Source organism: Streptomyces sp. NPDC005017, from assembly GCF_042873115.1.
In the GTDB taxonomy this organism is placed as follows: Bacteria; Actinomycetota; Actinomycetes; order Streptomycetales; family Streptomycetaceae; genus Streptomyces.
The window spans coordinates 57857-112953 of sequence record NZ_JBIALD010000027.1; the positions used below are offsets into that span (position 1 = coordinate 57857).

Here is a 55097-nt window from a genome sequence, read left to right on the forward strand (position 1 = left end):
CGCCAAGGCCACCAAGACGGTCGCCGCGCAGAACATGGCCCGCCGCGCCGAGAAGCTGCTCTCCGGTCTCGAAGAGGTCCGGATGTCCGACAAGGTCGCCAAGCTCCGCTTCCCGGAGCCCGCGGCCTGCGGCAGGACCCCGCTGACCGCCGAGGGCCTGTCGAAGTCGTACGGCTCGCTGGAGATCTTCACCGATGTCGACCTGGCCATCGACAAGGGTTCCCGCGTGGTCATCCTGGGCCTGAACGGCGCCGGCAAGACGACCCTGCTGCGGCTGCTCGGCGGGGTCGAGCAGCCCGACACCGGCCAGGTCGTCCCCGGCCACGGTCTCAAGCTGGGCTACTACGCCCAGGAGCACGAGACCCTCGACCCGGAGCGCACGGTGCTGGAGAACATGCGCTCCGCGGCCCCCGACATGGACCTGGTCGAGGTCCGCAAGGTGCTGGGCTCCTTCCTGTTCTCCGGCGACGACGTCGACAAGCCGGCCGGTGTGCTCTCCGGCGGCGAGAAGACCCGGCTGGCCCTGGCCACCCTGGTCGTCTCCTCGGCGAACGTCCTGCTGCTGGACGAGCCCACCAACAACCTCGACCCGGCCAGCCGCGAGGAGATCCTCGGCGCGCTGCGCACCTACAAGGGCGCCGTCGTCCTGGTCACCCACGACGAGGGAGCCGTCGAGGCGCTCCAGCCGGAGCGGATCATCCTGCTGCCGGACGGCGTGGAGGATCTGTGGGGTTCCGACTACGCGGACCTCGTCGCCCTCGCTTGATCGAACGGGTGATCCGCTGGGTATGGATCATTCGGCCCATCGGTGATCCACCATCTGTGTGAGATCTCCTCGTACCGAGGTGTGTCCTACAACGATTTTCCGGCCGAGTCCTTGGTCATCAGGGGCTCGGCCGCTCGCGTCTTTGACCTGGTACTTCGCGGAGGAACCCGTTCGGCGGTAAGTCCGCCGACTCGCGGAACCTTGGATTCCGTATGTGGGGACGGACTCCTGTCGTCACATCCCTTCCGTACGGACCTTGCCGAATGGGTGGCCATGGAGCCCGGGAGGGGTGATCATGAGGGGACCAGAGCGCACTTCCCATGAGGAGGCACGGGTGGCCGAGACTCTGAAGAAGGGCAGCCGGGTGACCGGCGCCGCGCGCGACAAGCTCGCGGCAGACCTGAAGAAGAAGTACGACGCCGGTGCGAGCATCCGGGCGTTGGCCGAGGAGACCGGCCGCTCGTATGGCTTCGTGCACCGCATGCTCAGTGAGTCGGGCGTCACGCTCCGTGGGCGTGGCGGGGCGACCCGGGGCAAGAAGGCCGCTACGGCCTGACCAGTCGGGTGGCGCCGAAGGCGTGATGGTGGCCACCCGGTCGGTCAGACGGTCGACCGGGTGGTTACTGTGCAGTCACTTATGGATGCCGTTCTACGGCATCCTCCGCTGACCGCACCCATCGGAGGCGCCCCATGGCTTCGCTCGACCCGGTTCTCGACAAGGACGGCGTACGGCTCACCGTCGACGAGGCGATCGCCACGGTGACCCTGACCAACCCGGCCAAGCGCAACGCGCAGAGCCCCGCCATGTGGCGGACGCTCGCCCAGGTCGGGCGGTCACTGCCGGGCTCCGTCCGGGTGGTCGTGCTGCGCGGTGAGGGCAAGTCCTTCTCCGCCGGCCTCGACCGGCAGATGTTCACGCCCGAGGGCATCGAGGGCGAACCGTCCTTCATCGACCTCGCGCGCGGTGACGACGCCGTACTGGACACTGCCATCGCCGAGTTCCAGGAGGGCTTCACCTGGTGGCGGCAGAGCGACATCGTGTCCATCGCCGCTGTCCAGGGCCATGCCATCGGGGCCGGTTTCCAGCTCGCCCTCGCCTGTGACCTGCGCGTCGTCGCCGACGACGTGCAGTTCGCCATGCGCGAGACCAGCCTGGGTCTGGTGCCCGACCTCACGGGTACGCATCCGCTGGTGTCGCTCGTCGGGTACGCCCGTGCGCTGGAGATCTGCGCGACGGGTCGCTTCGTGCTGGCCGAGGAGGCCGTCAACACGGGGCTGGCGAACCTCGCGGTGCCCGTGGCGCAGCTCGACGCCACGGTCGACGACCTCGCCGCCGCGCTGCTTGCCGCTCCGCGGGACGCGGTGGTGGAGACGAAGGCGCTGCTGCTGGGCGCGCAGGCGCGGACGTACGACGCGCAGCGGGCGGCGGAGAGGCAGGCGCAGGCGCGGCGGCTGCGGGATCTTGCGGGCCTGGGCGACTGACCTCCGGCGGTTCGGCGGTTCTGCCCCGGGGGCGTTCTCCGGGGTGCTCGCGTGCGGGCCGTTCGTGGCTGGCCGCGCAGTTCCCCGCGTCCCTTGGGGGGTTGGGCGGGGCCCCTCCGTGGGGTGTCGGGTGTCGGCCGTTCGTGGCTGGTCGCGCAGTTCCCCGGGTCCCTTGGGGGTTGGGCGCGGTCCCTCTCCGGGGGCTCGCGTGCGGGCCGTTCGTGGCTGGTCGCGTAGTTCCCCGCGTCCCTTGGGGGGTTGGGCGGGGCCCCTCTGTGGGGTGTCTGGTGCGGGTTGCGTGTGGCTGGTCGCGTAGTTCCCCGGGTCCCTTGGGGGTTGGGCGCGGTCCCTCTGTGGGGTCGCGCAGTTCCTCGCGACCCTATTGGGGCGGGTCAGTCCGTTGCTGTGACCACGATGGTCACCGTCGGGGTGTCCGGGAGGGTTGTGGTGACGGCTGTGCGGACCTCCTGGGCGACTTTCAGGGGCTGGTGGGGGGAGCGGACGGCCAGCTCCAGTCGGATGTGGCGGCGGGGGAGCGACGGGGTTGAGGTGGGACCGTCCTCGATGTGGACGGCCCGGCCCAGGCCGCCGAGGGTGCCGGTGAGGCGGGAGACGCCCGGGACGGAGAGTGCGGCGGCGGCCACGCGGGTCTCCTCGTCACCCGTCTGCGCCGGTTGAGGCGCGATCTTCTCCGGGGCCTTCTCGCTACCCGGGTCCCGCGGCTCCGGCTCCTCGTCCCACAGGCCCGTGACGTGCAGGTCGACCTCCGTCACGGTCAGCCCCACGCCGTCCGTCGCGGCGGCCGCAAGTGCCGTGCGCAGCCGGGAGGCCGTCGTGGGCAGCGGCTCGGCGACGTGTGCCGTGAAGTCGGCCGACAGGCGCAGCGGCCCGGGCGGCAGTCCGCTCGGCGGGGGCGGCACGGCGGGCGTCCCGCCGTTGTCCGGGTCGGACAACGCGATCCGCAGGGCGCCCAGCCGCACCCCGGTAACCCCGTCGGCGGCCCCGCGCAGCACCGTCTCGGCCGCGCTCTCCGCGATCCACGCCCCGTCCCGCGCCACGCCCAGGGGCAGGAGTCTGCCCAGGCCGACCTGTTCGCGTACCGCGCGTGCCCACCGTTCCGCCGTCATTCCTCCAGCCTGCCGCATAAATGGCGCGAATCGGGGCATCCGCGCATACCGTGGGCGAGAGAACGACGACCGGAAAGGACGTACGGCGATGACCGACACCACGGACCGGAACCGGACGCAGAGCTCCGAGGGCGAGCTGGAGGCCCCGGTACAGACCCGCAAGGCCACCAGGCGCGGCGGCGGCGACCCCGCCGGACGAGGGCGGACCACGATCGCCGACGGTGTGGTCGAGAAGATCGCCGGAATGGCCACCCGCGATGTCGTCGGCGTCCACGCGATGGGCAGCGGCATCAGCCGCACCTTCGGTGCCGTGCGCGACCGTGTCCCCGGCAGCTCCAAGTCGGTGACCCGCGGGGTCAAGGCGGAGGTGGGCGAGGTGCAGACCGCGCTCGACCTGGAGATCGTCGTCGACTACGGCGTGTCCATCGCCGACGTCGCGCGGGACGTGCGCGAGAACGTCGTGGCGGCCGTCGAGCGGATGACCGGCCTCGAGGTCGTCGAGGTCAACATCGCCGTCAGCGACGTGAAGCTGCCGGACGAAGAGGACGAGGAGCCGGAGCCCCGGATCCAGTGACGCGCGGCGGGCCGGACGGCCGTGCCGCTGAGGGGAGCGCACCATGAGCATGGCCGTGGTCGGCATGATCGCGGGAATGGCCCTGGGCTTCGCCGGCTACTTCGGAGGCTTCGGTGCCTTCCTGCTCGTCGCCGCCCTGGGCGCGGTCGGGTTCGGTGTCGGCCGGTTCCTGGAGGGCGACTTCGAGCTCGGCGACTTCTTCCGTCCGCGTGACGAACGCAGGCGGTGACCCCCGTGAGCGAGGGGACGGGCGAGCCGGGCAGGCCGTTCGCCCCCGTGCCGCCGGCCGAGCGCGGGGCGACACGGATCGCCGACCGGGTCGTGGCGAAGGTCGCCGCGCAGGCCGCACGCGAGGCGCTCGGCACGCTGCCGCCCCCGGCCGCGGCGCCGCACGCCAACGTGGTCGTACGCCAGGCGCGCGTCCCCGCCGACGAGGGGCGGCACGCGGCGCACATCCGGGTGCATCTGGAGCTCGACTACCCCACCGACATCGCGGCCCGCTGCCGTTCGGTGCGTCGCCGTGTCGCCGAGCGGGTAGGCGCGCTGGTGGGAATGGACGTGCCCGAGGTCGCCGTCCAGGTGGAGCGGCTGCACCTCGCGCCCGGACACGGCGTGGCGAAGGGGAGGACGCGATGAGCGAACCCCAGCACGGCGAGGGGACGACCAGGCCCGTACCGGTCCTGGAGAAGCCGCCCGCCGGCCATGACACCGACCCGGCGCCCACGCCGCGGCCGGACCCGAAGCGGGCCGCCCGACGTTTCTGGTCGGCCCGGCGTGTCCCGTCCGCCGTGGCCGCCCTGCTCCTGCTCGTCGTCGCGGGCTTCTTCCTCTACGACGTCGCCGCCGTGCGCGCGGGCCGCTCCGCCATGCAGTGGCGGGACGAACTGGCCGCCCAGCTCGCCGAACGGCCCCTGGACGACACCTGGGTCCTGGTCGGCGCGGGCGTCGCCGCGGCCCTGGGCCTGTGGCTGCTGGTCCTCGCCGTGACACCCGGGCTCCGCGGACTGCTGACCATGCGCCGCCCCGCCGCCGACGTCCGAGCCGCCCTGGACCGGGCCGCGGCCGCGATGGTGCTGCGCGACCGTGCCATGGAGGTCCCGGGCGTGCAGTCGGTCCGGGTCCGGGCGGGCCGCCGCCGCGCCGACGTCCGCGTGGTCGCGCACTTCCGCCCGCTGGAAGAAGTACGACAGGACCTGGACGCCGTACTCGAGGAGGCGGTGCGCGCGCTGGGCCTGGCCCGGCCGCTCGCGCTGTCGCTGCGGGTGCGGCGGCCCGGACGGAAGGGGTGAGGGAGGAGTGCGGGGAACGGTCAACAGGGTTCTGCTGGGCCTGATCGGCCTGGTCCTGCTCGCGCTCGGCGGCTCGGTCCTGGCCGTGGGCCTGGGCGCCCCGGCGCCCTCGTGGTGGATCCACGACTCACGGCACGACGTCCTGCTCGACGACTCCGAGCGCACCCAATGGCGCGACGAGACCTGGTGGTGGCCGGTCGTCCTGGCCGTGCTCACCGTTCTCGTGGTGCTCGCCCTGTGGTGGCTGACCGCGGTCCTGCGGCGCCACCGGCTCGCCGAGGTCCTCGTCGACACGGGCGACGGCGCGGGCGCCCTGCTGCGCGGCCGGGCCCTTCAGTCCGTGCTCACGGCCGAGGCGGCGGCCCTGGACGGCGTGGCCAGGGCCCATGTCCGTCTGACGGGCGGCCGGACGGCCCCGCGCACCCGGATCCGCCTGCTGCTGGAACCGCAGGTGAACCCGTCGGCGGCCCTGGACCGGCTGACCGCCGAGGCCCTGACCCACGCCAAGGACTCGGCGGCCCTGGACGGCCTCCCCGCCGAGGTCCGCATGAAGTCGGTCAAGCACCGGGCGGAACGGGTCAGCTGAGCACCCCTCGGCCACGCGGGGCGCGGCAGGGGCCCGGCCCGGTCAGAAGCCGTGCCGCATCCCGCCGTCGACGGGGACCATGATCCCGGTCAGATAGGACGCCGCGGGGGACAGCAGGAACGCCGCGGTCCGGCCGAACTCCTCGGGCCGTCCGTAGCGCCGGAGCGGGATCCGCGACTCGTGGGCGGCCCGGGTCGCCTCGGGGTCGGCCGACAGCGCGTCCAGTTCCCGCACCCGGTCGGTGTCGATCCGGGCCGGCAGCAGCCCGACGACCCGGATGCCGCGCGGACCCAGCTCGTCCGACAGCGACTTCGCGAACCCGGCGAGGCCCGGCCGCAGCCCGTTGGAGATGGTCAGCCCCGGAATCGGCTCGTGCACCGAGCCGGACAGCACGAACCCGATCACGCCCCCGGCCTCCAGCTCGGCCGCGGCTGCCCGCGCGAGCCGGACCGCCCCGAGGAACACCGACTCGAACGCGGCCTGCCACTGCTCGTCCGTGTTGTCCGCGACGAAGCCCGGCGGCGGTCCGCCCACACTGATCAGCACCCCGTCGAAGCCCCCGAAGTGCTCCCGCGCCGCACCGATCAGCCGTGCCGCCGCCGCGGGGTCGGCGTTGTCGACGGCCACCCCGACGGCGTCCGGCCCCAGCTCCGCCGCCGCGGCACGGGCCCGCTCCTCGTCGCGCCCGGTGACGACGACCTTCGCCCCGTCGGCGACCAGTTCGCGCGCGACCGCGTTGCCGAGTCCGCGCGTGGCTCCGGTGACGACGTACACCCGGTCCTTCAGTCCAAGATCCATGGCCCTATCCTGCCTCTTCGTCCCCGAACAGGGCGAGAGCGGCGTTCACCAGCCCGATGTGACTGAACGCCTGGGGGAAGTTGCCCAGCTGGCGCGCGCTCACCGGGTCGTACTCCTCCGCCAGCAGGCCCACGTCGTTGGTGAGAGAGACCAGACGCTCGAACAGCTCCCTGGCCTCGGCGCGACGGCCCGTCAGATGCAGTGCCTGCGCCAGCCAGAACGAGCAGGCCACGAACGCGCCCTCGTCGCCCGGCAGCCCGTCGACGGCCGAGTCCCGCGTGCTGTAGCGGCGCAGGAAACCGTCTCGGCCCAGCTCGGCGCGCACCGCGTCGACCGTGCCGATCACCCGCGGATCGTCCGGCGGCAGGAACCCGACGTACGGGATGAGCAGCAGCGCGGCGTCCAGCTCGCGCGAGCCGTAGTACTGGGTGAAGGTGTTGCGCTCGGCGTCGTAGCCCTCGGCGCACACCTCGCGGTGCACCTCCTCGCGCATCGCGCGCCAGCCCTCCAGGTCGCCGGGCAGTTCCGGATGCTCCTCCAGGGCGCGCACCGCGCGGTCGGCGGCCACCCACACCATCACCTTGGAGTGCACGAAGTGGCGCCGTCCGCCGCGCACTTCCCACAGGCCCTCGTCCGGCTGCCGCCAGTTCGCGCGCAGCCACTCGACGAGGGCGGCCTGCAGGGCCCAGCCGTGCGGTTCGTGCGACAGGCCCGCGCGCCGGGCGAGCGACATCGAGTCCATGACCTCGCCGTACACGTCGAGCTGGAGCTGGCGCACGGCGTCGTTGCCGACGCGGACGGGGGCGGAACGCCCGTAGCCGGCCAGCCAGGGCACCTCCGTCTCGGGCAGCCGGCGTTCGCCCGCCACCCCGTACATGATCTGGAGGTCCGCCGGGTCGCCGGCGACCGCGCGCAGCAGCCAGTCGCGCCAGGCCGCCGCCTCCTCCAGATAGCCCACGGCCAGCAGCGCGCCGAGGGTGAGGGTGGAGTCGCGCAGCCAGCAGAAGCGGTAGTCCCAGTTGCGTACGCCGCCCAGTTCCTCCGGGAGCGAGGTGGTGGCCGCGGCGACGACCCCGCCCGTCGGCCGGTAGGTGAGGGCCTTGAGGGTGATCAGGGAGCGTACGACCGCGTCGCGGTGCGGGCCGTCGTACTGGCAGCGGTCTGACCATGCCTGCCAGTCCGCGACGCTGGACTCCAGCGCCTCGAAGGGGTCGACCAGGGGCGGGCGCGGCTCGTGCGAGGGGTGCCAGGTCAGCACGAAGGCGACCTTCTGGCCCGCGGCTACGGTGAACTCGGCGTGCGTCGCGAAGTCCTCGCCCCAGGTGTGCACGGGGGGTTCGCTGCGCAGCCACGCCGCGTCCGGGCCGGCCACGGCGATGCGATGGCCGTCGGCCTTGCGCATCCAGGGCACGATCGAGCCGTAGTCGAAGCGGATGCGCAGGGTGCTGCGCACGGTGACCCTGCCGCGCAGGCCCTCGACGATCCGGACGACGTCGGGGGCGCGGTCGCGCTGCGGCATCAGGTCGGTGACCCGCACGGCGCCCTCGTCGGTCTCCCAGTCGGTGTCGAGCACCAGGGTGCCGGGCCGGTAGGCGCGGCGGGTGCAGAGGTCGGCGCCTCTGGGGGCGATGCGCCAGTGGCCGTTGTCCTCGTCGCCGAGCAGCCGGGCGAAGCAGGCGCCCGAGTCGAAGCGGGGCAGACAGAGCCAGTCCACGGAGCCGTCCCGGCCGACGAGCGCGGCGGTCTGTTCGTCCCCGATCAGCGCGTAGTCCTCGATGCGTTGCTGCACGGAGTGCGGGTTCCCGGGTGACCGGGGAGGCAATCCGGGGAACATGCGGGCGGGTGAGGCCGGGAGGACAGGCCGGACGGGTGACGCCGGAGTCAGGCCGGACGGACGTGCTCGGCGACCCTGCGGGGGTCCGCCGTACAACAGGTCCTGAACGGTTGCCGGTTCCGGCGGGAGGGGCTCTGGACGGTTGCCGGTTCCGGCGGGAGGGGCTCTAGACGGTCGCCGGTTCCGCCGGGACGGTCTCCTCGGTCGTAGCGGCCCGCCGTTCCTTCAGTTCGCGGCGTACCAGGACGATCCAGCCGACGGGCACGCCCGCGCAGAACAGCCACCACTGCACGGCGTACGCCATGTGCGGGCCGATGGCGTCGTGCTCGGGCGCGGGGATCGGCTCGGGGGAGCCGCCGCGCGGCTCGGGCGCGGTCAGCTCGATGTAGCCGCCGAGGACGGGGTCGCCGAGGCGGCGTTCGGACTGCTCGCTGCTGATCAGCATGACCTGGCGGTCGGGCAGGCCTTGGACGTCCTTGATGCCGCTGTCCGCGGTGGTCTCGTCGGGCATCAGCCGCCCGGTGACGGTGATCTCGCCCTTCGGCGGGGCCGGGATCGCCGGGAACTCCGTCTGGGCGCCGTCCGCCGGGATCCAGCCCCGGTTGACCAGCAGGACCTTGCCGTCGTCGAGGACGAAGGGCGTCAGGACGTGGAAGCCGACCTTCTCGTCCACGTTGGTACGGCGGCGTACGACGACCTCACGCGCGGTGTCGAAGCGGCCGGTGGCCGTCACCCGGCGGAAGCGGTCGGCGTCGGTCACCTCGGCGCCCGGCGCGGTCAGCGACTCGGCGGGCACGGGCTTCGCGGCGAGCGAGTCGGCGATCACCTTGTTCAGCGCGACCCGGTGCTCGTGGCGGTGCAGCTGCCAGAAACCCAGCTCGATCATCGTCGGGACGAGCGCGACGGCGACGAGGGTGAGAATCACCCACTGCCGGGACATCAGGAAGCGGAACACCCCACGACCGTACATCGCGGGCCGTGGGGTGCTGGCAGAGGGGTCCGTTCCGGGGCCGGGTCAGACCCGGTCGACGATGCCCACCCTCCCCTCCGCGCGGGCGCAGTGGGCGCCGCAGTACCAGTGGCCCTCGACCTCGACGCCCTGGCCGATGATCTGGACCCGGCAGTGCTCGCAGATGGGGGCCATGCGGTGGATCGCACAGGAGAAGCAGTCGAAGACGTGCACCGCGCCCTGGGCGTGCACCTCGAAGGTCATTCCGTAGTCATTGCCACATACTTCGCATCTCGCCATGCGCCACAGGGTGAGCGCTCGTACTCGCGCGGGCGAGCGGGCGGCGGGCGAGTCGCCCGGCAATCACCCGTCCGTACGGCTGCCGCACCGAGGCCATCGGGCCGCGCGCCCCGCCACGGCTCCGCTCCGCGGCCCCGCTAGCGCCCGGAGGCCCCTTCCGTCGCCGGCTCCACGTCCCGCAGCAGCTGCCCGAAGGCCGCCTCGTCGACCACCGGTGTGCCGTACTGCCGGGCCTTGGCGACCTTCGAGGTGGCGGAGTCGGGGTCGTTGGTCACCAGCAGGCTGGTGAGGCGGGAGAGGCTGGTGGCGACATGCAGGCCCGCCTCGACCGCGCGGTCCTCCAGCAGGTCGCGTTCGACCGACGTGTCCCCCGAGAAGGCGACCCGCATGCCCTGTTTGAGGCGTTTGCCGTCTTCGTAGCGGCCGGGGTTGGGGTAGGGGCACGCCGGGCGCTTGCGCGAGGGACGCCAACTGGTGGGCCGGTAGCCGCCCGGCTGCTGTCCGATGCGCGGCGCGGGACGGTCCGTCCACTCCGTCAGCGGGCGGCACTCCTGGAGCGGCAGCCGCACCAAACCCGCCGCCGCGGCCCGCAGGCTCGGCCGGAACGCCTCGGCCAGCACACGCGCGTCGTCCAGCGCGTGGTGTGCGCGCTGCTGCACGACGCCGAAGTGCGCGGCCAGCGACTCCAGCTTGTGGTTGGGCAGCGGCAGCCCCAGCTCCTTGGACAGCGCGATCGTGCACAGCCGTTGACGCACCGGCGCCTCGCTCCTCGCGCGCGCGTACTCCCTGGCGATCATCTGCCAGTCGAACACGGCGTTGTGCGCCACGAGCACCCGGTCCGCCAGCCGTGCCGCGAACTCCCCGGCGATGTCGGTGAACAGGGGCGCGCCCTCCAGCACCTCGCTCGTCAGACCGTGGATCCACACCGGGCCCGGATCGCGCTCCGGATTGACCAGCGTGTACCAGTGGTCCTCGACCTCGCCGCGCGCGTCCAGCCGGTAGACGGCCGCGGAGATTATCCGGTCGTCGCGGGCCAGCCCGGTGGTCTCCACGTCAACGACCGCGTATCCCCGGGGATACGCGGCCGGCCACGATGTGGGGGAGGACGCTGCGGTCGTACGGTCTTCGAGCATGGTCACCGAGGATACGGCCCGTGACTGACAGCGCCGTATCCCAGGTGGCCCGCCACCACGGCCTGTTCGAATCCCGTCGGCGGGGCCGCGCCCACGCGGGTCGGTGCGCCGCCCGCGTCCACACGCCTGCCATCCTCCGGGTGTGACGCAACCGACGCACGACGAGGCCCACGGCGGCTCCCTGGGACAACGGCTCAACTGGCTGCGCGCGGCGGTGCTCGGGGCCAACGACGGCATCGTCTCCACGGCCGGACTCGTCGTCGGCGTGGCCGGCGCCACCGACAGCCGCGCCGCGCTGCTCACCGCCGGTCTGTCCGGACTGCTCGCCGGCTCGATGTCGATGGCGGCGGGCGAGTACGTCTCGGTCTCCACCCAGCGCGACTCCGAGAAGGCGGCCCTCGCCGCGGAGGGGCGCGAACTGCGCGAACAGCCCGAGGCCGAGCTCCAGGAACTGACCGACCTGCTGTACGACCGCGGCCTCTCCCGGGACGTGGCCCGGGAGGCCGCCGTGCAGCTGACCGAACGGGACGCCCTGCGCGCCCACGCGCGCGTGGAGCTCGGTATCGACCCGGACGACCTGACCAACCCCTGGCACGCGGCCTGGGCGAGCTTCCTCGCCTTCACCGCCGGAGCGCTGCTGCCGCTGTCCGCCATCGTCCTGCCGCCCGCCGACTGGCGGCTGACCGTCACCGTCCTGTCGGTCCTCGCCGCACTGTGCTGCACCGGCTGGAGCAGCGCCCGCCTCGGCGAGGCGCCCCCGGGGCGCGCGATGGTGCGCAACGTCGTGGGAGGGGCGCTGGCGATGGCCGTCACCTACGCGGCCGGGGCCCTGCTGGGCGCGGCGGGCGTGTGAGCCGGACAGCGGCCGGTGGCGGCTGTGCCGGTGTGCCGGCCTGTCGTGGCCCTCGGCCTGACCGACCGTGGGCAGGGCCCTCGCCCGTCCCGGCCCCCGGCCCACCGGGCAGCCCTTACCCCGGGTAAAACTCCTGGGTAACGACCTCTGGCGGCGGCCCGGCCGTGGCCCTACCGTGCGCTCATGCCGAACCTGCCCGATGTCGTGCTCTGGTCGATCCCCGCCTTCGTGCTGCTCACCGTCGTCGAGATGGTGAGCGTCCGGATCCATCCGGACGAGGACGCGGCGGGCTACGACGCCAAGGACGCCGCGACCAGCGTCACGATGGGACTCGGCAGCCTCTTCTTCGACTTCCTGTGGAAGATCCCGGTCGTCGCCCTCTACACGGCCCTGTACGAACTCACCCCGCTGCGCGTGCCCGTGCTGTGGTGGACCGTGCCGCTGATGCTGCTCGCCCAGGACTTCTTCTATTACTGGTCGCACCGGGGCCATCACGTCATCAGGCTCCTGTGGGCCTGTCACGTCGTCCACCACTCCAGCCGCAGGTTCAACCTCACCACCGCGCTGCGCCAGCCCTGGACCTCCGTGACGAGCTGGCCGTTCTACCTGCCGCTCATCGCGCTCGGCGTGCACCCGGCCGCGCTGGCCTTCTGCTCCTCGGCGAACCTCGTCTACCAGTTCTGGATCCACACCGAGCGGATCGACAGGATGCCCCGCTGGTTCGAGTTCGCCCTCAACACGCCCTCCCACCACCGGGTGCACCACGCCTCCCAGGGCGGCTACCTGGACCGCAACTACGGCGGCATCCTCATCGTCTGGGACCGGCTGTTCGATTCCTTCGCGGCCGAGACCGAACGCCCTGTGTACGGACTGACGAAGAACATCAGCACCCACAACCCGCTGAGGGTCGCCACCCACGAGTACGTCTCCATCGCCAGGGACCTGAGGGCGGCGACCGGCTGGCGCGAGCGCGCCGGGCGCGTCCTGCGGGGGCCGGGCTGGCAGCCCACGCCCGTGCCTTCCCCCGTGCCCGAGACCGTTTCCGGGGCCGTCCCCGCCCAGGGCCAGGCCCCTCCGGTGAGTCGGTGACCGTGTGTGGCCAGAGGCACCCTCGGCGCGCGTGCGACCGCGCCCACGGCGTACGGTGAGGTGCGCTCCGCCACCCTGTGAGCGCACCCCCGCAGCCGAGCAGAAAGACCTTCGCCATGCGCGCGACCACCATCCACGCCCCGTACGACATGCGCGTGGAGGACGTGCCCGAGCCCGTGGTGCGGCAGCCCACCGACGCCGTCGTGCGGGTCCTGCGCGCGTGCATCTGCGGCAGCGACCTGTGGGCCTACCGCGGTGAGGCGGCCCGGCAGCCGGGGCAGCGGATCGGACACGAGTTCCTCGGCGTGGTCGAGGAGACCGGTTCCGAGGTGACCGGTGTGCGCCGCGGCGACCTGGTCGTCGCGCCCTTCATGTGGTCCGACGGCACCTGCGACTACTGCCGCGAGGGCCTGACCACCTCCTGTGTGCACGGCGGCTTCTGGGGCTCGGTCGGCTTCGACGGCGGCCAGGGCGAGGCCGTGCGCGTGCCGCACGCCGACGGCACGCTCGTCGGGCTGCCCAAGGAGGCGGCCTCCGACGAGCACCTGCTGTCCGCGCTGCTGACCCTGTCGGACGTCATGGGCACCGGCCACCACGCCGCCCTCGGCGCGGGCGCCCGGCCCGGCGTCACCGTGGCGGTCGTCGGCGACGGCGCGGTCGGCCTGTGCGCGGTGCTCGCCGCCAAGCGGCTCGGCGCCGAGCGGATCATCGCCCTCGGCCGGCACCAGGTCCGTACCGACATCGCGCGCCGCTTCGGTGCCACGGACGTCGTCGCCGAGCGCGGCGAGGCCGCCGTGGAGGCCGTGCGTGAACTCACCCGGGGCCAGGGCGCGCACGCCGTCGTCGAGGCCGTGGGCACCGAGCAGTCGATGAGCACGGCGGTGAACATCACCCGCGACGGCGGCGCCGTCGGCTTCGTCGGCGTGCCGCACGGCAGCGGCACCGGCCTGGACCTCGGCGTCATGTTCGACCGGAACATCGCCCTGCGCGGCGGTGTCGCCCCGGTCCGCGCCTACATCCCCGAGCTGCTGCCGGACATCCTGGCCGGCACCATCGACCCCTCGCCCGTCTTCGACATGACGGTCGGTCTGGAAGGCGTCCCCGACGGCTACAAGGCGATGGACGAGCGCACCGCCCTCAAGGTCCTGGTCACCACCTGACCCCTGGCCGGCCGGGCCGACGCCCGGCCCTCACCAGCGGATCGGCACCGGCAGCGCCGTGAGCAGCCCCGACACCGCGACCACCACGCCCAGCGCGACGACCTCCGCCCGCGCGGGGGAGCAGGCGGTCAGCGGGTCGGCCGCCCGGCGCAGCCGGAACCGCGCCCACAGCGCCAGGCCGGCGACGGCGGCCACGAGCAGCACCTTCGCCAGCAGGGTGCGCCCGTAGGCCGTCGTCGTCAGCTGCTCCAGAACCGTTTCCGCAGGCATCCGGCGCAGCGTGCTGAGCAGCCCGGTCGCGGTCACGCCGGCCAGCAGCAGCACGGCCACGCGCGCGTAGAGCCCCAGCACCGCGGCGCCCGCCGCCTCCCGCGCGCCCCACAGCCGCAGCAGCCGCAGCGCGTAGGCCAGCCCGCCCACCCACAGGGAGGCGCAGGTCAGATGGACGAGCGTCAGGGCCGAACCGGCCAGGGGAGTGTGCTCGGTGACCGGGTGCGCGCGCAGCGCCTCCGCGACCACCACCGCGGCCAGCGGCCACACCTGCCGGCCGGGCCGCCGCGACAGGGCGCACAGCCCGGCCACCGCGAACGCGTTGACCTCCAGCAGCGCCAGCTTGCCGTCCCGGGACGCGTACAGTCCGCCCACGTCGATGTCCGCCGGACCGCTCGGCACGAGGTTGCCGGTGGCCACCAGCGAGGCCAGTCCCAGGGCGGCCACGAACCCGGCCGCCGCCGCGAGGGGCGCGGCGCTGCGCGGCCGTACGGCCGGGGCGCCCGGCACCCGGCGGGCCAGCCGGTCCACGAACAGCTCGCCCAGCGGCACGGCCAGCGCGGCGAACAGCACGGTGCGCAGCAGTCCGACGCCCCCGACGCCGGGGGCGGCGGCCTCACCGGTGCCGCGCAGCGCGGTGGCGGGCCCCAGCAAGGGCACCAGCGCGCCCAGGGCCACCAGGATGAGCACGGCGACGGCCCGGCCCGTACCGGTGCGCCGCTCGGGGCCGTTCGTGTCCGCCGTGTCGCCGGGAGGCCGTGTCAATGTCACCTCAGGATCTTCACCAGCCGTGGCGGGCCGGGCAAGTCAAGGGAAACATCCGGTGCGACGGCGCGGGGCCGGACGGGAGATCCCGTCCGGCCCCGCGAGGGAGAGACCGTTTCCCTACTTCGTCACCGCGTCCAGCGCGTTGACGATGCCGAAGCCGTAGAAGCCGTTGTACTGCGGCCCGCCGACGCAGGTGGCGTCCTGCGTGCCGTCGCCGTCCTGGTCGTAGGACTCGGGGCAGCCCGGGTTGTCGGCCTGCGCCTTGAGCATGGCCTGGAGGGCCATCGGGGTCGCCCACGGGTGCTTCGACTTCAGCAGCGCGGCGACGGCCGAGGCGTGCGGCGAGGCCATCGAGGTGCCCTGGAGGAAGCCGTACTCGCCGTTCGGCATGGTCGACAGGATGCGCCCGTTCTTCGACGGGGTGTCCGGGATCTGGTACTTCCGGTCACCTCCCGGCGCGGCCACGTCCACGACGCCCATACCGAAGGAGGAGTAGTACGACTTGAGGTTCTGCACGCCGGTCGCGCTCACCGTGACGACGCCCGGCAGCTGGGTCGGCACGTCGTAGCAGGTGTGCGGGTCGATGGTGCGCTCGACCGGGGTGGTGTCGTTGGGGCTGGTGTCGTCCAGGATCGCGTCGGCGTCCAGGTCGTGGGCGGAGTTGCCCGCCGAGGCCAGGCTCAGCGTGCCCTTGCTCATGGCGTACTTCTGGGCCCGGTTGACCGCGTCGACGATGGCCTTCTGGTCCGGGTCGTCCATGCAGTTGTACAGCCACGGGTCGACGTAGTAGCTGTTGTTGGTGATCTCCACGCCGCGGTCGGCGGCGAACACGAACGCGCAGACCACGCTCTCCGCGTAGAAGAGGCCGCTGACACGGTCGGTGACGTTGATGGCCGACACCTTCACACCCGGCGCGACACCGGCGACGCCGACACCGTTGCGCGCGGCGGCTATCTCACCGGCCACGTGGGTGCCGTGGTAGTCCTGCGGGGTGTACGGGCGCCACGCGCCCTCGCTGGTGTCCGCCACGCCGCCGTTGCAGTTGGCGGACTGCGAGCGGGAGAAGTTCGGGGCGAGGTCGGGGTGGGTGTCGTCGACGCCGGTGTCGATGACCGCGACCGTGACCTTCGAGCTGCCCGGGTTGATGGCGGCCGCCTTGTCGGCGCCTATCGCGCGCAGGTCCCACTGGTCGGCCTCGAGAGGCTCGCTGCCCGGCGTCGCCGCGGCCTCGACCTTCTCGGCCTCCTCGGCGGTCAGGTAGTCGACAGCGCCCTCGTCGGTGGTGCCCGCGGGCGTCAGCGGCGCCGTACGCGTGGCGCCGGCCGACTGCACGCCGTGGGCCGTGCGTATCTGCCGGCCGAAGTCCGGGTTCGACGAGTGGACGACGATCACACCGATCTTGTCGTACGTGATCACGACGGAGCCGCCCGCCGCGGCGATCGCCTTCTTCACCGACTCGATGGTGCGGCGGTCCGACTTCGTGTTGACGACGTAGGACAGCTGCGGGCCGTCCTGCGCCTGGACCACGGACTCCGCGGCCGGAGCCGCCGAGGCGGCGGCGGGCAGGAAGCCGAGCGAGGCGGTCAGCGACAACACGACGGGCACGGCCAGGGCGAGTCGGCGTCTGGAAGGCAGATGAGCCATGGGGTCTCCACATCATCCTGAAACGGAACCTGCCCGAGACACAGGTCGCTCTCGGGCAGGTACATGACGGGGGTGGTGCAGGCCCGAAGCTATCCCCCGAACTCCGCGGCCATCAACGCTCTTGGGCCCATCACCCGAGGTACGAGGGTTTTCCCTCGGCCCGTCGGACGAGCACCCGCGCTGTCCCCCGGACGGCCGCGCGGAACCGGCTTCGGAAAGACGGACACCGGGTTGAACCGCACCGTGCGCGGCGCCGTGACGTTGGGCAGGGCGCACGAGGACGTTCGTGCCCCTGCCGGATCGCCGCCGGGAGCACAACCGTCACCACCCGGCGAGGTGATCCACGTCACTGTGAGGTCAGAGCCGTCATGTCCGTCGTACCCGACCCGTCCCCCACCCCCGACCGTCCCCCCTCCCCCGTCACCACCGCCACTTCGCGAGGAGGCTCCGTGGCCACCGAGACACCGCCCGGCGCGAACACAGACCGCCGACTCCCCTCCGCCGAGGAGTTCGTCCAGGTGCAGCAGAGCGCGGAGTTCGGCGAACTGCGCCGCTCCTACCGCTCCTTCGCCTTCCCGCTCACCATCGCCTTCATCGCCTGGTACCTGCTGTACGTCCTGCTGTCGAACTACGCGGGCGGTTTCATGGGCACCAAGCTCCTCGGCAACGTCAACGTGGCCTTCGTGCTGGGCCTCGCACAGTTCGTCACCACGTTCCTCATCGCCTGGTGGTACTCGCGGCACGCCGCCGAGAAGCTCGACCCCAAGGCCGAGGCCATCAAGTCCCGGATGGAGGGCGGCGCATGAGCCCCGCGATCACCCTGGCCGCCAACGAGGCCAGCGAGCACCGGCCGCTGATCATCACCCTGTTCGGCCTGTTCGTGGTGGCCACCCTGGTCATCACCGTCTGGGCGGGCCGGCAGACCAAGGACGCCGCCGACTTCTACGCCGGCGGCCGCCAGTTCAGCGCCTTCCAGAACGGCCTCGCCGTCTCCGGCGACTACATGTCCGCCGCGTCCTTCCTCGGCATCGCCGGCGCCATCGCCCTCTTCGGCTACGACGGCTTCCTCTACTCCATCGGCTTCCTGGTCGCCTGGCTGGTGGCCCTGCTGCTGGTCGCCGAACCGCTGCGCAACTCCGGCCGCTACACCATGGGCGACGTCCTCGCGTACCGCATGCGCCAGCGCCCGGTGCGCACCGCGGCGGGCACCTCCACCATCGTCGTCTCGATCTTCTACCTGCTGGCCCAGATGGCGGGCGCGGGCGTCCTCGTCTCCCTGCTCCTCGGCATCACCTCCGACGCCGGCAAGATCCTGATCGTCGCCCTCGTCGGCGTCCTGATGATCGTCTACGTCTCCATCGGCGGGATGAAGGGCACCACCTGGGTCCAGATGGTGAAGGCCGTGCTGCTCATCGGCGGCACGCTCCTCATCACGTTCCTGGTGCTGCTGAAGTTCAACTTCAACATCTCCGATCTGCTCGGCTCCGCCGCCGAGAACAGCGGCAAGGGCGCCGCCTTCCTGGAGCCCGGCCTCCAGTACGGCGCCACCGGCACGTCCAAGCTGGACTTCATCTCCCTCGGCGTCGCCCTGGTCCTCGGCACCGCGGGACTGCCGCACATCCTGATCCGCTTCTACACGGTGCCCAACGCCAAGGCCGCCCGGAAGTCCGTGAACTGGGCCATCGGCATCATCGGCGGCTTCTACCTGATGACCATCGCCCTCGGCTTCGGCGCCGCCGCGCTGATCTCCCAGGAAGAGATCATCGCCTCCAACCCGTCCGGGAACACCGCCGCCCCGCTGCTCGCCCTGCACCTCGGCGGCGTCGACTCGGCCTGGGGCGCGGTGCTGCTCGCCACCATCTCGGCGGTGGCCTTCGCGACGATCCTCGCCGTGGTCGCGGGCCTCACCCTGGCCTCGTCCTCGTCGTTCGCCCACGACATCTACGCGAACGTCATCAAGAAGGGCAACGCCACCGAGAAGCAGGAGGTCCGGGCCGCCCGCCTGGCCACCATCGGCATCGGCGCGGTCTCCATCCTCCTGGGCGCCCTCGCCCGCGACCTGAACGTGGCCGGCCTGGTCGCGCTGGCCTTCGCGGTCGCCGCCTCGGCGAACCTGCCGACCATCCTCTACAGCCTGTTCTGGAAGAGGTTCACCACCCAGGGCGCCCTGTGGTCGATCTACGGCGGCCTGATCGTCGCCGTCGGCCTGGTGCTGTTCTCGCCCGTCGTCTCCGGCGACCCGAAGGCGATGTTCCCGGACGTCGACTTCCACTGGTTCCCGCTGAAGAACCCGGGCATCATCTCCATCCCGTTCGGCTTCCTGATGGGCTGGCTGGGCACCGTCCTGTCCAAGGAGAAGGCGGACTCCGACAAGTACGCCGAACTCGAGGTCAGGTCCCTGACCGGCACCGGAGCGCACTGAGCGCACCCGAGGACGAGGCCGCGTCGTAGGGTCCTACGACGCGGCCTCGTCCTGCCTGGTGGATCAGGGCGGTGTCGTTGTCGGTGCCGTCACGTAGGCTCACTGGTGACGGAAGACGTGCGAAGGCGGTACGGGAGGGGGCCACGTGCTCATCGACACCTTCGGCCGGGTGGCCACGGACCTCAGGGTCTCGCTCACCGACCGGTGCAACCTCCGGTGCACCTACTGCATGCCCGAGGAGGGCCTGCAGTGGCTGGCCAAGCCCGACCTGCTCACCGACGACGAGATCGTGCGTCTGATCGACATCGCGGTACGGGATCTGGGCATCGAGGAGGTCCGGTTCACCGGCGGAGAGCCCCTGCTGCGTCCCGGCCTGGTCGGCATCGTCGAGCGCATCGCCGCCCTGGACCCGCGTCCCCGGATGTCCCTGACCACCAACGGCATAGGTCTCCGGCGTACGGCGGCCGCCCTGAAGGCCGCGGGCCTGGACCGGGTCAACGTCTCCCTCGACACCCTGCGCCCCGACGTCTTCAAGACCCTCACCCGCCGTGACCGCCACAAGGACGTCCTCGAAGGCCTCGAGGCCGCCCGCGAGGCCGGCCTCACCCCGGTCAAGGTCAACACGGTCCTGATGCCCGGGCTGAACGACAACGAGGCCCCGGACCTCCTGGCCTGGGCCATCGAGCACGACTACGAACTGCGCTTCATCGAGCAGATGCCCCTGGACGCCCAGCACGGCTGGAAGCGCGAGGGCATGGTCACCGCCGGTGACATCCTGACCTCCCTGCGCACCCGCTTCGACCTCACCCCGGAAGGCTCCGCCGAGCGCGGCTCCGCCCCCGCGGAACGCTGGCTGGTCGACGGCGGCCCGCACCGCGTCGGCGTCATCGCCTCGGTGACCCGCCCCTTCTGTTCTGCCTGCGACCGTACCCGCCTCACCGCCGACGGCCAGGTCCGCACCTGCCTCTTCGCCACCGAGGAGACGGACCTCCGCGCCGCCCTGCGCTCGGACGCCCCCGACGACCGGATCGCCCACATCTGGCGCCAGGCCATGTGGGGCAAGAAGGCGGGCGCAGGCCTGGACGACCCCACCTTCGTCCAACCCGACAGACCCATGTCAGCAATCGGCGGCTGACACGGTCCTGGGGGCGAGTTCTCTTGGGGGCGCGGGGAATGGCGTGTCTCTGAGGGGCGCGAGGAACTGCGCGCTTCTCAGGGGCGCGAGGAACGGCGAAATCTTTGAGGGGGCGCGAGGAACGGCGCAGTCTTTAAAGGGGCGCGGGAAACGGCGCAGTCTTCAAGGGCGCGGGGAACTACGCGAACAGCCACAGCCGACGGGAACGCCGAAGAACACCCCGCACCCTACGGCGCAGCCTCTTCCCACTCCGTCAACAACACAACGTCCTTCAAGAACCCTCGAACCCCCAGAAACTGCGACAGATGCTCACGATGCTCCTCGCACGCGAGCCACGTCTTCCGCCGCTCAGGCACATGCAGCTTGGGATTGTTCCACGCCAACACCCACACCGCCGCGCCCCGGCAGCCCTTCGCCGAACAGATCGGAATGTCACTCACAGCTTCGTCTCACAACCGCAACGGAAAAGGCGACGCCGAGCAGCCACGGGGGGAGCTGCCCGGCGTCGGTCTGTCGCTCCGACGGGGGATGCGGAGCGCGTGTGCAGTATGCCATGGGTCACCCTTCGCGGGGCACCGGAACAACACGATTGCTTCAGGCCGTTCACAGTCGCCGCACAGCCCCGCTCAAGCCCTATCGGTGGGCTCGTCGTCGTCCTGCCGAGGCGGCGTGATCATCGGCGGCGACGGTGTGCTGACGAACGTCGAGGGCAGCCCGGGCGCGTTCTCCCGCCCGGCGTTGGCGATCACCACCGCGATGTACGGCAGGACCAGCCCGAGCACCAGCGCCACGATCGCGACATGCCGCTCCACGTTCCACAGCACCGCGGCCAGGACCACCGACACCGTGCGCACGCTCATGGAGATGACGTACCGGCGCTGCCGGGCGCGGACGTCGTCCTGAAGTCCCTGCCGGGCTCCGGTGATCCGGAAAACCTGGGCGTCACCGCCGCTGTGCCGCATCCGCATCGCTGTTCACCATCCGCCCGCATCGGATCCACCCGGCCCGTGCCCGCTCCGCTCCGGCAGAGCCCGGGTCCGGACAGACTCCACGTTACGCCGCGGCTGCGCCGCATTCGAGACCGGGTCACCCCACAGCCTGCACGAACGCGCCTCGCCCCCGGCCCGTACACCCGAGGCCGACATGCGACGTACCTCGACCGCGCCCAGACTGAGGGGAGTGCTCACGAGGAGCCACAGGAGGAGGCGATCATGGGCTGGTTGTGGGCGATCATCGTGGGGTTCGTACTGGGACTGATCGCCAAGGCGGTCCTGCCCGGCAAACAGCACAGCCCGCTGTGGCTGACCACCATCTTCGGCATGCTCGGCGCGATCGCGGGCAACGCCATGGCCCGCGGCTTCGGAGTGGAGGAGACATCCGGCATCGACTGGACCCGCCACATCTTCCAGCTGATCGCCGCCGTCATCATCGTCGCGGTGGGCGACATGGCCTACATGGCCACCTTCGGCAAACGCAAACAACAACGCGCCTGACCCCAAGAGGGACCGCGAGGAACACCGAGTTTCGAGGGCCGCGGGGAACAGCGCGTTTGTCAGGGGGCGCGGCGAACACCGCGCTGCTTGGGGGCGCGGGGAACTGCGCAGGCTTTGAGGGGCGCGAGGAACGGCGCATCTCTTGGGGGCGCGTGGAACTGCGCGACCGGCCACGACGTACGGAAAGAAGAACGGAAAAGGGGCGCGGGGAACTGCGCGAAACGCCACCACGGGCGCCCAGCCACAGAACCCCGCACCCCACGCCGCGAAGCGCTACGCCCCGGTCACCTCGACCGCGGCCAGATTCTTCTTGCCCCGCCGCAACACCAGCCACCGCCCATGCAGCAGCTCCTCCCGCGCAGGCACCGCGTCCTCCGCCGCGACCTTGACGTTGTTCACGTACGCCCCGCCCTCCTTGACGGTCCGCCGCGCCGCGGACTTGCTCGGCGCGAGCCCCACTTCGGCGAACAGGTCGACGACGGCCGCCAGCTCGGACACCTTCGCGTGCGGCACCTCGGACAGCGCCGCGGCCAGCGTCTTCTCGTCGAGCCCGGCCAGCTCACCCTGCCCGAACAGCGCACGCGACGCGGCGACGACCGCCTCGGTCTGCCCGGCACCGTGCACCAGCGTGGTGAGCTCCTCGGCGAGCGCCCGCTGCGCGGCCCGCGCCTGCGGCCGCTCCTCGGTCGACCGCTCCAGCTCCTCGATCTCCTCCCGGGACCGGAAGCTGAAGATCCGCAGGAACTTCGACACATCCCGGTCGTCGGCGTTGAGCCAGAACTGGTAGAAGGCGTACGGCGTCGTCATCTCCGGGTCGAGCCACACCGTGCCCGACTCGGTCTTGCCGAACTTCGTGCCGTCGGCCTTGGTGATCAGCGGCGTGGCCAGCGCGTGCACCGCCGCGTGCGGCTCGACCTTGTGGATCAGGTCGGCGCCCGCGGTGAGGTTGCCCCACTGGTCGCTGCCACCGGTCTGGAGCGTGCAGCCGTGCCGCCGGTACAGCTCCAGGAAGTCCATGCCCTGAAGGATCTGGTAGCTGAATTCGGTGTAGCTGATGCCGGCGTCGGAGTTCAGCCGCCGGGCGACGGCCTCCTTCGCGATCATCTTGTTGACACGGAAGTGCTTGCCGACGTCCCGCAGGAACTCGATGGCCGACATGCCCTGGGTCCAGTCCAGGTTGTTGACCATGGTGGCGGCGTGCGGGCCCTCGAAGTCCAGGAACCGCTCGATCTGGCCGCGCAGCCGGGACACCCAGCCGGCCACCACCTCGGGGTCGTTCAGCGTGCGCTCCGCCGTCGGCTTCGGGTCGCCGATCAGACCCGTGGCGCCCCCGACCAGACCCAGCGGGCGGTTGCCCGCCTGCTGGATCCGGCGCATCGTCAGGATCTGCACGAGGTTGCCCAGGTGCAGGCTGGGCGCGGTCGGGTCGAAGCCGCAATAGAACGTGACGGGGCCGTCCGCGAACGCCTTGCGCAATGCGTCCTCGTCGGTGGAGAGGGCGATCAGCCCGCGCCACTTCAGCTCCTCGACGATGTCCGTCACGGTTCTCGTGTCTCCTCGGATGTTCCTCAGGCGGTCGAGCGACCACCACCCCCTGAGGTTATACGCCCCGGCTGACAGAGCTCATATTGAAATCGGGGACCCGCACCGGAGGCATCGCGGCCCTGGTGAACCAGTCGCTCCACTCCCGGGGCAGCGTGCGCTCGGTACGCCCGGCCTCGGTGACCCGGCCCAGCAGCCCGACCGGTGACTCGTTGAAGCGGAAGTTGTTCACCTCACCGGTCACCTCGCCGTTCTCCACGAGGTAGACACCGTCCCGGGTCAGACCGGTGAGCAGCAGCGACGCCGGGTCGACTTCGCGGATGTACCACAGGCAGGTCAGCAGCAGCCCCCGCTCGGTGCTCGCGATCATCTCCTCCATCGAGCGGTCCTCACCGCCGTCCAGGACGAGGTTGTCGACGGCCGGGGCGAGCGGCAGCCCGGTCAGGGAGGCGGTGAACCGGCTGGTGATCAGGTTCTTCAGCTCGCCTCCCGCCACCCACTCGGTGGGCGCGAGCGGCAGGCCGTTGTCGAACACCGACGCGTCACCGCCGGAGGAGTGCGCGAGCACGAACGGCAGCGACTCCAGACCGGGCTCGTTCGGGTCGCTGCGCAGGGTCAGCGGCAGATCCGTCAGCTTCTCGCCGATCCGGGTGCCGCCGCCCGGCTTGGAGAACACCGTGCGGCCCTCGGCGGCGTCCCGGCCGGACGCCGACCACATCTGGTAGATCAGCAGGTCAGCGACCGCGGTCGGCGGCAGCAGCGTCTCGTACCGGCCCGCCGGCAGCTCGATCCGCCGCTCCGCCCAGCCGAGCCGCACCGCGAGCTCCGCGTCCAGCGCGGCCGGGTCGACGTCCTTGAAGTCGCGCGTGGAGCGGCCCGCCCAGGCCGAGCGGGTCCGGTCGGGCGACTTCGCGTTCAGCTCCAGCGTGCCGTTGGGCTGGTCGTGCCGCAGCCGCAGACCCGTGGACGTACCGACATAGCTGGTCGTCATCTCGTGGTTGGCGAAGCCGTACAGCTCACGGCCGCCCGCCCGTGCGTGGGCGAAGGCCTCGCCGAGCGCGGGGGCGAAGTCGGCGAACACCGCCGAGGACGTCTCCTCCGGCGCGTCCGTGAAGTCGGGCGCCCCGGCCACGCCGGTGACCAGCGGCTGCGCGTCCTCCGCGGGCGCGGCCCCGCGCGCGGCGGCCTCGGCGGCGCGCACCAGCGGCTCCAGCTCGTCCGCGGTCACCGCCGAACGCGACACCACACCGGAGGCGGTGCCCTCCTTGCCGTCCACGGTCGCGATCACGGTGAGCGTGCGCCCGCGCGTGACACCGTTCGTGGTCAGCGCGTTGCCCGCCCAGCGCAGGTTGGCCGTCGACTGCTCGTCGGCGACGACCACGCACCCGTCCGCGCGGGACAGCTCCAGAGCCCGCTCGACGATCTCGTGCGGCTTGTTCGTACGAGCACTCATCGCCCGGCCTCCTGCGTCGTGTTCAGGCTGTGCTTGCCCGGGTGACGGCCCCCGGACCCCCGGCAGATCCCGATGAAGCCGCTCACTTGCCCGCCTCCTGCGTCGTGTTGAGAATGTTGACGCCCCGGAACAGGGCGGACGGGCAGCCGTGGGACACGGCGGCGACCTGGCCGGGCTGGGCCTTGCCGCAGTTGAAGGCGCCGCCCAGGACGTAGGTCTGCGGGCCGCCGACGGCCGTCATGGAGCCCCAGAAGTCCGTGGTGGTGGCCTGGTAGGCGACGTCCTTGAGCTGGCCGGTGATCCGGCCGTTCTCGATCCGGAAGAAGCGCTGTCCGGTGAACTGGAAGTTGTAGCGCTGCATGTCGATCGACCAGGACCGGTCCCCGACGACGTAGATGCCCCGGTCGACCCCGCCGATCAGGTCCTCGGTCGACAGCCCGGCCGGGTCCGGCCGCAGCGAGACGTTGGCCATGCGCTGCACCGGCACATGGCCGGGGGAGTCGGCGAAGGCGCACCCGTTGGACCGCCCGAGACCGGTCAGCTTCGCGATCCGGCGGTCCAGCTGGTAGCCGACCAGCGTGCCGTCCTTCACCAGGTCCCAGGACTGCGACCGGACACCCTCGTCGTCGTAGCCGATGGTCGCCAGGCCGTGCTCGGCGGTGCGGTCGCCGGTGACGTTCATCAGGTCCGAGCCGTAGCGCAGCTTGCCGAGCTGGTCGAAGGTGGCGAAGGAGGTGCCGGCGTACGCGGCCTCGTAGCCGAGCGCCCGGTCCAGCTCGGTGGCGTGCCCGATGGACTCGTGGATGGTCAGCCACAGATTGGACGGGTCCACGACCAGGTCGTACAGCCCCGCCTCAACGCTCGGCGCGCGCATCTTCTCGGCGAGCAGCTCGGGGATCTGCTCCAGTTCCCCGTCCCAGTCCCAGCCGGTGCCGGTCAGGTACTCCCAGCCGCGTCCGACCGGCGGCGCGATGGTGCGCATGGAGTCGAACTCGCCGCTGGACTCGTCCACCGACACCGCGTTGAGCTGCGGGTGCAGCCGGACGCGCTGCTGGGTGGTCACCGTCCCGGCCGTATCGGCGTAGAACTTGTTCTCGTGCACGGTGAGCAACGAGGCGTCGACATGGTCGACCCCCTGCGCGGCCAGCAGCCGGTTGCTCCACTCCGCCAGCAGCGCCGACTTCTCCTCGTCGGGCACCGTGAACGGGTCGATCTCGTACGACGACACCCAGGTCTTCTCGGAGTGCACCGGCTCGTCGGCCAGCTCCACCCGCTCGTCCGACCCGGCCGCCCTGATCACCTGCGCGGACAGTTTGGCCATCGCCACCGCCTGCGCCGCGACCCGTGCCGCCGCGTCCATCGTCAGGTCGACACCCGAGGCGAACCCCCAGGTACCGCCGTGCACGACCCGTACCGCGTATCCCAGGTCGGTGACGTCCGAGGTGCCGGCCGGCTTGGCGTCCCTCAGCCGCCAGGACGCGCTGCGCACCCGCTCGAACCGGAAATCGGCGTGCTCGGCACCCAGGGCACGCGCGCGTGCGAGCGCGGCGTCGGCCAGAGCGCGTAGAGGGAGTGCCGTGAACGACTCGTCAATGCTATGAGGCACCGGCGTCTCTTTCTGTCGGATCGGTAGGGAAGCAGCGGAGGCGTCTCCGATCATGGCGCCCATCCCGCGTGCGGACCACATGTTTCGGGCCTGAGTCGGCCGGAATCTGTAGAGACCCGACAGACCGGCCCCCGCGCCACTGTGGATGCCCGAATGCCCGCGGCGGCGGGACGCCAGATAGGTTTTCGGTGAAGCCGCCTGTCATCCAGGTGTTCGGGCGGGCAGGACCGCTATCGAAAGGGTGATCCGTTGAGCCGCTCGGTTCTCGTCACCGGAGGCAACCGGGGCATCGGCCTCGCCATCGCCCGTGCATTCGCCGACGCCGGCGACAAGGTCGCCATCACGTACCGCTCGGGTGAGCCGCCGGCCGCCCTGACGGACCTGGGCTGCCTCGCCGTCAAGTGCGACATCACCGATCCCGAGCAGGTGGAGCAGGCCTACAAGGAGATCGAGGACAGCCACGGTCCCGTCGAGGTGCTCGTCGCCAACGCCGGCGTCACCAAGGACCAGCTGCTGATGCGCATGTCCGAGGAGGACTTCACCTCGGTCGTCGACACCAACCTCACCGGCACCTTCCGGGTCGTCAAGCGCGCCAACCGTGGCATGCTCCGCGCCAAGAAGGGCCGCGTGGTCCTGATCTCGTCCGTCGTCGGCCTGCTCGGCTCCGCCGGGCAGGCGAACTACGCCGCCTCCAAGGCCGGCCTGGTCGGCTTCGCGCGTTCCCTGGCCCGTGAGCTGGGCTCGCGCAACATCACCTTCAACGTCGTCGCGCCCGGCTTCGTCGACACCGACATGACCAAGGTGCTCACCGACGAGCAGCGCGCGAACATCGTGTCGCAGGTCCCGCTCGGCCGTTACGCGCAGCCGGAGGAGATCGCCGCGGCAGTGCGGTTCCTCGCCTCCGACGACGCCTCGTACATCACTGGAGCCGTCATCCCCGTTGACGGCGGACTGGGAATGGGTCACTGATCACCATGAGCGGAATTCTCGAGGGCAAGCGCGTCCTGATCTCCGGTGTGCTGATGGAGTCCTCCATCGCCTTCCACGCCGCCAAGCTGGCCCAGGAGCAGGGTGCCGAGATCATCCTGACCGCGTTCCCGCGGCCCACGCTGACCGAGCGCATCGCCAAGAAGCTCCCCAAGCCCACCAAGGTCATCGAGCTCGACGTCACCAACGACGAGCACCTGGGCCGCCTGGCCGACCTGGTCGGCGAGGAGCTCGGCGGCCTCGACGGCGTCGTGCACTCCATCGGCTTCGCCCCGCAGGACGCGCTCGGCGGCAACTTCCTCAACACGCCGTTCGAGTCGGTCGCCACGGCCATGCACGTCTCGGCGTACTCCCTGAAGTCGCTGACCATGGCCTGCCTGCCGCTGATGCAGAACGGCGGCTCGGTCGTCGGCCTCACCTTCGACGCGCAGTTCGCGTGGCCGCAGTACGACTGGATGGGCCCGGCCAAGGCCGCCCTGGAGGCCACCAGCCGCTACATCGCCCGTGACCTGGGCAAGCAGAACATCCGCTGCAACCTGATCTCCGCGGGCCCGCTCGGCTCCATGGCCGCCAAGTCCATCCCGGGCTTCGGCGAGCTGGCCTCCGTGTGGGACACCCGCTCCCCGCTGGAGTGGGACCTGAAGGACCCCGACCCGGCCGGCCGCGGCATCGTCGCGCTGCTGAGCGACTGGTTCCCGAAGACCACGGGCGAGATCATCCACGTCGACGGCGGTCTGCACGCCATCGGCGCCTGACCTCCGGTTCCACGCTCCCGACGCCCCGTTCCCCGCCCCGCGCGGGGTGCGGGGCGTCCCCCGTTCGGCCCATCCGACCGGGCGCCGAGGAGGGACGGCTGGGCAGTCTGGATGAAGCGTTCACCGCGTGATTCCCCTCCCCAGCCCGGTCGAGGAGGTCCCCCTTGTGCGCCTGTCCAGAAGCCTGGCCCCAGTGACCCTCGCCCTCGCTCTCGCCTTCTGCACCCCGTACGAGGCGTCGCCCCACGCGCGCGTGGCCGAGGAGAGTCCGTCGTCGCCTTTCGAGGCCGAGTGCCGTACCGACGTCAGCGGTTCCCATGTGGTGGCTCACTGCCACAACCCCTACCCGGGCGTCGACCGGGTGCGGCTGCACATCGAGTGCGACCGCTGGTGGGATCTCGACACCGACAGCGCGCCCGTCGACGCGGGCCCGGCGGTGACCGTACGGCTCGCCGGCAGGTGCTGGAAGGAGGTGCGCTCGGCGTGGATCAGTCATCAGCGGGGCTGAGCCGGGCAGGGCGGGCCGCGCCCGGCTCAGCCCCGCTCCCCGCGGCTTCCTCCGGTGGCCCGGCTTCCTCGGGCGGCCCGCTCAGCCCTGGGCGCCGGGGGCTTCCGTGAGCGGGCGGCAGCCGAGCGGGTAGCTCTCCGCCTCCGCGGCGGCCGTCTCCGCGTCCCCCGCGCGGATCGCGTCCATCAGCCGGGTGTGGTCCATGTACGTCTCCGGCGTCAGCTCCTCGCCCACGTCGTCGCGCAGCCAGTCCCGCAGCACCTCGCCGAGGTCGGCGTACATCGCCGTCATGACGTCGTTGTGCGAGGCCGCCACGACGGCCAGGTGGAAGGTGGCGTCCGCGGTGACGAAGGCTTCCTTGTCCCCGGACTCCCAAGCCTCCTCACGGCGCCGCAGCAGCGTCTCCAGCTGCTTCAGGTCGCGCTCGGTGCGCCGCTCGGCGGCCCGCTTCGCCGCGCTCGACTCCAGCGTGGCCCGCAGTTCGGCGATGTGCCGGGGGTCGGCGCCGGCGAAGCGTCGGTGCATGACCCCGGCCAGCTCGCTGGTGGCCGCCACGTAGGTGCCCGAACCCTGGCGGATGTCCAGCAGGCCGTTGTGCGCGAGCGCCCGCACGGCCTCGCGGACGGTGTTGCGGGCCACCCCTAGCTGCTCGACCAGCTCGGGTTCGGTGGGGATGCGGGAGCCGACCGGCCACTCGCCCGAGGTGATCTGGTGGCGCAGCGCGGCGATGACCTGCTCGGACAGGGCCGAGCGGCGGGGATGGCTCAGGGGCATGACTCACCTTCGCACGTCCATGGCGGCCGAGGACCGGTCAGGGGTGGACAACCAATCATCCCATGATTCTATGATGGGGGACATGGCTGCCGAGGAGACACGCGCGAAGACCGCCCCACGGGCCCCCGCCGGAACCCCGACGGCGTCGTCCGGCCCGGCGGCCGGGTCGGCGTCCGCGCGCGCGTGGACGGGACGGCTGCTCGTCGTCGCCATCGTGCTCGCCGCGCTGAACCTCCGCCCCGCCATCACCAGCCTCGGCGCGCTCATGGAGGAGGTCCGCGAGGGACTCGGCATGAGCGGCGGCATGGCCGGTCTGCTCACCTCGGTGCCGCCGCTGTGCTTCGCGGTCTTCGGCATCACGGCGCCGCGCCTGGCCCGCCGCTTCGGGCCGGGCGCGGTCGTGTGCGCCGGCATGGCCGCCATCGCCACGGGCCTGCTCGTGCGGCCGTACGTCAGCAGTACGCCGCTCTTCCTGGCCGCCAGCGCGCTCGCGCTCATGGGCATCGCGGTCAGCAACGTCCTGATGCCGGTCATCGTCAAGCGCTGGTTCCCGGACCGGGTCGGCTCCATGACCGGCCTGTACTCCATGGCCCTGGCCATGGGCACCTCCGTGGCCGCCGCCGCGACCGTGCCGCTGACCGACGCGCTGGGCGGCAGCTGGCGGACCGGCCTCGCGCTGTGGTCGGGGCTGGCGGTGGCGGCCGTGGTGCCGTGGCTTCCGTTCGTACGGGGCCGGGGGGCGGGGCGCGGCGAGGGCGCCGCCTCCGGGGAGGGGGCCGCCGGGGCCGGGGCGGCCGTCACGCGCGCGGAGCGGCAGCCCGCGGCCCTGCGCATCACCCGCAGCCGCACCGCCTGGGCGCTCGCCGTGTTCTTCGGCCTCCAGGCCACCGCCGCCTACATCACGATGGGCTGGATGGCACAGATCTTCCGCGACGCCGGGGTGGCCGCCTCCAGCGCCGGCCTTCTGCTCGCCGTGACCATGGTGATGGGCGTGCCGCTCGCCTTCGTCATCCCGCGCCTGGCCACCCGGTTGCCCCACCAGGGCCCGATGGTCCTCGCCCTGGGCCTGTGCGGGCTCGCCGGGTACGCGGGCCTGTACTTCGCCCCGGCCGCCGGTGCCTGGGCGTGGGCGATGCTGATCGGCATCTCCAACTGCGCCTTCCCGCTCGCCCTGACCATGGTCGGCATGCGTGCCCGCACCGGGGCGGGCGTGGCCCAGCTGTCCGCCTTCGCACAGAGCACCGGCTACCTGATCTCCATCCCCGGCCCCCTCCTGGTCGGTGTCCTCTACCAGCACACCGGCGGCTGGGGCGTCCCCCTCGCCCTCATGGCCGCCCTGATGCTCCCGCAGATGCTGATCGGCTTCCTCGCAGGCCGCGACCGCACGGTAGAGGACGAGGCAACCCCCCAAACCACCCCGACGCCCTGAACGCCGCAGCCTCGAGGGGCGCGGGGAACTGCGCGTTCTCGGGGGCGCGGGGAACGGCGCAGTCTTTAGGGGCGCGGGGAACTGCGCGGAAGTCGGCCGGCGAGCCCCAGCCCCCACCCCAGTGGGCCCCCGCGGCCCCCGCCCCCGCGGGCAGGTGCGAGACTTGCCCACATGCCAGTGCTCGACCCGAACCCCCAGAACGGCCAGAAGAAGATGCTGATCGTCTTCGGCTCCTTCTTCGCCATCTTCGTCGTCATCGCCGTCATCGCCTCCATCGCCGCCCCCTGACCCGGCACCGCCCCGACGCACGGGGGTGGGGCTAACCCCCCTGTCCCCTAGGGGGTGAGGGTCAGGGTCAAGTGGGTGGATCACCGGATGGGCCCGAGCCCCCACGGCCCGTAGCTTCGAGGTGTGGCCGCGGGATGCGGCCCGTGGACCAGTCGAAGACCTGCGGAGGCACCCATGTCGGCCACCCTGCACACGCGGCCCCGCCCGGCGACCTCGGGCGCCGGCACCAGGCTGCCCTGGTGGGCCCTCGCCCTGCCCGTCCTGGCCTTCGTCACGCTGTTCGCGCTGATACTGAACCCCTCCGAGGCCCACGCGGCGTCCGGCGACGACCCGGCGATAGCCCAGCTCGTCGAGCGTGCGCAGCAGCTGTTCGACCTTGGACGATGACCCCCGCCCAGGTCAGTGCCGAGAGGGGTCGGCGCTGGTCACGGCCCTGATGAGGGCGCCTTTCAACTCCCTGCGCCTTGTGGCGTCATTCATGCGAAGCTGGGACGCATGAGCGTCGCAGAACCCCGAAGGATCGTCCTCTTCCGCCACGCCAAGGCCGACTGGCCGCAGGTGAACGACCATGACCGGCCGCTCGCCGAGCGGGGCCGCATGGACGCCGCAGAGGCCGGACGGAGGCTCGCCGACACCGGCATCCCCTTCGACCTGGCCCTGTGCTCCACCGCGGCCCGGACCCGCGAGACCTGGAAGCTCGCGGTCCACGAGCTCCCGCACCGCCCGCGGACCGTCTACGAGGAGCGGGTCTACGAGGCCTCTCCCGGTGACCTGATCGCCGTGCTCAACGAGACGCCCGACGACGCACGCCACCTCGTGCTGATCGGCCACAACCCGGGCGTCCACGGCCTCGCCGAGATCCTGTCCGGCGACTCCGAGGGCGACAGCGCCGTACGGATGAACCGCCGCGGCTTCCCCACCGCCGCGTACGCGGTGCTGACCTTCAGCGGACCCTGGAAGAGCCTGGAGCCCGGCGTCGGCACCCTGGTCGACTACTGGGCGCCCACCGACTGAGCGGCCCGCACACGGAAGAGGCCCGGCGCCGCGAGGGCACCGGGTTCCTCACCCGTCGGTCCGGGCGCTGTGACGCCTAGGGCGGTCCGCAGACGGGGCAGGCGCCCCCGCTCACTCCACCGCGTGGGTGTCCGCCGCCTCGACCTCTTCGCGGGTGATGCCGAGCAGATACAGGACGGCGTCGAGGAACGGCACGTTCACCGCCGTGTGGGCCGCCTCCCGGACCACGGGCTTGGCGTTGAAGGCGACCCCGAGCCCGGCCGCGTTGAGCATGTCCAGGTCGTTGGCGCCGTCGCCGATCGCCACGGTCTGCGCCAGCGGCACCCCGGCCTCCGCCGCGAACCGGCGCAGCAGCCGTGCCTTGCCCGCGCGGTCCACGATCTCGCCGGTGACCCTGCCGGTGAGCCGGCCGTCGACGATCTCCAGGGTGTTGGCCTGGGCGAAGTCCAGCCCCAGCCGCTCCTTGAGGTCGTCGGTCACCTGGGTGAAGCCGCCGGAGACGACGCCCACCTGGTAGCCGAGCCGCTTCAGGGTGCGGATCAGGGTGCGCGCGCCCGGGGTCAGCCGCACCTCGGCGCGCACCTTGTCCACGACGGAGGCGTCGAGCCCCGCCAGCAGCTCCACACGCGCGTGCAGCGACTGCTCGAAGTCCAGCTCGCCGCGCATCGCGGCCGCCGTCACCTCGGCGACCTTGTCCTCGCACCCGGCGTGCGCGGCGAAGAGCTCGATCACCTCGTCCTGGATGAGCGTGGAGTCGACGTCCATGACGACCAGCCGCTGGGCGCGGCGGTGCAGCCCCGCCGCGACGACCGCGACATCGACACCGAGCGCCGCGGCGTCGGTCACCAGCGCGGTGCGCAGCGGCTCGGTCTCCACACCGGAGACCGCGAACTCCACGGCGGTCACGGGGTACTTGGCGAGCCGGAAGATACGGTCGATGTTCGCGCCGACATTGGTGATCTTCGCGGCGATGGCGGCGGTCGCCTCCGCGGTCAGCGGGTGTCCCAGCACGGTCACCAGGGACCGTCCGAGCCCGCGCGGCCGGTTGTCGCCGAGGCCGGAGATGATCTCCGCCTGCATCTTCATCGACTCGGCCCAGCTGTGCACGGTCGCCCGCAGGTCGCCCTCCGTGCCGCGCGGCGGCTCGGTGACCAGTGCACACAGCACGATCCGGCCACGGGTGACGACCTGCTCGATGTCGACCACGTCGACCGAGTAGGCGGCGAGGGTGTCGAAGAGTCCGGCCGTGATGCCCGGCCTGTCCTTGCCGAAGATCTTGACAAGGAGGGTGGGGACGTCAGAGGTCTGCGAAGCACTCATGGTGTTCCCACCGTATCCGGCACCCAGTGCCGTACGCCCGGCAGGTCCGCCTGGCGGACAGGGAACTCTGCGTGTCCACCCGATGGCGCGCTCCGGACGCCGAGACGACGGCCCCGTTACCGACGCGGCTCACCGGTGTGGCGGCCGGGGCGGCTGCGAGACGGCGCCCCCGTTGCCGACGCGGCTCAGGTGCCCTCCTCGGCGCGTTCAACGACGTCCCCCGGGCGGCCGTGGTGTGCCGGGCGGGGGTGGTGGCCCTTCCTCGGGTGAGGTCGGCGGTCGTCGACCGGGACCGGCGCCTCGGCCCGGCGACCGTGGGGGCGATGGTTCGACGGGCCCGCGTATGGTCGGCGCGCCGTAGAGGTCGGCGGACGGGGTGTCCGGGGCCGTGCCGCGCCGGTCGCCGGCCGATCCGCCGTCCGGGGGACCGGGCTCGCCGGCGCTCCCGCTTCCCGCCTCCGGCCAGACAACCGCCCCCGGCGGCAGGGCGTCCTCCGGCTCCCGCACGCCCTCGGGCAGCCGCAGGTACGGGTTGGTGTGCGGATTCGGCGGGCGGTACGGGGTGCCAGGTGTGTACGGACCCGACGGACCCGACGGATCCGACGACCCCGACAAGCCCGCCAGGGCACCGGCGGACGCCGCGTCACCCAGTGCCAGCGGAGCGACCCGCCGCCCGGCCGCCCCGCACACCCACGCCAGCAGCGCTCCGGCGGCCCCCGTGCCCGAGCCCCACACCGCGCCCAGCAGCAGGGCCACCCCGGGCCGCGCCTCCAGCCGCACCCCGGAGCCGAAGGCGTCGACCCCGAGCACGGACAGCGAGGCGTTCACGGACACCTCCACCAGCCACGCCAGCAGCGGCAGAGCCACCGCGGCCACCGCCCCCAGCCGCAGCGCGCACACCCCGGCGAAACGCAGAGCACCGCCCCCACGCGCCCCCGCGGAGCCCCGTACCCCATCAGAGGTGAGAGCCCCGCCGACCACCGGTCCTCCGCCGACCACCGATCCTCCACGGGAGTCCACGCCCCCGCCGGAATCCACGCCTCCGGAGCCCGCGCTCCCCACCGGCGTCCGTGCCGCCGTCAGCACCCCCGCCAGCAGCATCGCCACCACGGCGGCCACGCCCAGCAGCCACACCCGCTCGTCCAGTTCGGCCAGCCGCGGCAGCGTCACCGCGCGGTCGGAGCCGGCGAGGAGGCCATCGAGCGGGTGCGGCAGGAAGCCGGCCAGCGGGCCCGTGGCCTCCCCGTCGAACGGCGCGAAGAGCCCGACCGGCAGTCCCAGCCACACCCCGTTGGGCGCGCCGAGCAGCGCCGCGCCCACGATGCGCCGGGGATGGTCGTCGCCGAACGCGGCCCACCCGGCGGCGGCCCACCCCGCGGCCACGGCCAGCACCAGCACGCCCACCAGGGCGGAGACGGCCGGCCGGACCACCCGGTGCAGGGCGTGCAGCCGGGCCGGCAGGGGAGTGCGGCGTGAGGCCAGCAGGGCGACGAGCAGCACGCACACGACCCAGAGGGCGCCGTTCACCAGCGTGGGCGAGGTGTCGACGGTGAACCCGACGGCCGCCTCCGCGTCGACGAGGTCACCCACCCGGTCCGGCAGCAGCCCGCCGATGTCCCCGATTCCACCGATGTCCCCAATGTTCCCGAGTCCCGGGATCTCCAGGCCGCCCGAGCCCCCGGAGCCGCCCGTGCCGGGCAGCCGGTCCAGTCCCAGGGCGCCGCCGTCGATCGTGACCACATCGTGGCCCGCCCAGGCCAGCCCGCCCAGCATCACCACGAACAGCGCGACCACCGCGCCCGCGCGGGCCAGCAGTTCGGCCGGTGCGACGACAACTCCGGCCGCCCGCAGGGACCGTAGGAAGAACCACGACAGCAGCAGCGCACCGACCAGTCCGACGCCCAGTGGCGCGATCTCGATGGCCGTGGTGGCCTGGGCGCCATCGAGGCCGAACGCGGACACATCGCCGGACGGGGTCACCTCCCCACCCGCCCCGAGCGCCACGACCGCCGCGGTCATCGGCCCCAGTTCGCCCGACGAGTCCGCCCCCAGCAGGTGCAGCCCCAGCGCGGCGGTGCCCGCCATGCCGATCAACGCCCAGCTCACGGCGGCGATCGCGGTCAGCAGGACGTCGATCCAGGGCACTCCCGCGTGCGACCGCGCGGTTCCGGCATTCATGGCAGACCCCCCGATCCGCGAAGCGGCGCGCATGCCGCGCATGTCCCCCTCGCGTGGATTACCACTCTCCGCACAGGTTTCAACCCCCGTCAACGACAAAGCCCCGATGCGCCGGTGCGCGGTCTTCCCAGGCCCGACTTTCGGTCAGGGGGCCCCTACTGAAATAGTTCCCCCCGATGTTCGACATCCCTAGACTCCCTGCGACGGGGGTAACTCGGGGGACAACTCAGTGGGGCATGGAGTGCCGGAACTCGTACTGGAAACAAACGGACGGACCTGGACGCTGGATCCGTCCCGGTCCTACACGCTCGGACGCGATCCGCAGGGAGACGTCGTGTTCGACGACGCCAGGGTCTCCTGGCGGCACGCCACGGTCAGCTTCAACGGCCGTAGTTGGGTCGTGGAGGACCACGGCAGCACCAACGGCACGTTCGTGCAGGGGCAGCGGATCCACCAGCTGGAGATCGGTCCGGGCACCGCGCTGCACCTGGGCAACGCGACCGACGGACCGAAGGTCGGCCTGAGCGGCGCGACGGCCGGCGTGACCACGCCGCAGGCGCAGCCGCAGCAGCCGTACGCCGCCCAGGGCGCGGGCCCCGGCTGGGCCCAGGCGCCCCAGCAGCCGGCGCCGCACGCGAACCCGCAGGCCGGCTGGCAGCAGCCGCCCGCCGGGAGCAACATCCCGCAGCAGCAGGGCGGGCCCGCCGCGGGCGCGGGGGCGCCGGTCTACGGCGACCGCAGCCCGACCACGTTCCACCAGTTCTCGCTCGGCCGCGTGATGCGCATCGGCCGTTCGCTGGAGAACGACCTGGTCGTGTCGGACCTCCAGGTCTCCCGTCACCACGCGGAGTTCCACTCCACGCCCGACGGCCGCATGGAGATCCGCGACCTCGGCTCGCACAACGGCACGTACGTCAACGGCCAGCCGATCGCCAAGGGCGGCACCACGCTGCTCGGCCCGTCCGACATCGTCGGCGTCGGCCACTCGACGTTCCGTATCGTCGGCGACCGCCTCGAGGAGTTCGTCGACACCGGTGAGGTGTCCTTCTCCGCCCGCCACCTGACCGTCACGGTCGACGGCGGCAAGCAGATCCTGAGGGACGTCTCCTTCGGTGTCCCGGAGAAGTCGCTGATCGCGGTCATCGGCCCGTCCGGCTCCGGCAAGTCCACCCTGCTCAAGGCGCTCACCGGCTACCGGCCCGCCAACCAGGGCGAGGTGCTGTACGACAACCGGAACCTCTACAAGCAGTTCGCCGAGCTGCGCCAGCGCATCGGTCTGGTCCCGCAGGACGACATCCTGCACAAGGAACTGACCGTCAAGAAGGCCCTCAAGTACGCCGCCAAGCTGCGCTTCCCCGCCGACACCACGGCGTCCGAGCGCGAGGCCCGCATCGACGAGGTGCTGCGCGAGCTCAAGCTCGACATCCACAAGGACAAGAAGGTCACCTCCCTGTCCGGCGGCCAGCGCAAGCGCGTCTCGGTCGCCCTGGAGCTGCTGACCAAGCCGTCGCTGATCTTCCTGGACGAGCCCACCTCGGGCCTCGACCCGGGCATGGACCGCGATGTCATGCAGCTGCTGCGCGGGCTCGCCGACGACGGCCGTACGGTCCTCGTCGTCACCCACTCCGTGGCCGAGCTGGCGATCTGCGACAAGCTCCTCGTGATGGCGCCCGGCGGCTCCGTCGCCTACTTCGGTCCGCCGGAGGAGGCGCTGAACTTCTTCGGCTACGACACCTGGGCCGATGTGTTCTCCGCGTTCGAGAACTACCGCGACTACGACTGGGCGGGCCGCTGGAAGGGCTCGCAGCACTACCAGATGTACGCCGCGGACATCGACGCCGTCGCCCCCCAGGCCGTACCGATGCCGGCGCTGCAGGCGATGAAGCCGCCGAAGCCACAGGGCTGGATGTCGCAGTTCGTCACGCTGGTGCGCCGCTACACCTCGGTGATCGTCTCCGACAAGGGCTTCCTCGCCCTCATGGTGATCCTGCCGGCCGTCCTGGGCGCGGTGAGCCTGCTCATCGACCCCGACCGCGGCCTGCTGCCGAACCCGCCCAACCAGACGGGCCGGGTCATCCCCAACGGCACGGCCACCACGGTGCTGCTGATCCTCGCCGTAGGCGCCTGTTTCGCGGGCGCGGCGAACTCGGTCCGCGAGCTGATCAAGGAACGGGTGATCTACGAGCGGGAGCGCGCGACCGGCCTGTCCCGCTCGGCGTACCTGATGTCGAAGGTGTTCGTGCTCGGCATGATCACCGTGTTCCAGGGCCTGCTGGTGGGTGTCATCGGCTTCTCCAGCCGTGAGATCCCCGAGGAGGGCCTCGTCCTCGGCAGCGCCACCATGATCGAGCTGTCCGTGCCGATCATGGCCCTGGGCTTCACCTCGATGATGTTCGGCCTGATCATCTCCTCGCTGGTGAAGACCGCCGAGAAGACCATGCCGCTGCTGGTCATGTTCGCGATCATCCAGGTCGTCTTCACCGGCTGCCTCTTCGCACTGAACGGCACGGTCGGCGTCAACCAGTTCTCGTACCTGATGCCGTCGCGCTGGGCGGTGGCCGCCGCGGGCGCCACGCTGGACTTCAACAAGATCAGCCCGCCCGAGGAGGGCGCCGGCACCGACCCGCTGTGGGAGCACACCGTGGGGGCCTGGGGCATGGACATGGCCGCCCTGCTCGCCCTCGGCGTGATCTGCGGCTTCTTCGTGGCCCGCTTCCTGCGCCGCCACGAGCCGGAGGTCATGCGCAAGTAGCAGGGTCCGGCAAGGCCCCGAAGGGCGGCACCCCGTCAGGTGGGTGCCGCCCTTCGGCGTCTAGGGGTACAGAGGTCCGCGCCAGGCCTCAGTACGCGCTGTTGACGTTGTCGATCGAGCCGTACCGGTCGGCCGCGTAGTTGGCGGCAGCGGTGAGGTTGGCGACCGGGTCGTACTGGCTCCAGGCGGTGCCGGAGACGTGGTACGCGTCGAAGGTCGGCTTGATGATCTGGAGCAGACCGATCGACGGGACACCGTTCTGGGCGTTGATGTCCCAGTTGTTGATCGCGTTCGGGTTGCCCGAGGACTCCCGCATGATGTTGCGGTGCAGACCGTTGTAGGTGCCCGGGATGCCCTTGTCGTGCATGATGTCCAGCGCCTCGCTGATCCAGCCGTGCAGGTTGTTGCCGTAGGACTTCTTGACGACCTTCTGGACCTGCGGGCGGGCCGCGGACCGGCTCGCGGCCTTCTTCGCGGCGCGCTCCTTGGCGGCCTTCGCCGCGGCCTTCTCGGCGGCGGCCTTCGCGGCCGCCTTGCGCTTGGCCTCGGCTGCGGCCTTCTGCTTGGCCTCGGCTGCGGCCTTCTTCTGCGCGGCGGCCTTCTCGGCGGCCTTCTGCTGGGCCTCGATGGCCTCGACCTTCACGGAGGCGGCGGCGAGCCGGTCGGTGAGGGACGCCCTGACCTCGGTCGTCTTCGCCGCCTCGTACGCCACGGGCGCCGCGGGGGCCTCGGCCGTGGTGGTGTCCGCGTTGGCGGGCACCACGGAGAAGGCGAGTGCAGCGGCACCGAGGGCGGAGACACCGGCGAGCGCGAGCTTGTGGGACTTGGCGAGCGCGCGGCCGCGGCCGGTATTCAGGGAATGCTTGGGCATGCTGGTGGACCTCTTCGATAGCGCGGAGGTCGCTCGTGTCCGGCGGGGAAACCGTTTCGTCCGGCGGGGACGCGGTTGCTTCCCACACGAACGCCGCGGACCGTGAGGCCTGCGGCGTTGAGCGACGAGTGCCATTCTTAGCGGCCGCAAAATGGCCAGGCAAAGGTGTGACCTACGACCCCTGGTAGTGGAACCGGGAGGGGCAAATCAGGACAGAGTGGAGCGTCTTTCCCGTTGGGGGCGGATGGGCTTGTCTCCTATGTCCCTTCGTACGTGACCTGGGCCCTATGTGGCGCTTCACATCGCGGGCACGGCTTCCTCACCTGGAGTTGCCTGAGCAACGCTCTGTGTGAGTGGCCTCCTCCCCGAGGAGGAGACGGGCGACGCCCGCCTCGTACCACGGCCAGAGCCCGCGCGGGACCTCGTCATCCGCGCGGCCGACCACGGCCCGCCCCGGACGCGGGCGGCGAGCGGGGCGGGCCTCCGGCGTAGGTCCGCCGCCCTAGGGCCGCCGCCCCGGGTCAGGGCCGTCACGGGTCGGATCCGCGCTGTCACACCCCGCCGGTACCGTGAGGACATGAGCCAAGGTCCCCGGTCCGGCCTCGCCGCGGTCAGCGCCGCGCTGCTCGCCATGAGCAGGCACCTGGAGGTACGCGACGTCCTCAAGACGATCGTCGCCTCCGCCCGCGAGCTGCTCGACGCGCGCTACGCCGCACTGGGCGTCCCCGACGACCACGGCGGCTTCGCCCAGTTCGTCGTCGACGGCATCAGCGAGGAGCAGTGGAAGGCCATCGGGCCGCTGCCCCGCCAGCACGGCATCCTCGCGGCGATGCTGCACCAGGCCAGGCCCGAGCGCCTCGCCGACGTCCGCAAGGACCCCCGCTTCGAGGGCTGGCCCGCCGCGCACCCCGAGCTCTCGGACTTCCTCGGCCTGCCCATCCGCGACGGCGATGAGATCATCGGCGCGCTCTTCCTCGCCAACAAACTGCATCCCCTGGAAGGGCACCTACCGGGCGCGAAGCCCGACGGCGGCTGCGGCTTCACCGAGGAGGACGAGGAACTCCTCGCGATCCTCGCCCAGCACGCCGCCATCGCCCTCACCAACGCCCGCCTGTACGAGCGCAGCCGCGAGCTGACCATCGCCGAGGAGCGCTCCCGCCTCGCCCACGAGCTGCACGACGCCGTCAGCCAGAAGCTGTTCTCCCTCCGCCTGACCGCCCAGGCCGCCGCCACCCTCGTCGACCGCGACCCCACCCGCGCCAAGGGCGAGCTGCAGCAGGTGGCCGCCCTGGCCGCCGAGGCCACCGACGAGCTGCGCGCCGCCGTGGTCGAGCTGCGCCCCGCCGCCCTGGACGAGGACGGCCTCGTCGCCACCCTGCGGGACCAGGCCAAGGTCCTGGACCGCGCCCACCACGCGCGCGTGACCTTCGCCAGCCACGGCGTACGGGCACTGCCCGCCGCCCAGGAGGAGGCACTGCTGCGCGTGGCCCAGGAGGCCCTGCACAACGCGCTGCGGCACTCGGGGGCCGAGCACGTCGGCATCACCCTCGACCGGCGCGGCGGTGGCGCCGTCCTGCGCGTCACGGACGACGGCAGCGGCTTCGACCCGCGGACGGTGCGACGGGCGGGCCGCCATCTGGGCCTGGTCTCCATGCGGGACCGCGCGAGCGGCGTCGGCGGCGGCCTGTCGGTGGAATCGGCGCCCGGCAAGGGCACCACGGTCGAGATGGAGGTCCCCGGTGGCTGACGCAATCAAGGTGCTGCTCGTAGACGATCACCAGGTGGTCCGCCGAGGTCTGCGCACCTTCCTCGAGGTGCAGGACGACATCGAGGTCGTGGGCGAGGCCGCCGACGGAGAGGAGGGCGTAGCCCGTGCCGAGGAGCTGCGGCCCGACGTCGTCCTCATGGACGTCAAGATGCCGGGCATGGACGGCGTCGAGGCACTGCGCCGGCTGCGTGAGCTGGACAACCCCGCGCGCGTGCTGATCGTCACCAGCTTCACCGAGCAGCGCACGGTGGTCCCGGCCCTGCGCGCGGGCGCCGCCGGGTACGTGTACAAGGACGTCGACCCCGACGCCCTGGCCGGTGCCATCCGCTCCGTCCACGCGGGTCACATCCTGCTCCAGCCCGAGGTCGCCGACGCCCTGCTGTCCCAGGAGGAGGCCAACTCCGGCCAGGGGAGGGGCGGCTCGCTCACCGACCGGGAGCGGGAGGTGCTGGGCCTGATAGCGGACGGCCGCTCCAACCGGGAGATCGCGCGTGCCCTCGTGCTGTCGGAGAAGACGGTCAAGACCCATGTCTCGAACATCCTCATGAAGCTCGACCTGGCGGACCGTACGCAGGCGGCGCTGTGGGCGGTGCGCCACGGAATGGCGGGCTGACGGCCGGTTCCCGGGCGGACGTGCGCCTTCCGGACGGCGATTAGGAAGGTTCCCTTCCGGGCTGAGATTCATACCGTCGTGGGAATGTCACCCGGATGGCGCATCCTCCGGGCGGCTCCGGCGTTCTCCAGTGCGTACCGCGGCGACTGCCGCGGTGATCACCAGGAGGGCTTGAGAAGTGATGAACCTGAAGAAGGCAGCGGCCGTGACGATGGTGGCCGGTGGTCTGGTGGCCGCCGGAGCCGGGATGGCCTCCGCCACCGACGCGCACGCCCACGGCAAGGCCGAGCACTCTCCGGGTGTCCTCTCGGGCAACCTCGTCCAGGCCCCGGTGCACGTCCCGGTCAACGTGGTCGGCAACAGCGTGAACGTCGTGGGCCTGCTCAACCCGGCGTTCGGCAACGCCGGCGTCAACAGCTGAACCCGGCCGCCTGACCAGGGCCCCTCCCGCCACAGACGACGCGAGGGGCCCTCAGCCACGCCGCCCTCCCCAGCCGCGGGCATCCGCCGCCCGGTCGCCCAGTTCCCCGTGCCCCTGAGCACCCCAGCCGCCGACACGGGTGCCGCCAGCCGCGGGCATGCGTGCCGCCAGGGGCGGCACGGGTGGGCGCTGGGGGTCCCCCTCCGGGGGAGGCACCTCGAACCGCCGAGTGGCGCACCGCCCGGTCCTCAGCCGCAACGGGGCCGCACGCCACAAGCGCCGGACGGTCACCGCCCTGGCTCGAGCCGCAACGCGGGCGGTACGCCACAAGCGCCGGGCCGCGCAAACGCCCTGGCCTCAACCGCAACGCGGGCGGCACGCCACAAAGGCAGGGCCACACGAACGCCCCCGCCGGACGATCACCGCTCCCGCTCCTCCACATACGCGTTGTACGCAGCCACCTGCGCCCGCCGCCCCGTCCGCTCGACCGGCCGCAACGCGGCCCCCCGCGCGGCCATCTCGGACGCGCTCACCGCACCCCCGTGCCCGTTCTCGTACGCCAGCGACACCAGCAACCCCACTCGCTGCGCCAGTTCCAGCACCCGCACCGCCCGAGGCGGATACCCGGGCGCCAACACCTCCCGCCCCCGCTCCGCCCGAGCCCGGTACGCGTCGAGCGCCGCCGCGGCCACCGGCCCAGACGCGGCGACATCCAGCCGCGTCAGCACCTCCGTAGCCTCCCGCAGGGCCTCCGCCAGCTCCCGCTCCGCCTCGCCCAGCGACGGCACATCGGCCGGCGGAGCCTCCCGCACGGCCAGACAGTGCCACGTCACCTCGACATGCACATCACCCGCGGGCCCGGCCTCGTACACCTCAGGCACCAGCCCCAGCGCCGCGCCGTGGCACACGACGGCCTCCTCCGCCTCCAACGCCCGCGCGTTGAACTCCGGCGGCCCGCTCAGCCCCAGCGGATGCCCCGGCGCGGGCAGCGCCACCCGCAGCCCGGTCACCCCCAGACCCCGCAGACGCCCGAGCGCCAGCGTCAGCCCGACGGGCGCCGATTCGCCCGGCAACCCCTCCACCCGGTGCACGGCATCCCCGCCGACGATCGCCAGCACGGCGTCATCCGGCGATACAAGTCCGGCAAGAAGGGCATTTCCCCAAGCGGCAAGGCGACCAGAGCGCGGTTCCGAAAGCATGCCCCCACCCTAAGGAACGCCCAAGCACCGGACCGATGGAACAGCCCGGCCGACCAGTGGCGTAGATTTCCTTGGGGGCTGCGCCCATCGCGCGGCGGACCGAGCCCACAGGCGAACGCGACAGCCGAGACCGGCCACACTGCAAGGGGAGACAACGCGCTCATGAGCGATGTTCTGGAGCTTCAGGACGTATCCGTGGTCCGCGAGGGCCGGGCTCTGGTGGACCAGGTCTCCTGGTCGGTGAAGGAGGGCGAGCGCTGGGTCATCCTCGGCCCCAACGGCGCCGGCAAGACCACCCTCCTCAATGTCGCCTCCAGCTACCTCTACCCCAGCAAGGGCACCGCCACCATCCTCGGCGAGACCCTCGGCAAGCCCGGCACCGACGTCTTCGAGCTGCGCCCCCGCATCGGCGTGGCCGGCATCGCGATGGCCGACAAGCTCCCCAAGCGCCAGACCGTCCTGGAGACCGTCCTCACCGCCGCGTACGGCATGACCGCCACCTGGCAGGAGGACTACGACGAGGTCGACGAGCAGCGCGCCCGCGCCTTCCTCGACCGCCTCGGCATGAGCGACTACCTGGAGCGGAAGTTCGGCACCCTCTCCGAGGGCGAGCGCAAGCGCACCCTCATCGCCCGCGCCCTGATGACCGACCCCGAGCTGCTCCTCCTCGACGAGCCCGCCGCCGGCCTCGACCTCGGCGGCCGCGAGGACCTCGTCCGCCGCCTCGGCCGCCTGGCCCGCGACCCGATCGCCCCGTCCATGATCATGGTCACGCACCACGTCGAGGAGATCGCCCCCGGCTTCACCCACGTCCTGATGATCCGTCAGGGCAAGGTCCTCGCCGCAGGTCCGCTGGAGCTGGAGCTCACCTCCCGCAACCTCTCCCTCTGCTTCGGCCTCCCGCTCCTCGTCGAGCAGGTCGGCGACCGCTGGACCGCCCAGGGCCTGCCGCTGTCCTGATCGTCAACAGGCCCACGGAGCAATACCGTTCACACCCCATCGCGCCCTGTCGGCGACAGGAGCGCGCACCTACCATGACCATGTGAACGACATCGACGCCTGGGTGTGGTGGCTGATCGGCGCGGCCGCGCTCGGAATACCGCTCGTCATCACCGCCATGCCGGAACTCGGCATGCTCGCGGTGGGTGCTGTCGCCGCGGCCGCCGTGGCCGGTTCCGGCGGCGGCGTAGTCCTTCAGGTCCTCGCCTTCGTCGTCGTCTCGGTCGCGCTCATCGCGGTCGTACGGCCCATCGCGAACCGGCACCGCGACCAACGCCCCCAACTCGTCACCGGGGTGGAGGCGCTGAAGGGCCGACAGGCCGTCGTCCTGGAACGCGTGGACGCCTCCGGCGGCCGGATCAAGCTGGCCGGCGAGGTCTGGTCGGCCCGTGCCCTCGACACCGACCGCGCCTTCGAGATCGGCGCGGAGGTCGACGTGGTGGACATCGAAGGAGCCACGGCGATCGTCATGTGACCTTGTCAGCCATGGTGTGGCGCAACTGGACCGAACGCCCCACGGGGCAGGCGACGTTCTGTCAGACTCGACCAGCAAGATCTTCGACAAGCATAAGATCTGCCCAAAGCGCCGAGGCGGAGAGAGGCACGGGGAACATCGATGGAACCGATCATCATCGTCCTGGTCATTCTGGTGGTGTTGGTCTTCATCGCCCTGATCAAGACGATCCAGGTCATCCCACAGGCCAGCGCCGCCATCGTCGAGCGCTTCGGCCGTTACACGCGCACGCTGAACGCGGGCCTCAACATCGTCGTCCCGTTCATCGACACCATCCGCAACCGCATCGACCTGCGTGAACAGGTCGTCCCGTTCCCGCCGCAGCCGGTGATCACCCAGGACAACCTGGTCGTCAACATCGACACGGTCATCTACTACCAGGTCACCGACGCCCGCGCCGCGACGTACGAGGTCGCCAGCTACATCCAGGCGATCGAGCAGCTCACCGTCACCACGCTGCGGAACATCATCGGCGGCATGGACCTCGAGCGCACCCTGACCTCCCGCGAGGAGATCAACGCGGCCCTGCGCGGCGTCCTCGACGAGGCCACGGGCAAGTGGGGCATCCGCGTCAACCGCGTCGAGCTCAAGGCCATCGAGCCGCCCACCTCCATCCAGGACTCGATGGAGAAGCAGATGCGCGCCGACCGGGACAAGCGCGCCGCGATCCTCCAGGCCGAGGGTGTCCGCCAGTCGGAGATCCTGCGCGCCGAGGGTGAGAAGCAGTCCCAGATCCTGCGCGCCGAGGGTGAGGCCAAGGCCGCCGCCCTGCGCGCCGAGGGCGAGGCCCAGGCCGTCCGTACGGTCTTCGAGGCCATCCACGCCGGCGACCCGGACCAGAAGCTCCTCTCCTACCAGTACCTCCAGATGCTCCCGAAGATCGCCGAGGGCGACGCCAACAAGCTCTGGATCGTCCCCAGCGAGATCGGCGACGCCCTCAAGGGCCTCTCCGGAGCGATGGGCAACTTCGGCGCCCAGATCCCCACCCCCACCAACGGGGCAGCAGCAGAACGCACCGAAAAGCCCAAGATCGACTAACAGGGCCCGAAAGACGCGCAGCTCCCCAACCCCCAAAGGGACGCGGGGAACTGCGCGGACAGTCTCACGACCAAGCCTCTTGGGGGCGCGGGGAACTGCGTGACAGTCTCCACGACCAACCCGTGGCCAGGAACCGCCCCAGGCACCCGCCAACCCTCTTGGGGGGCGGGGAACTGCGCGACAAGCCACGGACCAACCCGCACCCGCCCCGCCGCAGAACCCCCGGCCCCTCGCAACAGAGGCTCCCGGATCAGGCCGCGTCCAGCGCCAACCACTCGGGCAGCGCCGCAAAATCCTCCGCCCCCAGAGCAAGCAGCATCGCATCCTGCGGAGTCGGCTCGAACGGCTCCCGCAGCAACGGCATCCCCGCCTGCTCAGGCGTCCGGTCCGCCTTCCGGTGATTGTCCTCCGCACAAGAAGCCACCGTGTTCAGCCACGTGTCCTGACCACCCTGAGCCCTCGGCACCACGTGGTCCACCGTCGTAGCCCTGCGCCCGCAGTACGCGCACCTGTGCCGGTCCCTGACCAGCACACCCCGCCGTGACCACGGAGCTTGTCTTCGGAACGGCACCCGTACGTACCTGCACAGCCTGATCACCCGGGGCGCGGGTATGTCGACCGCGACTCCTCGCATACGCAGCTCGGGGTGGGCCTGCTCGACGACGGCCTTGTCCTGGAGCACCAGAACGACGGCACGGTTCAACGTCACCGTCGACAGCGGCTCGAAGCTCGCGTTGAGTACCAGCGTGTCCCGCATACCAGCCCACCTCCCGTGTGCACCGGCCCACCCCCTGGCGGGCTGGGAACAACTCTGGCCGGGCACGCCGAGATGGACAACGCAATATCTGCTGCTCCACGAGGGCTGAGCCTCGTACACCCCCGGCAACAAAAATGCCCGCCCCTGATCACTTCCATGACCAGAGGCGGGCAAACGTTCAATGAACGTCAGCCTTCGGCGGGCACTTCGTACTCACCGACGAGCTGTGCACGCGCGATCGCGTGGAACCGCAGATTGAAACCGACGACGGCCGGCGAGGCATCCGCGTCCGGACCGAGTTTCTCCTGGTCGACGGCGTACACCGTGAACACGTACCGGTGCGGCCCGTCCCCGGGCGGCGGCGCGGCACCACCGAAGTCCCTCGTGCCGTAGTCGTTGCGCACCTGGACGGCACCCTGCGGCAGCCCCTCGAACTTCCCGCTGCCCGCACCCGCGGGCAGCTCCGTCACGGAGGCCGGGATGTCGAACACGGACCAGTGCCAGAACCCGCTGCCGGTCGGCGCGTCGGGGTCGTAGCACGTGACGGCGAAACTCTTCGTCTCCGGCGGGAAACCCTCCCACCGCAGCTGCGGCGACGTGTTGCCGGCCGCGTGAACCTGAGCGTCCTTGAGGGTCGCGCCCTCCTCGACGTCCTCGCTCGTGACCGTGAAGGACGGCACGGGCGGATGGAAGTCATGGGGGAGCGGCCGCCTCTTGAGCTCGGTCACCTCGGTACCTCCTGATCGGTTCCTTCAGTCGGACCGAGCCTAGAACCAGTTGCGCTTGCTGCCGACCTCGGACAGCCACTGGTTGAGGTACGCCGCCCAGTCGGTCCCCTGGTAGTCGTTCAGACCGACCTGGAACGAGCGGAAGGTGTCGCTGCTCTCGCTGAACAGACCCGGCTTCTTGTCCATCTCCAGCACCACGTCCATCGCCTGCGCGTCGGCGACGAAGCTCAGCTCGACCTGGTTCAGCCCGCGGTACTGCTGCGGCGGGAGGAACTCAATCTCCTGGTAGAAGGGCAGCTTCTGGCGGGTGCCGCGGATGTGACCACGCTCCATGTCCGCGCTCTTGAAGCGGAAGCCGAGCTGGATGAAGGCGTCCAGGATCGCCTTCTGCGCGGGCAGGGGGTGCACGTTGATCGGGTCCAGGTCACCCGAGTCCACCGCGCGCGCGATCGCCAGCTCGGTGGTGACACCGATGTGCATGCCGCGCAGCGACTGACCGTCGATCGTGGTGACCGGCGTCTCCCACGGGATCTCCAGCCCGAACGGCACCGCGTGCACGGCACCGGCCTGGAGCTCGAAGGCGCCGCCCAGGGACAGCTTGGTGAACTCGATGTTCTGCTTGTACTCCTGGTCCTGACCCTCGACCTCGACCTGCGCCTGGAGCCCGACGGAGAGCCCCTCGATCTGCTGGTTGACGGAGCCGCCCTGAATGCGGACCTCGCCCTGGACGACACCGCCCGGCACCACGTTGACCTCGGTCAGCACCGTCTCCACCGACGCGCCGCCGGCTCCGAGGCTCGCGAGCAGCTTCTTGAACGCCATGACTCTCCTTGTAAGACGAGTGGACCCTTGATCCCCTTGACACTGAGAACGCGCACCGGCCGTGGCCGGTTCCGCCTCCTCACCCTGGCAAGCCGGAAGCTCCCTGACCACCCCGCCCCACAGACCCGCCTGCACTACTCTCGGACGGCGTGATCGCGCCCACCGACCGTACGCCCCTGCCCCGGGACTTCTTCGACCGCCCTGTCCTCGACGTCGCCCCCGACCTCCTGGGCCGCGTCCTCGTACGTTCCACCCCGGACGGCCTGATCCGTCTCCGTCTTACAGAGGTGGAGGCGTACGACGGCCAGAACGACCCGGGCTCCCACGCCTACCGCGGCCGCACCCCCCCCGCAACAGCGTGACGTTCGGACCGCCCGGACATGTGTACGTCTACTTCACCTACGGCATGTCAAGGCAGTCAGCATGAACGTTGATCTCCTCGCCCACCCTGCCGAAGAAGTCGCCCCCAAGCTGCTCGGGAGTGTACTCACCTGCAAGACCCCAGAGGGCACCGTGAGCATCGCCATCACGGAGACCGAGGCGTACTCCGGCGCGGCCGACCCGGCTTCCCATGCCTACCGGGGCCGGACACCCCGTAACGCGGTCATGTTCGGACCCGCAGGACACCTGTACGTCTACCGGTCTCACGGCCTCCACTGGTGCGCCAACGTCGTCACCGGGACGGACGGCATCGCCTCGGCCGTCCTCATCCGGGCAGGCAGGGTCATCGAGGGGGAGGACCTGGCACGCAAACGGCGAGGGGAGAGGGCCGAGAGCGCACGGCTCGCCCGAGGCCCGGGGAACTTCTGCCAGGCACTCGGCATCACGGCTGAACACAACGGCACAGACCTCCTGACAGGTACCTCGGTCGTGCTGTCCGAGGGTGAGCCGGTACCTGCCGCGCTCATCCGGGTCGGTCCTCGGGTAGGCGTGAGCAAGGCCCACGACTGGCAACACCGGTTCTACCTAGCAGGTGATCCGACGGTCTCGGCGTACCGACTGAGCCCGCGAGCCAAACCGACCACAGGAGCCTGAGCCGCTGTGTGCCTCGCTGGCGGCTCACCGGCGAGTCGGTGTGGAGTTGGGTCAGGCGATGCATGATCGTCCGCGAGCGCGGCCCGTGACGCGTTCCTGGCCGGTCGAGTGACTGCCGACGTGCGTCGACTCAGGCCAGACGAGTGGGCGTGACTGCGCGCTTCAACCCATCTGGCGAGTGGGCGGTTGAGTTGGCGCGCTGAGCGAGGTGGACAGTCGGGAGTGCAGTGACACCCGGCCGCCCGCTTGGCCCGGATCCTTGCGAGGATCCTCGACATGACCTCGTTCTCGGCCGATCCTGATGGCTCCGACGCCCCCTTCACCGGGATCGGCGATCCCGTCCTCGTCGTCACGGACAAGCGGCGAAGCCTTGTCGCCGTGGCTGGCGAGCGCGAGTACGACGAGGCGGAGACGGTTGGTCTCTTCCACGTCACCGACCGCGCCCGCCGTCGCTGGCTCTTGCTATCTCGGTACCCCGTGACCGCGATGGCTTTCCATCCGACTCTCCCGCTTCTCGCCGTGGGATCAGGCGAGTACGACGGCGGCTACTTCTTCGAGGGGGAGCTTCTCCTCGTCCACTTGGAGACCGGTACCGCCGTGTCACTCATCGAGCACCACCTCGGCCGCCAAGTCCTCGGACTGGAGTGGCTGAGCCATCAAGAACTTCGCGTCCTCATGGCGCCGCCCGACGACTGGAAGGACGGCAAAGCCCACGTGGAAGGACACACCGCCGTGGTGCACCGCTCCGACTGGACCACGGTCGAAGCCAAGTCGCTCACCGGCCGCGATCTGGCGGGCCCGCGAGGGCCGGCGCCTCGCCTCGACCACCGTGAGGCTGCCAAGCGCGCGGTCGCCAGGCTGGCCGTGCCCCAGACTCGGCGACACGGCATCAGCGGAGCACACGGGTGACGATCGGTCTCCACGAATCGCCAGATGAAGCGCTCAGTCACAGTGGGGGTGGCCGGGGTGCGTCAGCGGATGGCCGAACAGAGCAGCGCCACACGGGACGGCTCCCTGAACGGGGTCCTCCCTCTCTCATATAAGATTCCTCGGCCAGGTCGCCGCCGTCGCTCCCGACTGCACGAGACCGAGTCCAGGCCCGAAGGCTTGGGCGTCCACCTGTGAAGAGACCGCCCATCCGTGCACGGCCCACCCCCGCAACGAAAGGGAGGCACATGTCCCGCCATCCGGCGGGGGTCACTGGCGCACTCGTGTGCGCCGCACAGGAAGGAGCCACACCCAGTGGCTATCAGCTTCGGTCATGACCGCCCGTGGGGCGGAGTCTCCCAGCACGAGTACCGGCGCATGGCACAGCACCCCGGACACCCACTCGCCTACCGCGTCCACTTCGCTGCCATCGGATGGGCGGACAGGCAAGGACACGCAGGCTTCCAGCCCGGCCGGCTGGCCGCCCTGCTGGGCAAGGACGGCAAGTCGCTGTCCGACCAGAGCACCCGCAACGCGGTGGCCCGCGCCAAGGAACTCGACCTTGTTTCGCCCCGTTCCGGAGCCGCCTGCCTAGTCCTCCCTTCCCATCTGTTCCAGAAGGGCAAAGGCGCGCCAGTCCCCTGCCGTCTCCGTCAGGGCCGGTGACTACATCTCGGGCGTGTAGCCAGAGCACGTCTGGCGTGTAGCGACACAGCCTCTGACCTGTGGAAACGTTGGCGTGCTCTCTTATCTATTTGGCCCAGTGCAGCCCGGCCACTTCGGGCCGGCTGGGGAAGCAGTCAGGCTCAACGGCAAGGGGAAGCGGCAGGGGGCGGCCTACCGGCCGCCACAGTCTCAAGCCGCCTACGACAGTGCGGCCCCGAAAGGGGCCGACAGGAGCAAGCCAGCAAGACCACGTGGGGTGCTGCCGCGCCCCACTGTCACAGCCGTAAGGCCCTGTTCCTTGCATGCCTCCGCCGTCGCTATCGGCGCAGCACAAGCCTGTGACCAGGCGATACCCACTCGCCTCCGCTATCGGGGATCGTCAGACGGACCCTGAAACCGTGGCGGAATCTTGGCTGCTAAGACATGGCGGTCAGTCAAGACCCCTTCAGGGGGTCATACCCCCACCCCTTCGCCGTTGCCTCACTCCTGCGCCGTTGGCCGTCCGCCATGGCGCAGCGTGACCAGTAACGGCCGTCTCGAAAACCAAGGTTTGTGAGACGAGTTGAGACCGACCCTGGAAGGGGCTGCAGCCCTGTTCAAAACCCGTCTCGAAACCTGCGTCTCTGGCTTGATCTTTTGAGATGAGTTCTGAGACAGTCCGTGTCATGACGACGACCACTGCCACCGGCCAGCTCATCGGATACGCCCGCGTCTCCACCGACGACCAGGAAGCGCAGCTGCAGCACGACGCGCTGACAGGCGCAGGGTGCGCCCGCATCTTCGAGGACAAGGCCAGTGGCAAGAACACCGACCGGCCGCAGCTCACGGCCGTACTGGACTACGCCCGACCTGGCGACGTCCTGTGCGTGTGGAAGCTTGACCGGCTCGGCCGGTCGCTCATCGACCTTGTGTCCATCGTCGATGGACTGCGCGAGCGAGGCATAGGGTTCCGCGTGCTCGACGGTGCCCTCTCCTCGGTCGACACCACATCGGCCGATGGTCGGCTGTTCTTCCAGATCATCGCGGCCATGGCGGAGTTCGAACGGTCGCTCATCAAGGACCGCACGCGGGCTGGTCTGGAAGCGGCCAAGGCGCAGGGCCGGACCGGCGGCCGTCCGTCTGTGGTGGACGAGGACGTACTCACCGTGGCCCGCGCCAGGAAAGCCAAGGGAGAGAGCGTCAGCGCCATCGCCACGGCCCTCGGAATCTCCCGAGCCACGCTGTACCGGCACCTTGGAGAGAGCGCCTGAGAAAGCCGCACACCAGTTCAGACAGGCCCTCGGCTCTACGCCTGCTCGCCGTCCCTCAGTGCGCCGGCGGTCTGTCCGGCTCGGCCCTCACCACCATGGCGAACGCCGTACAGAGCCGCCGGAAGCCGCGATGGCTGCTCCTGCCGGTGTGGCTCATGCACGCGACGTCGACCGCCGCACTGTCCGTCGACGGCTCCGCCCTCCACTTGCAGTGCAGGCACTCCGCCTCATAGGTCACGTCCGTATCCGGATGCTGCGTGATCCGGTGCGTCACGAACCGCAGGACCTTGCGAGCCATCAGCGTCCCCGGTGTTCGTTCCGGAGATGAGCCCGCAGGCCCACGTTCACGTCCGACACCTGCGAGTGGTCCCCGACCGACGTGGCGTTCGCGCGTGCCACCGCGTACCGAAGGCACTCACGACAACCCGACACAGGGTCGGGCGGCGCAGAGGGAAGGGTTACATGTACCGGTCCGTCCATCGTCGTCCTGGGTGTGCTCATCCGTGCGACCTCCCGACTGTTCGCTTGCCGAAGGATGATCCCCCGAGGTGCGTACGGTTTGGCGCTTCAGTCGCGTAGTCGACTGAAGTCATGCACGGCAAGCGGCGGACCACTCGGCGAGCCGTGCCCGAAGGGCTTCGCCGAACAGGGCGTGTGCCTCGTACCCGGCGAACTCCTTCAGGTACGCCTGAATATCTCGGCCGTCGCGGAGTACGAGACTTCCCGCCGTCGTCTCGATGGTGACCAACGCGGCGTCGTAGATGGTGAACGTACTCAGAGGGGTTCGGGGCGTCGGTGCCCCTACGGGGATCACCCCGATCTGAAGGTTCGGGAGGTAGGACAGGGACGCGAGCCGGTCCATCTGCTCGGCCAGTGCCAGTGGGGAGACGACCGGCCAGCGAACCGCCTGCTCGGTCAGGACGAACGTGAACCGCTTCGAGGCGTCGTAGAGGACGGCTTGCCGTCCCAGCTTCCCCGCTACGGCCTTGCTCGTGTCGGCCGTCGAGTGGGCCAGGCTCGCTCGTACGTACTCCGGTGTTGCGAGCAGTCCGGTAACCATCGAGAGCAGGAAGTAGCGCATGCGCGCAGAGGACGCTTCGAGCGACTTCAGCTCGGCCTGTCTTGTACCGAGCCCCTTGCGCCGAAGTTCTCGAAGGTTGCGCCACTCGGTGTTCGCCATCCTGGCGAGGGCGGAGACCTCGGCGACCAGCCCCGGCGGAGCGTCCAGCGCCCGCAAGATCTGCTCGACGTCGACCAGGGACGGCCGTGTCCGGCCGTTCTCGATGCGAGACACCTTCGACTGGGACATGTTGCAGCGCGCCGCGAGCCGGTCCCCTGAGAGGCCGGCTCGCTTGCGCAAGTCCCGAAGCAGGGAGGCGAGTTCGGAGCTGGACTCGCCAAGCTGCTCAGCTTCGAACGTCACTGCGCCACGCGCTCCGCGTACTCCAGGAAGGGAACCGACTCGGCAACGGCGATGTGCTGCCACTCGACGAAGGGCGCAGGGTCACCCTCGTACAGCTCTCGGCTGATCTGTGTGCCGTCTCCCTCGTAGTGCATCAGGACGACCGTCGCGCGGTCGAACATCCAGAAGTCCTGGACACCCGGCAGCGGGTTCTCCCGCTCGGTCACGTCAAGGATGCGGATGTCCTCTCCGGCGAGCGCGTGCGGGGCGTAGTACCGGGAGAACTCGAAGCGCAGGTACTCGGAGAGCGGTCGAGTCAGGACGTGCACTCGCCCCTTGCTCTTGCCCTCGCCGCGTAGCCGCTTCAGGTCTTCCGTGTACGCGGACGAGTAGGCGTGCGGGTCGACGCGGTTGCCTGCCCGGAAGGCTTCGAGCTCTTTCGCCTCCTGCGGTACGAGGTACTGGGGCAGGATCTCCAGTCGCCACGCTTCCGTCTGGAAACCCCGGAGCATCGCTCGCCAGTCGTCACCATCCAAGAGCACGAACGGCCTCCCGAAGAACGCTCTCGGGGATCTCCACGAGCCCTTCTCCCTGCGGGGGAGTGAAGGCGTCGGACACGTCACCCTGAACCACGATGGAGCCGGAAGCGGTGCGGTAGACGTTCGGGCAGTCGTCCTCTCCACACGTGCCGTTGCCGTTGCCAGTGAGCCGAGTCAGTTCTTCGCGTGCCATGCGGAACCCCTTGACTTGTCGGCCCGGTCAGGCCGCCTGAGGCGACCGTACGGGCGCCGATCGCGACCGTCCATGCACAGACGTGACTCATGCACGTTGTTGCATGAACTGGGGGAGCGAGGGGCGCGCAGGGGCGCCGAGTGATGTCCGGGCCCCTCTCGCCGGGAATGACGAGAGGCCCCGCCCGACTCTCGTCAGACAGGGCCCGTGCTCACTTCGCGTGGGCAGGCGACTCGTCCCTCCGCGATCGGATCTCAGGGGTTCCGGAACGTGATCCGGCAGTGCTCGCCCTTGAAGGATCGGACCCCTCGACCGCGCGGCATCAGCTCGACTAGCTCGCAGACCTGCATCACGACGGTCCGCACGTAGTCGATGCGGTCGGGGTCCTCGTAGTCCAGTTCCTCCCACAGGTACTCGACATCGCCCAGGTCGACGCGCACCCGATTCGATGCCAGGTCTGCCAGCTCTGCGCGGATCTTGGTCAGGTCGGCGTCACACCTGCCGATGCCCGTTCGCAGGGTCGACGCGTCGATATCCCCTACTGCGAACATCTCCGCCAGGGCGGTGCGCCTCTCGGAGGCGGCCGTCTCCTCGGCCAGCAACTCGGCCTCTCGCTCCTCGTCCGCGGCATCCGTGGCCGGTGCCGCGTTCCACTCCTCGGCCCTGTCGATGACCTTCCTGACCACGAAGGAGTCGAGCGGGTCCGCGGGGCAGGTGATGCACCGACCACCCGAGCAGGTGTAGATGCGGTACCGCTCTCCTGCCGCGTTCTTCTTACTCCACCCTTGAGTGATGACGGCCTGACACTTCGAGCAGCGGACCACGCCGGACAGCAGGGCCTTGCGCTTGCCGCCGCCGCCCGTGTTGCGCTCGGGGTCGCTCAGGTAGCGGACCAGCGCACGGAATATGCCCTCGGAGACGATCGCCTCCCAGTTGCCCGCGCCGGTCTCCTCGGTCCGCCGCACGCGCGTCCCGTCCGGTTTCTCGACCCACTGCGAGTACGTCTGGATTCCCGCGTTCCTCGGCTTCAAGAGGACCATCCGGAGGTTCGAGCTGCGCCACTCCTTGCCGTGCGGT

The 55097-nt window shown here is 71.0% G+C and carries 59 protein-coding genes and 1 pseudogene (2 of these 60 running past the window's edge); 34 read left to right on the forward strand and 26 right to left on the reverse strand.

Translation table 11 applies throughout. From position 1 onward, the window contains the following. The 3 genes from abc-f to ACFYR0_RS31110 all read left to right on the forward strand — a co-directional run. Positions 1–766, forward strand: the 3' portion of a protein-coding gene (gene abc-f, locus ACFYR0_RS31100; protein ID WP_389335464.1) for a ribosomal protection-like ABC-F family protein. Its footprint begins 833 nt before the window's first position; only the last 766 of its 1599 coding nucleotides appear in the window; its start codon lies off the left edge, out of view; it ends in the stop codon at positions 764–766. 334 nt (positions 767–1100) lie between these two features. Beyond that, the gene (locus ACFYR0_RS31105) at positions 1101–1322 is read left to right on the forward strand and encodes a helix-turn-helix domain-containing protein (protein WP_053759592.1); all 222 of its coding nucleotides are present in this window, start codon (positions 1101–1103) and stop codon (positions 1320–1322) included. Positions 1323–1456: 134 nt separating this feature from the next. Continuing rightward, a complete protein-coding gene (locus ACFYR0_RS31110) occupies positions 1457–2248 on the forward strand; it encodes an enoyl-CoA hydratase/isomerase family protein (protein ID WP_389335467.1) in 792 nt (263 codons plus the stop codon). A gap of 392 nt (positions 2249–2640) precedes the next feature. Here ACFYR0_RS31110 and ACFYR0_RS31115 read toward each other — a convergent pair whose 3' ends face one another. Then, on the reverse strand, positions 2641–3375 hold the full coding sequence (locus ACFYR0_RS31115) for a nucleopolyhedrovirus P10 family protein (RefSeq protein ID WP_389335470.1): 735 nt from the start codon (positions 3373–3375) through the stop codon (positions 2641–2643). An 88-nt stretch (positions 3376–3463) separates the two neighbouring features. On the opposite strand from ACFYR0_RS31115, the gene ACFYR0_RS31120 reads away from it, so the two are divergent. Genes ACFYR0_RS31120 through amaP form a run of 5 tightly spaced genes read left to right on the forward strand, consistent with a single transcriptional unit; the run spans position 3464 to position 5824 of the window. Continuing rightward, a complete protein-coding gene (locus ACFYR0_RS31120) occupies positions 3464–3949 on the forward strand; it encodes an Asp23/Gls24 family envelope stress response protein (RefSeq protein WP_389335473.1) in 486 nt (161 codons plus the stop codon). Between the two features lie 43 nt (positions 3950–3992). Continuing rightward, a complete protein-coding gene (locus ACFYR0_RS31125; protein WP_389335476.1) occupies positions 3993–4178 on the forward strand; it encodes a hypothetical protein in 186 nt (61 codons plus the stop codon). Further along, positions 4175–4585 (forward strand): Asp23/Gls24 family envelope stress response protein, encoded by a 411-nt coding sequence (locus tag ACFYR0_RS31130; protein ID WP_389335479.1) that lies wholly within the window; start codon positions 4175–4177, stop codon positions 4583–4585. Before ACFYR0_RS31125 ends, ACFYR0_RS31130 begins: the two co-directional genes overlap by 4 nt. Continuing rightward, complete coding sequence (locus ACFYR0_RS31135; RefSeq protein WP_389335482.1) at positions 4582–5238, forward strand: DUF6286 domain-containing protein; 657 nt, start codon at positions 4582–4584, stop codon at positions 5236–5238. The genes ACFYR0_RS31130 and ACFYR0_RS31135 overlap by 4 nt, the downstream gene beginning before the upstream one ends. A gap of 7 nt (positions 5239–5245) precedes the next feature. Next, positions 5246–5824: an alkaline shock response membrane anchor protein AmaP gene (gene amaP / locus ACFYR0_RS31140; RefSeq protein ID WP_389335485.1), complete on the forward strand. Its 579-nt coding sequence runs from the start codon at positions 5246–5248 to the stop codon at positions 5822–5824. A 42-nt stretch (positions 5825–5866) separates the two neighbouring features. On the opposite strand, the gene ACFYR0_RS31145 is transcribed toward amaP, so the two are convergent. The 5 genes from ACFYR0_RS31145 to ACFYR0_RS31165 all read right to left on the reverse strand — a co-directional run bounded on the left by ACFYR0_RS31145 (position 5867) and on the right by ACFYR0_RS31165 (position 10838). Next, on the reverse strand, positions 5867–6622 hold the full coding sequence (locus tag ACFYR0_RS31145; RefSeq protein ID WP_386379454.1) for an SDR family oxidoreductase: 756 nt from the start codon (positions 6620–6622) through the stop codon (positions 5867–5869). 4 nt (positions 6623–6626) lie between these two features. Then, the gene (locus tag ACFYR0_RS31150) at positions 6627–8411 is read right to left on the reverse strand and encodes a glycoside hydrolase family 15 protein (protein ID WP_389335489.1); all 1785 of its coding nucleotides are present in this window, start codon (positions 8409–8411) and stop codon (positions 6627–6629) included. Positions 8412–8622: 211 nt separating this feature from the next. Next, a complete protein-coding gene (locus tag ACFYR0_RS31155) occupies positions 8623–9411 on the reverse strand; it encodes an SURF1 family protein (protein WP_389335492.1) in 789 nt (262 codons plus the stop codon). 60 nt (positions 9412–9471) lie between these two features. Beyond that, positions 9472–9705: a hypothetical protein gene (locus ACFYR0_RS31160; RefSeq protein ID WP_307041597.1), complete on the reverse strand. Its 234-nt coding sequence runs from the start codon at positions 9703–9705 to the stop codon at positions 9472–9474. Between the two features lie 137 nt (positions 9706–9842). Then, a complete protein-coding gene (locus tag ACFYR0_RS31165; RefSeq protein WP_389335495.1) occupies positions 9843–10838 on the reverse strand; it encodes a DEDDh family exonuclease in 996 nt (331 codons plus the stop codon). Between the two features lie 142 nt (positions 10839–10980). On the opposite strand from ACFYR0_RS31165, the gene ACFYR0_RS31170 reads away from it, so the two are divergent. The 3 genes from ACFYR0_RS31170 (at position 10981) to ACFYR0_RS31180 (ending at position 13940) form a co-directional block, all read left to right on the forward strand. Next, complete coding sequence (locus tag ACFYR0_RS31170) at positions 10981–11691, forward strand: VIT family protein (RefSeq protein ID WP_389335498.1); 711 nt, start codon at positions 10981–10983, stop codon at positions 11689–11691. Positions 11692–11874: 183 nt separating this feature from the next. Beyond that, entirely contained in the window at positions 11875–12780 is a 906-nt protein-coding gene (locus ACFYR0_RS31175; RefSeq protein WP_389335501.1) for a sterol desaturase family protein, read from the forward strand. A 116-nt stretch (positions 12781–12896) separates the two neighbouring features. Continuing rightward, on the forward strand, positions 12897–13940 hold the full coding sequence (locus ACFYR0_RS31180) for a zinc-dependent alcohol dehydrogenase family protein (protein ID WP_389335504.1): 1044 nt from the start codon (positions 12897–12899) through the stop codon (positions 13938–13940). Positions 13941–13970: 30 nt separating this feature from the next. On the opposite strand, the gene ACFYR0_RS31185 is transcribed toward ACFYR0_RS31180, so the two are convergent. Both ACFYR0_RS31185 and ACFYR0_RS31190 read right to left on the reverse strand, forming a co-directional pair. Beyond that, on the reverse strand, positions 13971–14981 hold the full coding sequence (locus ACFYR0_RS31185; protein WP_389335507.1) for a CopD family protein: 1011 nt from the start codon (positions 14979–14981) through the stop codon (positions 13971–13973). A 114-nt stretch (positions 14982–15095) separates the two neighbouring features. Beyond that, positions 15096–16622, reverse strand: a complete 1527-nt coding sequence (locus ACFYR0_RS31190) for a S8 family serine peptidase (RefSeq protein ID WP_389335510.1) — start codon at positions 16620–16622, stop codon at positions 15096–15098. Between the two features lie 449 nt (positions 16623–17071). On the opposite strand from ACFYR0_RS31190, the gene ACFYR0_RS31195 reads away from it, so the two are divergent. The 3 genes from ACFYR0_RS31195 (at position 17072) to moaA (ending at position 20179) form a co-directional block, all read left to right on the forward strand. Continuing rightward, the gene (locus ACFYR0_RS31195) at positions 17072–17428 is read left to right on the forward strand and encodes a DUF485 domain-containing protein (RefSeq protein WP_389335513.1); all 357 of its coding nucleotides are present in this window, start codon (positions 17072–17074) and stop codon (positions 17426–17428) included. Beyond that, positions 17425–19044 (forward strand): cation acetate symporter, encoded by a 1620-nt coding sequence (locus ACFYR0_RS31200; RefSeq protein ID WP_389335516.1) that lies wholly within the window; start codon positions 17425–17427, stop codon positions 19042–19044. The genes ACFYR0_RS31195 and ACFYR0_RS31200 overlap by 4 nt, the downstream gene beginning before the upstream one ends. A 145-nt stretch (positions 19045–19189) precedes the next feature. After that, positions 19190–20179: a GTP 3',8-cyclase MoaA gene (gene moaA / locus ACFYR0_RS31205; RefSeq protein WP_389335519.1), complete on the forward strand. Its 990-nt coding sequence runs from the start codon at positions 19190–19192 to the stop codon at positions 20177–20179. A 227-nt stretch (positions 20180–20406) separates the two neighbouring features. On the opposite strand, the gene ACFYR0_RS31210 is transcribed toward moaA, so the two are convergent. Both ACFYR0_RS31210 and ACFYR0_RS31215 read right to left on the reverse strand, forming a co-directional pair. Next, positions 20407–20619 (reverse strand): hypothetical protein, encoded by a 213-nt coding sequence (locus ACFYR0_RS31210; protein WP_389335522.1) that lies wholly within the window; start codon positions 20617–20619, stop codon positions 20407–20409. A gap of 186 nt (positions 20620–20805) precedes the next feature. Next, the gene (locus tag ACFYR0_RS31215; protein WP_389335525.1) at positions 20806–21147 is read right to left on the reverse strand and encodes a DUF3099 domain-containing protein; all 342 of its coding nucleotides are present in this window, start codon (positions 21145–21147) and stop codon (positions 20806–20808) included. A 243-nt stretch (positions 21148–21390) separates the two neighbouring features. On the opposite strand from ACFYR0_RS31215, the gene ACFYR0_RS31220 reads away from it, so the two are divergent. Then, positions 21391–21672: a GlsB/YeaQ/YmgE family stress response membrane protein gene (locus ACFYR0_RS31220; protein ID WP_389335528.1), complete on the forward strand. Its 282-nt coding sequence runs from the start codon at positions 21391–21393 to the stop codon at positions 21670–21672. Positions 21673–21945: 273 nt separating this feature from the next. On the opposite strand, the gene tyrS is transcribed toward ACFYR0_RS31220, so the two are convergent. The 3 genes from tyrS to ACFYR0_RS31235 all read right to left on the reverse strand — a co-directional run bounded on the left by tyrS (position 21946) and on the right by ACFYR0_RS31235 (position 26273). After that, complete coding sequence (tyrS, locus tag ACFYR0_RS31225) at positions 21946–23214, reverse strand: tyrosine--tRNA ligase (RefSeq protein WP_389335531.1); 1269 nt, start codon at positions 23212–23214, stop codon at positions 21946–21948. A gap of 58 nt (positions 23215–23272) precedes the next feature. After that, entirely contained in the window at positions 23273–24667 is a 1395-nt protein-coding gene (locus tag ACFYR0_RS31230; RefSeq protein ID WP_389335534.1) for a metallopeptidase TldD-related protein, read from the reverse strand. A gap of 82 nt (positions 24668–24749) precedes the next feature. Beyond that, a complete protein-coding gene (locus ACFYR0_RS31235; protein WP_386379472.1) occupies positions 24750–26273 on the reverse strand; it encodes a TldD/PmbA family protein in 1524 nt (507 codons plus the stop codon). A gap of 249 nt (positions 26274–26522) precedes the next feature. Between ACFYR0_RS31235 and fabG the strand changes: the two genes are divergently transcribed. From fabG to ACFYR0_RS31250, 3 genes are all read left to right on the forward strand, one after another. Further along, positions 26523–27242, forward strand: a complete 720-nt coding sequence (gene fabG, locus ACFYR0_RS31240; protein ID WP_389335537.1) for a 3-oxoacyl-[acyl-carrier-protein] reductase — start codon at positions 26523–26525, stop codon at positions 27240–27242. 5 nt (positions 27243–27247) lie between these two features. Further along, complete coding sequence (gene fabI, locus ACFYR0_RS31245; protein WP_386379474.1) at positions 27248–28015, forward strand: enoyl-ACP reductase FabI; 768 nt, start codon at positions 27248–27250, stop codon at positions 28013–28015. Between the two features lie 166 nt (positions 28016–28181). Beyond that, positions 28182–28523 carry a hypothetical protein gene (locus ACFYR0_RS31250; RefSeq protein ID WP_389335540.1) on the forward strand — a complete coding sequence of 114 codons (342 nt, stop codon included), beginning with the start codon at positions 28182–28184 and terminating at the stop codon, positions 28521–28523. A gap of 81 nt (positions 28524–28604) precedes the next feature. On the opposite strand, the gene ACFYR0_RS31255 is transcribed toward ACFYR0_RS31250, so the two are convergent. After that, positions 28605–29297 (reverse strand): FadR/GntR family transcriptional regulator, encoded by a 693-nt coding sequence (locus tag ACFYR0_RS31255; protein WP_389335543.1) that lies wholly within the window; start codon positions 29295–29297, stop codon positions 28605–28607. 82 nt (positions 29298–29379) lie between these two features. On the opposite strand from ACFYR0_RS31255, the gene ACFYR0_RS31260 reads away from it, so the two are divergent. The 4 genes from ACFYR0_RS31260 (at position 29380) to ACFYR0_RS31275 (ending at position 32028) form a co-directional block, all read left to right on the forward strand. Further along, on the forward strand, positions 29380–30726 hold the full coding sequence (locus ACFYR0_RS31260; RefSeq protein ID WP_389335546.1) for a CynX/NimT family MFS transporter: 1347 nt from the start codon (positions 29380–29382) through the stop codon (positions 30724–30726). A 171-nt stretch (positions 30727–30897) separates the two neighbouring features. After that, positions 30898–31014 (forward strand): SGM_5486 family transporter-associated protein, encoded by a 117-nt coding sequence (locus ACFYR0_RS31265; protein ID WP_386379478.1) that lies wholly within the window; start codon positions 30898–30900, stop codon positions 31012–31014. 174 nt (positions 31015–31188) lie between these two features. Continuing rightward, positions 31189–31401 carry a hypothetical protein gene (locus ACFYR0_RS31270; RefSeq protein ID WP_386379479.1) on the forward strand — a complete coding sequence of 71 codons (213 nt, stop codon included), beginning with the start codon at positions 31189–31191 and terminating at the stop codon, positions 31399–31401. A 108-nt stretch (positions 31402–31509) separates the two neighbouring features. Further along, the gene (locus tag ACFYR0_RS31275; protein ID WP_389335550.1) at positions 31510–32028 is read left to right on the forward strand and encodes a SixA phosphatase family protein; all 519 of its coding nucleotides are present in this window, start codon (positions 31510–31512) and stop codon (positions 32026–32028) included. A 111-nt stretch (positions 32029–32139) separates the two neighbouring features. Here the strand turns inward: ACFYR0_RS31275 and serB are convergent, their stop codons facing one another. Together serB and ACFYR0_RS31285 are read right to left on the reverse strand one after the other, a co-directional pair. Next, entirely contained in the window at positions 32140–33348 is a 1209-nt protein-coding gene (gene serB, locus ACFYR0_RS31280; RefSeq protein ID WP_389335553.1) for a phosphoserine phosphatase SerB, read from the reverse strand. A gap of 207 nt (positions 33349–33555) precedes the next feature. Next, a complete protein-coding gene (locus ACFYR0_RS31285) occupies positions 33556–35526 on the reverse strand; it encodes a streptophobe family protein (RefSeq protein WP_389335556.1) in 1971 nt (656 codons plus the stop codon). Between the two features lie 241 nt (positions 35527–35767). Between ACFYR0_RS31285 and ACFYR0_RS31290 the strand changes: the two genes are divergently transcribed. After that, positions 35768–38278, forward strand: a complete 2511-nt coding sequence (locus ACFYR0_RS31290) for an FHA domain-containing protein (RefSeq protein WP_389335559.1) — start codon at positions 35768–35770, stop codon at positions 38276–38278. Between the two features lie 88 nt (positions 38279–38366). On the opposite strand, the gene ACFYR0_RS31295 is transcribed toward ACFYR0_RS31290, so the two are convergent. Beyond that, entirely contained in the window at positions 38367–39149 is a 783-nt protein-coding gene (locus tag ACFYR0_RS31295; protein WP_389335562.1) for a transglycosylase SLT domain-containing protein, read from the reverse strand. A gap of 577 nt (positions 39150–39726) precedes the next feature. Here ACFYR0_RS31295 and ACFYR0_RS31300 point away from each other — a divergent pair. The 3 genes from ACFYR0_RS31300 (at position 39727) to ACFYR0_RS31310 (ending at position 41951) form a co-directional block, all read left to right on the forward strand. Next, positions 39727–40896, forward strand: coding sequence for a GAF domain-containing sensor histidine kinase (locus ACFYR0_RS31300; protein ID WP_389335565.1), 1170 nt, complete (start codon positions 39727–39729; stop codon positions 40894–40896). Next, on the forward strand, positions 40889–41530 hold the full coding sequence (locus ACFYR0_RS31305; protein WP_386379486.1) for a response regulator: 642 nt from the start codon (positions 40889–40891) through the stop codon (positions 41528–41530). Before ACFYR0_RS31300 ends, ACFYR0_RS31305 begins: the two co-directional genes overlap by 8 nt. A 178-nt stretch (positions 41531–41708) precedes the next feature. Next, the gene (locus ACFYR0_RS31310; protein WP_389335569.1) at positions 41709–41951 is read left to right on the forward strand and encodes a chaplin; all 243 of its coding nucleotides are present in this window, start codon (positions 41709–41711) and stop codon (positions 41949–41951) included. Positions 41952–42370: 419 nt separating this feature from the next. Here the strand turns inward: ACFYR0_RS31310 and ACFYR0_RS31315 are convergent, their stop codons facing one another. After that, the gene (locus tag ACFYR0_RS31315; RefSeq protein ID WP_389335572.1) at positions 42371–43150 is read right to left on the reverse strand and encodes a hypothetical protein; all 780 of its coding nucleotides are present in this window, start codon (positions 43148–43150) and stop codon (positions 42371–42373) included. Positions 43151–43312: 162 nt separating this feature from the next. On the opposite strand from ACFYR0_RS31315, the gene ACFYR0_RS31320 reads away from it, so the two are divergent. The 3 genes from ACFYR0_RS31320 (at position 43313) to ACFYR0_RS31330 (ending at position 45701) form a co-directional block, all read left to right on the forward strand. Then, complete coding sequence (locus tag ACFYR0_RS31320; protein WP_389335575.1) at positions 43313–44110, forward strand: ABC transporter ATP-binding protein; 798 nt, start codon at positions 43313–43315, stop codon at positions 44108–44110. Between the two features lie 82 nt (positions 44111–44192). Beyond that, positions 44193–44624 carry an NfeD family protein gene (locus ACFYR0_RS31325; protein WP_389335578.1) on the forward strand — a complete coding sequence of 144 codons (432 nt, stop codon included), beginning with the start codon at positions 44193–44195 and terminating at the stop codon, positions 44622–44624. Positions 44625–44765: 141 nt separating this feature from the next. Further along, a complete protein-coding gene (locus ACFYR0_RS31330; protein WP_386379491.1) occupies positions 44766–45701 on the forward strand; it encodes an SPFH domain-containing protein in 936 nt (311 codons plus the stop codon). Between the two features lie 250 nt (positions 45702–45951). Here the strand turns inward: ACFYR0_RS31330 and ACFYR0_RS31335 are convergent, their stop codons facing one another. The 3 genes from ACFYR0_RS31335 to ACFYR0_RS31345 all read right to left on the reverse strand — a co-directional run bounded on the left by ACFYR0_RS31335 (position 45952) and on the right by ACFYR0_RS31345 (position 48008). Next, a complete protein-coding gene (locus ACFYR0_RS31335; protein ID WP_386379492.1) occupies positions 45952–46458 on the reverse strand; it encodes an HNH endonuclease in 507 nt (168 codons plus the stop codon). A 188-nt stretch (positions 46459–46646) separates the two neighbouring features. Next, complete coding sequence (locus ACFYR0_RS31340) at positions 46647–47186, reverse strand: YbhB/YbcL family Raf kinase inhibitor-like protein (RefSeq protein ID WP_389335582.1); 540 nt, start codon at positions 47184–47186, stop codon at positions 46647–46649. A gap of 39 nt (positions 47187–47225) precedes the next feature. Next, positions 47226–48008 (reverse strand): sporulation protein, encoded by a 783-nt coding sequence (locus ACFYR0_RS31345; protein WP_386379494.1) that lies wholly within the window; start codon positions 48006–48008, stop codon positions 47226–47228. A 149-nt stretch (positions 48009–48157) separates the two neighbouring features. Between ACFYR0_RS31345 and ACFYR0_RS31350 the strand changes: the two are divergent. The 5 genes and pseudogenes from ACFYR0_RS31350 to ACFYR0_RS31370 all read left to right on the forward strand — a co-directional run. Next, positions 48158–48417 (forward strand): annotated as a pseudogene (locus tag ACFYR0_RS31350) (DNA-3-methyladenine glycosylase); the annotation flags it as partial. A 14-nt stretch (positions 48418–48431) separates the two neighbouring features. Further along, positions 48432–49043 (forward strand): DNA-3-methyladenine glycosylase, encoded by a 612-nt coding sequence (locus ACFYR0_RS31355; RefSeq protein ID WP_389335586.1) that lies wholly within the window; start codon positions 48432–48434, stop codon positions 49041–49043. Positions 49044–49319: 276 nt separating this feature from the next. Beyond that, positions 49320–49952, forward strand: coding sequence for a hypothetical protein (locus ACFYR0_RS31360; RefSeq protein WP_205376127.1), 633 nt, complete (start codon positions 49320–49322; stop codon positions 49950–49952). 333 nt (positions 49953–50285) lie between these two features. Further along, a complete protein-coding gene (locus ACFYR0_RS31365) occupies positions 50286–50636 on the forward strand; it encodes a hypothetical protein (protein ID WP_389335589.1) in 351 nt (116 codons plus the stop codon). Positions 50637–51301: 665 nt separating this feature from the next. Next, positions 51302–51886: a recombinase family protein gene (locus ACFYR0_RS31370; protein ID WP_389335592.1), complete on the forward strand. Its 585-nt coding sequence runs from the start codon at positions 51302–51304 to the stop codon at positions 51884–51886. A gap of 55 nt (positions 51887–51941) precedes the next feature. On the opposite strand, the gene ACFYR0_RS31375 is transcribed toward ACFYR0_RS31370, so the two are convergent. The 5 genes from ACFYR0_RS31375 to ACFYR0_RS31395 all read right to left on the reverse strand — a co-directional run. Next, a complete protein-coding gene (locus tag ACFYR0_RS31375; protein WP_389335595.1) occupies positions 51942–52184 on the reverse strand; it encodes a hypothetical protein in 243 nt (80 codons plus the stop codon). A gap of 291 nt (positions 52185–52475) precedes the next feature. Further along, complete coding sequence (locus ACFYR0_RS31380) at positions 52476–53309, reverse strand: helix-turn-helix domain-containing protein (RefSeq protein WP_389335598.1); 834 nt, start codon at positions 53307–53309, stop codon at positions 52476–52478. Continuing rightward, positions 53306–53830: a DUF6879 family protein gene (locus ACFYR0_RS31385; RefSeq protein ID WP_389335601.1), complete on the reverse strand. Its 525-nt coding sequence runs from the start codon at positions 53828–53830 to the stop codon at positions 53306–53308. The genes ACFYR0_RS31380 and ACFYR0_RS31385 overlap by 4 nt, the downstream gene beginning before the upstream one ends. Beyond that, positions 53814–54020 (reverse strand): hypothetical protein, encoded by a 207-nt coding sequence (locus ACFYR0_RS31390; protein WP_210989046.1) that lies wholly within the window; start codon positions 54018–54020, stop codon positions 53814–53816. Before ACFYR0_RS31390 ends, ACFYR0_RS31385 begins: the two co-directional genes overlap by 17 nt. A gap of 254 nt (positions 54021–54274) precedes the next feature. Further along, positions 54275–55097, reverse strand: partial view of a recombinase family protein gene (locus ACFYR0_RS31395; protein WP_389335604.1) — the 3' portion only. Its footprint extends 626 nt past the window's final position; only the last 823 of its 1449 coding nucleotides appear in the window; the start codon falls outside the window, past its right edge; it ends in the stop codon at positions 54275–54277.

Excerpts from the sequence above, each read along its gene's own strand:
- ACFYR0_RS31110 (WP_389335467.1), top strand. The coding sequence starts at position 1,457 with ATGGCTTCGCTCGACCCGGTTCTCGACAAGGACGGCGTACGGCTCACC.
- ACFYR0_RS31115 (WP_389335470.1), bottom strand. The coding sequence starts at position 3,375 with ATGACGGCGGAACGGTGGGCACGCGCGGTACGCGAACAGGTCGGCCTG.
- ACFYR0_RS31120 (WP_389335473.1), top strand. The coding sequence starts at position 3,464 with ATGACCGACACCACGGACCGGAACCGGACGCAGAGCTCCGAGGGCGAG.
- ACFYR0_RS31125 (WP_389335476.1), top strand. The coding sequence starts at position 3,993 with ATGAGCATGGCCGTGGTCGGCATGATCGCGGGAATGGCCCTGGGCTTC.
- ACFYR0_RS31135 (WP_389335482.1), top strand. The coding sequence starts at position 4,582 with ATGAGCGAACCCCAGCACGGCGAGGGGACGACCAGGCCCGTACCGGTC.
- ACFYR0_RS31145 (WP_386379454.1), bottom strand. The coding sequence starts at position 6,622 with ATGGATCTTGGACTGAAGGACCGGGTGTACGTCGTCACCGGAGCCACG.
- ACFYR0_RS31160 (WP_307041597.1), bottom strand. The coding sequence starts at position 9,705 with ATGGCGAGATGCGAAGTATGTGGCAATGACTACGGAATGACCTTCGAG.
- ACFYR0_RS31165 (WP_389335495.1), bottom strand. The coding sequence starts at position 10,838 with ATGCTCGAAGACCGTACGACCGCAGCGTCCTCCCCCACATCGTGGCCG.
- ACFYR0_RS31175 (WP_389335501.1), top strand. The coding sequence starts at position 11,875 with ATGCCGAACCTGCCCGATGTCGTGCTCTGGTCGATCCCCGCCTTCGTG.
- ACFYR0_RS31180 (WP_389335504.1), top strand. The coding sequence starts at position 12,897 with ATGCGCGCGACCACCATCCACGCCCCGTACGACATGCGCGTGGAGGAC.
- ACFYR0_RS31190 (WP_389335510.1), bottom strand. The coding sequence starts at position 16,622 with ATGGCTCATCTGCCTTCCAGACGCCGACTCGCCCTGGCCGTGCCCGTC.
- ACFYR0_RS31200 (WP_389335516.1), top strand. The coding sequence starts at position 17,425 with ATGAGCCCCGCGATCACCCTGGCCGCCAACGAGGCCAGCGAGCACCGG.
- ACFYR0_RS31215 (WP_389335525.1), bottom strand. The coding sequence starts at position 21,147 with ATGCGGATGCGGCACAGCGGCGGTGACGCCCAGGTTTTCCGGATCACC.
- ACFYR0_RS31220 (WP_389335528.1), top strand. The coding sequence starts at position 21,391 with ATGGGCTGGTTGTGGGCGATCATCGTGGGGTTCGTACTGGGACTGATC.
- ACFYR0_RS31230 (WP_389335534.1), bottom strand. The coding sequence starts at position 24,667 with ATGAGTGCTCGTACGAACAAGCCGCACGAGATCGTCGAGCGGGCTCTG.
- fabI (WP_386379474.1), top strand. The coding sequence starts at position 27,248 with ATGAGCGGAATTCTCGAGGGCAAGCGCGTCCTGATCTCCGGTGTGCTG.
- ACFYR0_RS31255 (WP_389335543.1), bottom strand. The coding sequence starts at position 29,297 with ATGCCCCTGAGCCATCCCCGCCGCTCGGCCCTGTCCGAGCAGGTCATC.
- ACFYR0_RS31260 (WP_389335546.1), top strand. The coding sequence starts at position 29,380 with ATGGCTGCCGAGGAGACACGCGCGAAGACCGCCCCACGGGCCCCCGCC.
- ACFYR0_RS31265 (WP_386379478.1), top strand. The coding sequence starts at position 30,898 with ATGCCAGTGCTCGACCCGAACCCCCAGAACGGCCAGAAGAAGATGCTG.
- ACFYR0_RS31270 (WP_386379479.1), top strand. The coding sequence starts at position 31,189 with ATGTCGGCCACCCTGCACACGCGGCCCCGCCCGGCGACCTCGGGCGCC.
- ACFYR0_RS31275 (WP_389335550.1), top strand. The coding sequence starts at position 31,510 with ATGAGCGTCGCAGAACCCCGAAGGATCGTCCTCTTCCGCCACGCCAAG.
- serB (WP_389335553.1), bottom strand. The coding sequence starts at position 33,348 with ATGAGTGCTTCGCAGACCTCTGACGTCCCCACCCTCCTTGTCAAGATC.
- ACFYR0_RS31285 (WP_389335556.1), bottom strand. The coding sequence starts at position 35,526 with ATGAATGCCGGAACCGCGCGGTCGCACGCGGGAGTGCCCTGGATCGAC.
- ACFYR0_RS31295 (WP_389335562.1), bottom strand. The coding sequence starts at position 39,149 with ATGCCCAAGCATTCCCTGAATACCGGCCGCGGCCGCGCGCTCGCCAAG.
- ACFYR0_RS31300 (WP_389335565.1), top strand. The coding sequence starts at position 39,727 with ATGAGCCAAGGTCCCCGGTCCGGCCTCGCCGCGGTCAGCGCCGCGCTG.
- ACFYR0_RS31315 (WP_389335572.1), bottom strand. The coding sequence starts at position 43,150 with ATGCTTTCGGAACCGCGCTCTGGTCGCCTTGCCGCTTGGGGAAATGCC.
- ACFYR0_RS31320 (WP_389335575.1), top strand. The coding sequence starts at position 43,313 with ATGAGCGATGTTCTGGAGCTTCAGGACGTATCCGTGGTCCGCGAGGGC.
- ACFYR0_RS31330 (WP_386379491.1), top strand. The coding sequence starts at position 44,766 with ATGGAACCGATCATCATCGTCCTGGTCATTCTGGTGGTGTTGGTCTTC.
- ACFYR0_RS31335 (WP_386379492.1), bottom strand. The coding sequence starts at position 46,458 with ATGCGGGACACGCTGGTACTCAACGCGAGCTTCGAGCCGCTGTCGACG.
- ACFYR0_RS31345 (WP_386379494.1), bottom strand. The coding sequence starts at position 48,008 with ATGGCGTTCAAGAAGCTGCTCGCGAGCCTCGGAGCCGGCGGCGCGTCG.
- ACFYR0_RS31355 (WP_389335586.1), top strand. The coding sequence starts at position 48,432 with ATGAACGTTGATCTCCTCGCCCACCCTGCCGAAGAAGTCGCCCCCAAG.
- ACFYR0_RS31360 (WP_205376127.1), top strand. The coding sequence starts at position 49,320 with ATGACCTCGTTCTCGGCCGATCCTGATGGCTCCGACGCCCCCTTCACC.
- ACFYR0_RS31370 (WP_389335592.1), top strand. The coding sequence starts at position 51,302 with ATGACGACGACCACTGCCACCGGCCAGCTCATCGGATACGCCCGCGTC.
- ACFYR0_RS31375 (WP_389335595.1), bottom strand. The coding sequence starts at position 52,184 with ATGGCTCGCAAGGTCCTGCGGTTCGTGACGCACCGGATCACGCAGCAT.
- ACFYR0_RS31390 (WP_210989046.1), bottom strand. The coding sequence starts at position 54,020 with ATGGCACGCGAAGAACTGACTCGGCTCACTGGCAACGGCAACGGCACG.